This window comes from Providencia burhodogranariea DSM 19968 (genome assembly GCF_000314855.2).
Classification (GTDB): Bacteria; Pseudomonadota; Gammaproteobacteria; order Enterobacterales; family Enterobacteriaceae; genus Providencia; species Providencia burhodogranariea.
This window is the reverse complement of record NZ_KB233222.1, coordinates 1,526,199-1,574,534: the sequence shown is the minus strand read 5'-3', so window position 1 is coordinate 1,574,534 and position 48,336 is coordinate 1,526,199. Positions and strand designations below refer to the sequence as shown.

At 39.8% G+C, this 48,336-nt stretch carries 43 protein-coding genes and 1 tRNA gene; 18 read left to right on the top strand and 26 right to left on the bottom strand.

The features are described 5' to 3' along the window. Window positions 1-304 precede the first annotated feature (304 nt). The 7 genes from dauA to OOA_RS21260 all read right to left on the bottom strand — a co-directional run bounded on the left by dauA (window position 305) and on the right by OOA_RS21260 (window position 9,323). Window positions 305-1,993 carry a C4-dicarboxylic acid transporter DauA gene (gene dauA / locus OOA_RS06650; protein WP_008911375.1) on the bottom strand — a complete coding sequence of 563 codons (1,689 nt, stop codon included), beginning with the start codon at window positions 1,991-1,993 and terminating at the stop codon, window positions 305-307. 239 nt (window positions 1,994-2,232) lie between these two features. Then, complete coding sequence (locus tag OOA_RS06645; protein ID WP_008911374.1) at window positions 2,233-2,640, bottom strand: hypothetical protein; 408 nt, start codon at window positions 2,638-2,640, stop codon at window positions 2,233-2,235. Further along, on the bottom strand, window positions 2,640-3,977 hold the full coding sequence (locus tag OOA_RS06640; RefSeq protein ID WP_008911373.1) for a phosphatase PAP2/dual specificity phosphatase family protein: 1,338 nt from the start codon (window positions 3,975-3,977) through the stop codon (window positions 2,640-2,642). Before OOA_RS06640 ends, OOA_RS06645 begins: the two co-directional genes overlap by 1 nt. A 169-nt stretch (window positions 3,978-4,146) precedes the next feature. Further along, window positions 4,147-5,913 carry a bifunctional alpha/beta hydrolase/class I SAM-dependent methyltransferase gene (locus OOA_RS06635; RefSeq protein WP_008911372.1) on the bottom strand — a complete coding sequence of 589 codons (1,767 nt, stop codon included), beginning with the start codon at window positions 5,911-5,913 and terminating at the stop codon, window positions 4,147-4,149. Further along, window positions 5,910-6,545, bottom strand: coding sequence for a CDP-alcohol phosphatidyltransferase family protein (locus OOA_RS06630; protein ID WP_008911371.1), 636 nt, complete (start codon window positions 6,543-6,545; stop codon window positions 5,910-5,912). The genes OOA_RS06635 and OOA_RS06630 overlap by 4 nt, the downstream gene beginning before the upstream one ends. A gap of 417 nt (window positions 6,546-6,962) precedes the next feature. Next, window positions 6,963-7,862 (bottom strand): LysR family transcriptional regulator, encoded by a 900-nt coding sequence (locus tag OOA_RS21265; RefSeq protein WP_008911370.1) that lies wholly within the window; start codon window positions 7,860-7,862, stop codon window positions 6,963-6,965. 66 nt (window positions 7,863-7,928) lie between these two features. Beyond that, a complete protein-coding gene (locus tag OOA_RS21260; RefSeq protein WP_051040834.1) occupies window positions 7,929-9,323 on the bottom strand; it encodes an MFS transporter in 1,395 nt (464 codons plus the stop codon). Window positions 9,324-9,968: 645 nt separating this feature from the next. Between OOA_RS21260 and OOA_RS06615 the strand changes: the two genes are divergently transcribed. Then, the gene (locus OOA_RS06615; RefSeq protein WP_008911368.1) at window positions 9,969-11,453 is read left to right on the top strand and encodes an aldehyde dehydrogenase; all 1,485 of its coding nucleotides are present in this window, start codon (window positions 9,969-9,971) and stop codon (window positions 11,451-11,453) included. A 297-nt stretch (window positions 11,454-11,750) separates the two neighbouring features. On the opposite strand, the gene OOA_RS06610 is transcribed toward OOA_RS06615, so the two are convergent. Then, window positions 11,751-11,840, bottom strand: a tRNA-Ser gene (locus OOA_RS06610). 318 nt (window positions 11,841-12,158) lie between these two features. Between OOA_RS06610 and ghrA the strand changes: the two genes are divergently transcribed. Beyond that, window positions 12,159-13,100 (top strand): glyoxylate/hydroxypyruvate reductase GhrA, encoded by a 942-nt coding sequence (gene ghrA, locus OOA_RS06605; RefSeq protein WP_008911367.1) that lies wholly within the window; start codon window positions 12,159-12,161, stop codon window positions 13,098-13,100. Window positions 13,101-13,299: 199 nt separating this feature from the next. After that, the gene (locus tag OOA_RS06600) at window positions 13,300-13,845 is read left to right on the top strand and encodes a TorD/DmsD family molecular chaperone (protein ID WP_008911366.1); all 546 of its coding nucleotides are present in this window, start codon (window positions 13,300-13,302) and stop codon (window positions 13,843-13,845) included. Between the two features lie 136 nt (window positions 13,846-13,981). Here OOA_RS06600 and OOA_RS06595 read toward each other — a convergent pair whose 3' ends face one another. Together OOA_RS06595 and mdtH are read right to left on the bottom strand one after the other, a co-directional pair. Further along, window positions 13,982-14,542, bottom strand: a complete 561-nt coding sequence (locus tag OOA_RS06595) for a lipoprotein (RefSeq protein ID WP_008911365.1) — start codon at window positions 14,540-14,542, stop codon at window positions 13,982-13,984. A 276-nt stretch (window positions 14,543-14,818) separates the two neighbouring features. Continuing rightward, entirely contained in the window at window positions 14,819-16,027 is a 1,209-nt protein-coding gene (gene mdtH, locus OOA_RS06590; protein WP_008911364.1) for a multidrug efflux MFS transporter MdtH, read from the bottom strand. A 177-nt stretch (window positions 16,028-16,204) separates the two neighbouring features. On the opposite strand from mdtH, the gene rimJ reads away from it, so the two are divergent. Then, entirely contained in the window at window positions 16,205-16,792 is a 588-nt protein-coding gene (gene rimJ, locus OOA_RS06585; protein ID WP_008911363.1) for a ribosomal protein S5-alanine N-acetyltransferase, read from the top strand. Window positions 16,793-17,166: 374 nt separating this feature from the next. Here the strand turns inward: rimJ and OOA_RS06580 are convergent, their stop codons facing one another. Beyond that, complete coding sequence (locus OOA_RS06580; protein ID WP_008911362.1) at window positions 17,167-17,697, bottom strand: NAD(P)H-dependent oxidoreductase; 531 nt, start codon at window positions 17,695-17,697, stop codon at window positions 17,167-17,169. Between the two features lie 123 nt (window positions 17,698-17,820). Here OOA_RS06580 and OOA_RS06575 point away from each other — a divergent pair, with 123 nt between their 5' ends. Together OOA_RS06575 and murJ are read left to right on the top strand one after the other, a co-directional pair. Beyond that, window positions 17,821-18,186, top strand: coding sequence for a winged helix-turn-helix transcriptional regulator (locus tag OOA_RS06575; RefSeq protein WP_008911361.1), 366 nt, complete (start codon window positions 17,821-17,823; stop codon window positions 18,184-18,186). A gap of 182 nt (window positions 18,187-18,368) precedes the next feature. Next, complete coding sequence (gene murJ, locus OOA_RS06570) at window positions 18,369-19,904, top strand: murein biosynthesis integral membrane protein MurJ (RefSeq protein ID WP_008911360.1); 1,536 nt, start codon at window positions 18,369-18,371, stop codon at window positions 19,902-19,904. Window positions 19,905-20,340: 436 nt separating this feature from the next. Here murJ and OOA_RS06565 read toward each other — a convergent pair whose 3' ends face one another. The 8 genes from OOA_RS06565 to argS all read right to left on the bottom strand — a co-directional run bounded on the left by OOA_RS06565 (window position 20,341) and on the right by argS (window position 30,120). After that, complete coding sequence (locus OOA_RS06565) at window positions 20,341-21,336, bottom strand: T6SS immunity protein Tli4 family protein (RefSeq protein ID WP_148284523.1); 996 nt, start codon at window positions 21,334-21,336, stop codon at window positions 20,341-20,343. Window positions 21,337-21,442: 106 nt separating this feature from the next. Beyond that, the gene (locus OOA_RS06560) at window positions 21,443-22,789 is read right to left on the bottom strand and encodes a lipase family alpha/beta hydrolase (protein WP_008911358.1); all 1,347 of its coding nucleotides are present in this window, start codon (window positions 22,787-22,789) and stop codon (window positions 21,443-21,445) included. Window positions 22,790-22,866: 77 nt separating this feature from the next. Beyond that, on the bottom strand, window positions 22,867-23,172 hold the full coding sequence (locus tag OOA_RS21255; RefSeq protein ID WP_008911357.1) for a hypothetical protein: 306 nt from the start codon (window positions 23,170-23,172) through the stop codon (window positions 22,867-22,869). A gap of 1,071 nt (window positions 23,173-24,243) precedes the next feature. After that, entirely contained in the window at window positions 24,244-24,978 is a 735-nt protein-coding gene (gene cuyB, locus OOA_RS06550; protein WP_008911354.1) for a cysteate racemase, read from the bottom strand. Window positions 24,979-24,980: 2 nt separating this feature from the next. Then, the gene (locus OOA_RS06545; protein WP_008911353.1) at window positions 24,981-25,787 is read right to left on the bottom strand and encodes an ABC transporter ATP-binding protein; all 807 of its coding nucleotides are present in this window, start codon (window positions 25,785-25,787) and stop codon (window positions 24,981-24,983) included. Further along, window positions 25,787-26,557 carry an ABC transporter permease gene (locus OOA_RS06540; RefSeq protein WP_008911352.1) on the bottom strand — a complete coding sequence of 257 codons (771 nt, stop codon included), beginning with the start codon at window positions 26,555-26,557 and terminating at the stop codon, window positions 25,787-25,789. The genes OOA_RS06545 and OOA_RS06540 overlap by 1 nt, the downstream gene beginning before the upstream one ends. A gap of 10 nt (window positions 26,558-26,567) precedes the next feature. Further along, the gene (locus OOA_RS06535) at window positions 26,568-27,566 is read right to left on the bottom strand and encodes a taurine ABC transporter substrate-binding protein (RefSeq protein WP_419177166.1); all 999 of its coding nucleotides are present in this window, start codon (window positions 27,564-27,566) and stop codon (window positions 26,568-26,570) included. 823 nt (window positions 27,567-28,389) lie between these two features. Then, window positions 28,390-30,120, bottom strand: coding sequence for an arginine--tRNA ligase (argS, locus tag OOA_RS06530; RefSeq protein WP_008911350.1), 1,731 nt, complete (start codon window positions 30,118-30,120; stop codon window positions 28,390-28,392). Between the two features lie 335 nt (window positions 30,121-30,455). Between argS and OOA_RS06525 the strand changes: the two genes are divergently transcribed. Beyond that, window positions 30,456-31,010: a VOC family protein gene (locus tag OOA_RS06525; RefSeq protein ID WP_008911349.1), complete on the top strand. Its 555-nt coding sequence runs from the start codon at window positions 30,456-30,458 to the stop codon at window positions 31,008-31,010. 178 nt (window positions 31,011-31,188) lie between these two features. Beyond that, entirely contained in the window at window positions 31,189-31,950 is a 762-nt protein-coding gene (gene cutC, locus OOA_RS06520) for a copper homeostasis protein CutC (RefSeq protein ID WP_008911348.1), read from the top strand. Between the two features lie 53 nt (window positions 31,951-32,003). Here the strand turns inward: cutC and cmoB are convergent, their stop codons facing one another. The 4 genes from cmoB to OOA_RS06500 all read right to left on the bottom strand — a co-directional run bounded on the left by cmoB (window position 32,004) and on the right by OOA_RS06500 (window position 34,945). Beyond that, entirely contained in the window at window positions 32,004-32,975 is a 972-nt protein-coding gene (gene cmoB, locus OOA_RS06515) for a tRNA 5-methoxyuridine(34)/uridine 5-oxyacetic acid(34) synthase CmoB (RefSeq protein WP_008911347.1), read from the bottom strand. Beyond that, window positions 32,972-33,727, bottom strand: coding sequence for a carboxy-S-adenosyl-L-methionine synthase CmoA (cmoA, locus tag OOA_RS06510; protein WP_008911346.1), 756 nt, complete (start codon window positions 33,725-33,727; stop codon window positions 32,972-32,974). The genes cmoB and cmoA overlap by 4 nt, the downstream gene beginning before the upstream one ends. A gap of 131 nt (window positions 33,728-33,858) precedes the next feature. Then, a complete protein-coding gene (locus tag OOA_RS06505) occupies window positions 33,859-34,257 on the bottom strand; it encodes an MAPEG family protein (protein ID WP_008911345.1) in 399 nt (132 codons plus the stop codon). Between the two features lie 283 nt (window positions 34,258-34,540). Next, the gene (locus OOA_RS06500; protein ID WP_008911344.1) at window positions 34,541-34,945 is read right to left on the bottom strand and encodes an NUDIX hydrolase; all 405 of its coding nucleotides are present in this window, start codon (window positions 34,943-34,945) and stop codon (window positions 34,541-34,543) included. A 531-nt stretch (window positions 34,946-35,476) separates the two neighbouring features. Here OOA_RS06500 and aspS point away from each other — a divergent pair. From aspS to ruvB, 6 genes are all read left to right on the top strand, one after another. Further along, window positions 35,477-37,249 carry an aspartate--tRNA ligase gene (gene aspS, locus OOA_RS06495; protein WP_008911343.1) on the top strand — a complete coding sequence of 591 codons (1,773 nt, stop codon included), beginning with the start codon at window positions 35,477-35,479 and terminating at the stop codon, window positions 37,247-37,249. Window positions 37,250-37,259: 10 nt separating this feature from the next. Continuing rightward, entirely contained in the window at window positions 37,260-37,691 is a 432-nt protein-coding gene (gene nudB / locus OOA_RS06490) for a dihydroneopterin triphosphate diphosphatase (RefSeq protein WP_008911342.1), read from the top strand. Between the two features lie 30 nt (window positions 37,692-37,721). Beyond that, on the top strand, window positions 37,722-38,465 hold the full coding sequence (locus tag OOA_RS06485; protein ID WP_008911341.1) for a YebC/PmpR family DNA-binding transcriptional regulator: 744 nt from the start codon (window positions 37,722-37,724) through the stop codon (window positions 38,463-38,465). A 220-nt stretch (window positions 38,466-38,685) separates the two neighbouring features. Further along, a complete protein-coding gene (gene ruvC, locus OOA_RS06480) occupies window positions 38,686-39,207 on the top strand; it encodes a crossover junction endodeoxyribonuclease RuvC (protein ID WP_008911340.1) in 522 nt (173 codons plus the stop codon). Window positions 39,208-39,279: 72 nt separating this feature from the next. Continuing rightward, entirely contained in the window at window positions 39,280-39,897 is a 618-nt protein-coding gene (gene ruvA / locus OOA_RS06475) for a Holliday junction branch migration protein RuvA (protein ID WP_008911339.1), read from the top strand. 16 nt (window positions 39,898-39,913) lie between these two features. Next, a complete protein-coding gene (gene ruvB / locus OOA_RS06470; protein WP_008911338.1) occupies window positions 39,914-40,924 on the top strand; it encodes a Holliday junction branch migration DNA helicase RuvB in 1,011 nt (336 codons plus the stop codon). A 154-nt stretch (window positions 40,925-41,078) separates the two neighbouring features. Here the strand turns inward: ruvB and znuB are convergent, their stop codons facing one another. Both znuB and znuC read right to left on the bottom strand, forming a co-directional pair. Next, entirely contained in the window at window positions 41,079-41,864 is a 786-nt protein-coding gene (gene znuB / locus OOA_RS06465; RefSeq protein ID WP_008911337.1) for a zinc ABC transporter permease subunit ZnuB, read from the bottom strand. Beyond that, window positions 41,857-42,624 (bottom strand): zinc ABC transporter ATP-binding protein ZnuC, encoded by a 768-nt coding sequence (znuC, locus tag OOA_RS06460; RefSeq protein ID WP_008911336.1) that lies wholly within the window; start codon window positions 42,622-42,624, stop codon window positions 41,857-41,859. Before znuC ends, znuB begins: the two co-directional genes overlap by 8 nt. Before the next feature lie 76 nt (window positions 42,625-42,700). Here znuC and znuA point away from each other — a divergent pair, with 76 nt between their 5' ends. From znuA to OOA_RS06440, 4 genes are all read left to right on the top strand, one after another. Next, window positions 42,701-43,660 carry a zinc ABC transporter substrate-binding protein ZnuA gene (znuA, locus tag OOA_RS06455; RefSeq protein ID WP_008911335.1) on the top strand — a complete coding sequence of 320 codons (960 nt, stop codon included), beginning with the start codon at window positions 42,701-42,703 and terminating at the stop codon, window positions 43,658-43,660. Window positions 43,661-43,679: 19 nt separating this feature from the next. Continuing rightward, window positions 43,680-45,026 carry a murein DD-endopeptidase MepM gene (gene mepM, locus OOA_RS06450; RefSeq protein ID WP_008911334.1) on the top strand — a complete coding sequence of 449 codons (1,347 nt, stop codon included), beginning with the start codon at window positions 43,680-43,682 and terminating at the stop codon, window positions 45,024-45,026. Between the two features lie 108 nt (window positions 45,027-45,134). After that, on the top strand, window positions 45,135-46,097 hold the full coding sequence (lpxM, locus tag OOA_RS06445) for a lauroyl-Kdo(2)-lipid IV(A) myristoyltransferase (protein WP_008911333.1): 963 nt from the start codon (window positions 45,135-45,137) through the stop codon (window positions 46,095-46,097). A gap of 182 nt (window positions 46,098-46,279) precedes the next feature. Then, complete coding sequence (locus tag OOA_RS06440; RefSeq protein WP_008911332.1) at window positions 46,280-46,711, top strand: DUF7832 domain-containing protein; 432 nt, start codon at window positions 46,280-46,282, stop codon at window positions 46,709-46,711. A 96-nt stretch (window positions 46,712-46,807) separates the two neighbouring features. Here OOA_RS06440 and pyk read toward each other — a convergent pair whose 3' ends face one another. Then, complete coding sequence (gene pyk / locus OOA_RS06435; RefSeq protein WP_008911331.1) at window positions 46,808-48,250, bottom strand: pyruvate kinase; 1,443 nt, start codon at window positions 48,248-48,250, stop codon at window positions 46,808-46,810. Between the last annotated feature and the right edge of the window lie 86 nt (window positions 48,251-48,336).

Here is a 48,336-nt window from a genome sequence, read left to right as displayed (position 1 = left end):
TTAACTATTTTAATTTATTTATCTATTCACAAATTTTTTGAAAAAAATCATCTTAATTATAGGCTAAAGCAGCTAATTGTACGATTTTTGATAAATTAGAGAACAGAGGTCATGCGAGGAAAGCATGAAAAATTATTTTTTCATTTAAATACAGATAGCTAAATCTAAATTCGTATACGTTTGGAATGACGTTTAGTATTAATAACTTTATTAGGATATTAACCGTTCAGTCATGATTAATGACTCAAATAAACTAAATTAAAAATAAGATAACCACTGACAGGTATCTGCCAGTGGCTAGCGATTATTTTAAATTCAGTTCTTCAAGTGCTTTATTAATTGAGTGCTGGAAACTTAAAACTCCCTCAATGGGGGTAACTCTTGCGCGAGCCAAGGTTTTTAGCGGCTGGAATGGGATATCACATACAATGATGTGAGTATCTTTTTTCACAGAATCGATAAATTTTTGAAAAGCATCTAAACCCCCTGCATCAAGCACAGGGACAGCATCCCATTGCATAATAATGGTTTTATAGCCTGCGCTTTTAACTCTTAACTCATCGAAAATACGCTCAGCGGCAGCAAAAAACAAAGGGCCATTAACTCGTACGACTAAGCAGCTTTGTGCTTGATTCGTTTCTGGCAGCTCACTAATACGTGTCATATTGGCGATCCGGCGCATAAACAATAACGAAGCTAAAACAATACCAACAGAGATAGCAATAACCATATCAAAGAATACGGTTAATGACATACAAAGTAATAAGACAATAATGTCATCTTTAGGTGCTCGACGAATAAGATCTATAACTTTGTGTGCTGCACTCATGTTCCAAGCAACCATTAACAGCAATGCGGACATGGCGGCTAGCGGAAGGTAAGAGAGCATTGGAGCAAGAACAAGTAATGTCAGTAAAACAAGCAATGAGTGGATAATCGCAGAGATAGGTGAGGTTGCTCCCGCCCTGACGTTAGCTGCTGAACGTGCTATTGCTGCTGTTGCTGTAATACCGCCAAAGAATGGAGCCGCAATATTACCGACACCTTGACCAATCAACTCACTATTCGAATGGTGTTTTTTACCTGTCATGTTATCGAGGACAACGGCGCAAAGAAGTGACTCGATAGCGCCCAGCACAGCCATAGAAAATGCTGCGGGCATTAGCGCAGTTATCATTGACCAGCTAATAGGTGCACTGCCGGGAAGCTCCCAGGGGAGAATAAATTGAGGTAATATCGGTGGGATCCCATTACCTTCGGCGCCATCAGGTAGCAAGTAACTAAACTCTGAACCAATAGTGGCAACTTGTTTATCAAAGAAAGTTAGGCCCCACATGACTAATGTACCTGCAACTAGGGCAGGTAAGTGACCCGGTAACTTTAATCCTAACTTAGGCCAGTAGATAAGCACTAATAATGTCACTGCTCCAATCAATGTGTCGCTGTATTGGAGTGTTGGGAAAGCATTGGTTAATGCGATGACTTTATCAACATAATTTTCTGGGACATGCGCTAGTTGTAAGCCAAAGAAATCTTTTACCTGCATTGTAGCAATGGTGATGGCGATACCAGAGGTAAAACCGAGTGTCACAGAAACAGGAATATACTCGATAAACTTACCAAAGCGAGCAAAGCCCATCGCCATCAAGATAATTCCTGACATTAGGGTTGCAACTAGTAATCCACTTAAACCAAATTGTTGAGAAACTGGGTATAAAATGACAACGAAAGCTGCGGTAGGTCCTGAAACGCTATAACGTGATCCACCAGAAATAGCAATGACGATACCTGCAACGGCTGCGGTGTAAAGGCCATATTGAGGAGGTACACCACTTGCGATAGCGAGTGCCATTGCTAAAGGAATGGCTATAATGCCAACAGTAATTCCTGCAATTAAATCTTTAATAAAACGCGCGAACGTGTATTTTTCTTTCCAACATGAATCTATTAGCGCACTAAATGGGCGCAACCTATTAATTTTTTTTGTACTCATTGTACCCCACCGAAATAACAGGGTTAAAATAACTAAAAGCAGATGCCAATAGAATATGTCGAATTCACATAAAAAAAACTGTTATCTGTCAATGAATTCGCAATTATCATAACGGTTACAGTAACAAAAGCAAAAAAAACTATTGATATTGTTTAGTACTAACTCTTAAAGTGATTTATTGCGGACTTTGTTATATTTTAAGTATTCATTAAGAATTAATCATAATAAATTAGAATAGGTTATTTATTTATCATAAATATTGAAGTTAATATCCAAAACCAATATAAAATTACGAATGATAATGCGTAATTAAATAATTTTTTAGTTCCATTCCAACGTTTCTCCATACTTATAGCTACCTGTTTCTTAGGGAAAATTTCCTGTAATGCTAGGTCGAAACAGTGATTATCGTCTTGTCGGTATAAAATTTTAAAAAAATGCTTATCAAGCCAAAGACGGAAAATAAAATAGTGATTGATAATAAAAATAACGATACCAACAAATAAATAAATTTGCTCGGTAAATGAACAGATAAATAAGGCTAGTTGGCAAATAAAAGCGAGTATTGAAGCACAAGCAAAATATCGCCAACTCGCGGTTAAAGCAATGATTACATCGCCACATTTTTTATCTGATAAATTACTCATTAATATACTCGCTTTGTATGATATTGCTCATACCAAAAGTGTAGTTGTTCAATAGATGCAGAATTTAAGATCACCTGAGGCCGAGCTTGAGTTACTAAAGCAACCGCTTCATCAATACTTCTAGTTGTATGATTATGCACTAGCCATGCAACAGCTACTGTCGCACTGCGCGAATACCCTAATTTGCAATGAACATAAATAGCACCATTTTGAGTCAGTGTGTCCATAGTATGAACCGCTCGTTCTATATCTGCTGCCATAATAGGTAACAAATCTATTTGAGGCTGGCTACAGTAATATAAGGCGCTACTATATGAATTGCGAGGCCACTCGCAAGTCATATCGAAAACGGATTGTGCTTGCAGAGGATAAAGCGGGCGGCCACCCAATATGAGTTGGTCGGTAACTTTGCTTGGTTGCTTACAGGCGTTGGCATAGTAATAATAAGTTCCTATAGCAAATAATCGGTAGGGGAAAAGCAATAAAGTGGCAGAAGGTGAGATGATCCCATCAGATGTTTTTTGGAACACTGATGCGCCAAACCCAAGATATCCGAGAGCCACAAAAAATAGTGCAATTGCTGGCCATAGTAATAGCCATAAAGCACCTTGGATCAGACATGCAATTAAGAAAAAAGCTAATGAAGCTAAGCCATAACTTATACTCATTTTAAAGCTACGGCGGCTTCCAGTGAAGTGCCAGTACCATTTAGTTTCGATAGGTAATAAGTAACTAATAAGAATACCAACAGCAAACCCACTAATTACGTCAATAAAGTGGTGCTGCCAAGTGGTTAGCACAGAAACCAAAATTAACACTGACCAGCTATGCAGTAGCCAACGCCATTTCGTTGGTGTATGAGCCAGAAAACGTAGCCATAATAACCATAATAAGATGATGTGCAACGAAGGAGCTTGGTTATAAGGCAAGTCAAATAATTCAAGGCGGTCAAACATCCAACCCGCTATTCCATTCGTATCGGGCCGTTCAAAGCTAAATTTCAAGGGAAATAATAAAAAACCAATACAAGCAACAAGCGATGCTGTAATTAAGCGGATTCCTTGAATGGTTTGCTCACGACGTGTCGTGCAAATAAATAGTGATAGGCCATAAAATAGGTCAATACTCCAATAGGGAATAATGGTCCAAGGCCAAAATGGAATATGATGCTCCCAAGAAAACACAAATGACGGAACATCAGGTAGTGATGCAGTATGGGTATTAACTTGCCCGTAAGTTAAAAAGAACAGGGGAGCCAAAAAAATAAGCCAAATAAAACCTAATAGCCAAATCTGACGTCGTGAATTAGGTGCTGAAGATTTAAGTATGGCTGTCATCAGTCTATCCAGGTACTTATTGATATTTTTGTTATGAGAAATACATGGCTTAAAGCTTAGCTAGACTAGCCAATAGCCAAAATAACTCGGTCGTTTGTATGCAGGTATGAGTAACAAGATGAAGGTGATGAATTATCATCACCTCCGCATTACTTATGACATAAAACGATCAGCGACGTCGTGCAATAGAAACACTAAATATACCCCAATTATCAATTAATTGGTTAAGTTTTTCGAAGCCAGCTTCTTCAACTAGCGTATCCATCTCACCTTGGCTTCGGCAACGCATTACCCAAGCTTGACCACCCTGATGGCTAGGGAGAACTCGTGCAATCATTTCAACCTGTGGATGCCATGGTTGGCAGGTATAGATTAATAATCCACCAGAGGGGATAGCGCGAGATAAACCATTTAAGGAGGCACGGATCAAATCGTTACTCGGGAAAAGTTCATATAAGCCACTAACAATTCCAAGGGTCGGTGCTGGGGTAACAGCCGCGATATCATCAGCATCGAAGGCATTGCCTTCCTCAAAACGTGCTTTATTTTCGAGGTAACGCTCTTTGATTTGTAAGCGACCTTGTTCGACATTAATCGGGCTGTAGTCGCGTAAAAGTACGGATTCGACTTTTTCGTAATCGTTGATTGCATCGAATACGTAGCGCCCTTGGCCTGCAGCAATATCCATAATACGTACCGGTTGATTGTTATCAGTAAGATCACGAATTGCTTGGCGGATAATATTTTCAATATTAACTTTTCGTTGGCGGATCCCCTGCCAACCGATACTGTTGAGATATTGTCTATCAATAATACGCCCAAATAGCCCGTTACCTTGTGCTTTATCACGGTAGATGTAATCAAGGGTCGAACCGGAGTCAAAGCCTTTATCATACCCAATTCGGACACCTTCAGAAGCTTTACCTAAGGTACTCATGGATTTGCTTAATAGTTTATAACTGAGGTTTTTAGGGCACCATGCAGGCATTGGTGTCGCCAAATTGCGATAAGCATCCGCGCTAACACTCCAAATATCTTCAAATTGGTAGTCATGTTGATAGCGAGGTAATGCGAACAGTTTACTAATAAACTCACGAATTTTGGCAATAGGGATATGGCGTTCTTTCTCCCCGAGAGTGTCGTGATAAAAACCGGGTAAGATGTGTTTCTCTTTGATTGGCGTATTCAAGCGTTCATAAAATTGATGTTGTGGTTTATGGTGAACCACATGATCGCTACCCGAAATAAATAACTGTGTGGGTAGGGTTATAGCACCCGCATCCGAAACAATTCTATCTGCAGTTTTATAAAGTTCGAGCAGAATATTCACGGCGATAGGGCGCGTAATTAATGGATCGCGATTAAAAGAGTCAATACGGCTTTGGTCATGAGTTAAAAACTTCGCTTTGACATAGGAGTTAACATAAAACAGTCCACGTATTTTTTGCATTAAGGCTAAACCACTTCGAGCAAAAGGCACATAGAGCTTTACTTTGAACGCAGGTGAGGCGAGCACCATACCACGGATACGTGGCGCGTAATCGTGAACCCAAGCAGAAACTAATACAGCTCCAACACTTTGCCCAATAACAATAATATTTTCGAGAGGTATTTGGTATTGAGTGGAAACATAACGGACAAATTCATCAACATCATGAATTGATGTGCCTAATGAAGGGCTGTAACCTCGTGGGCCTTCATTGCGACCATGACCACGAGCATCCCATGCGAACATGGCATAATTTGGTAAATCTAGCTCATCGACTAGATGTGCAACACGCCCTGAATGCTCATGACCGCGGTGAAAAAGTATCACTGCTTTATTCGTTGGCTGCTCTGTTGGCCAATGACGATAAAAAAGTTCAGTATGATCACTGGTACTAAATTTTGATTCAATGACAGGACGTTGAGTTAAATAGTCTGTCTGAGCGTTCATGATTGTTCCTTATTATTTGTCGATTCGGCATTAAGTTCATTCAGAGCACGGCGTATTCGGTTGTAGCAGGTATAAAGAAGTAAAAAAGCAATTAGGACAAAAATAACAGTTAACCAATTTGATGATACTAGCTGTGGAAAAATAGCAATAAGAAGTCCGAGAGCACCAAAAATAAAAGCTCGGTCGCTTTTACCAATTGGTCCGTCATAGCGCCTTGTAGCACCAATCGCTTGAGCGACGACACCAATAAATTCGGTTAACAATGCAAGAAATAAAATGAGTAAAATCAACCAAAAAGCATCGGGAAATAGTAGAACGAAAGGAAGATACAGTGCGATATCAGAAATGACATCGCCTAGTTCATTTAATATGGCACCCAAGTGGCTTTTTTGGTGATATTCACGCGCTAGCATTCCATCGATGGCGTTTAAAGCCATGCGGATAAATAAAACAAAGGGTAATAGTAAAAATAATCGTGGATCTGGGAAAATACACAGTAGTGCGCCAATGAAAATAGATAACAACATCGCACCAAGTGTTATTTGATTGGCTGTTACGCCTGTGTCATAGAGCCTTTTCACGATAGGGCGTAACAAGTTCTGAAATTTAGGTTTCAGATCATAAATTGTCATTCGTTCATCCTTGCTGATCTTATTAACAATGCTGAAAATATATGTATATCTAAATAATTTTAGATACAGGTAGACAACAAGCGACGCTATTCCTATAAAGATGCCCAGTGAATACGAATGGACTATGTAATATGGGTACCTGAACGTCGTCTACAACTATGCAGCTTGAAAAATTATGGCTATATATCAATACCCCATTATCATTAGACTACAATAAGAGCTGTCCTAAGTTAGCGCATCTAGATGCGTCATACTTTAAGATATATCGCCTGTGTTTTTAGTGATGTATTACGAACATCTGTAACACAATTTATGCTGGATATGCCTGATGAGTAGAGAGCGGAAAATAAAAAAACACGTAAAAAATAACGCTAATAAACTGATATTAAATGATATTTTAATTTTCAGTGGCGTTTATTACTGCTCTTGGCACACGTGTAAAATGCATTCTCGGAACCATTTGTGTGCGAGGTCATTATTCATTCTTGGATGCCATAATAGTGAGATATTAATAGATGGTACTTTATAAGGTAATACAAAGCTAAATAATGGCTTACGGAGATTATGAGTAAATCGTTCGGGAACAATAGCAATGAGCTGGCTATCTTGTACGACTGCTAATGCAGTGGAAAAACCAGTCACGGTTAATATGGGGGGCTTAATGAGCCCGATTGCGCTACATGCACAATCATCTAACTGTTCAGCAGTAAATTCAGGCTGGCGATGCACACCAATAAAATCAAAAGTGGTCAGGTTATCGAATGTAATTGGTTGATCTGCTAATGGGTGCGTTAGCTGAACTGCACCAATTAAGCGATCAGAAAATAAAAAACGGCTTTTCATATCGGGTTCAGTCTTATTACTGATAACGGATATTTCAGCATCTATCTCACCCTGCTTAAGTAATTTTCCTTGTTTGATCTCTTTACTGATAATCCGTAGAGTGCTATTTGGCGCTTGTTCGCGCATAAAGGCTAATAATGCAGCCCCATAATTTTCTGCGAAACCAGCAGATGCACGTAAAGTAAATAATCGGGTTAATGACTGTAAATCAAGTTGGTTTGGTAAAGTGAAAACTTGATCGAGTTGATGAACTAGTTGCACGACTTGAGCACGAATACCCAACGCATAAGGGGTGAGTACCATATTTCGGCCAGACTTTACCAATATAGGGTCATTTAAAGATATACGTAAACGATTGACTGCTCGGCTCATTGCGGAAACACTCAAATTCTGTTTTTGGGCGGCTCTAGTGATATTGCATTCTGTCAGTAATGCATTTAGTACCACTAATAAATTTAGGTCAATTTTTAACATATTCATACCTGCCATACTTCAAGTTGTATTGCTGTTGACCATATACCGAAAAATAAGCGTTAAAGGTCAACAATCTTCGAAAGTCTTCCTTTTGTTAGCCTGTTTTTGGTGCCATAGTGCTAACAAAAAAGCGAATAGTATTATGCAAGCGTCGATGCCAAAGATTAACATAAAGCCATGTGCAATATTATCAGGCACTAACGTATTTTTTACTGTACTGCCCGTAAACAGTGAAAATAAGCTTCCCATTAATGTTGCACCATTAATCAGCCCTATATTGCGAGAAAGGTTAATAATACCTGCAAGCAATCCTTTTTCATTTGATTCAACACTAAATAAAATACTGGTGTTATTGGCTGTCTGGAATATGGCATAGCCAGTAGTAATTATGGCGATGAAAATTATATAAACCCATACAGTAAGATGATGGGTGAAAGTGGAGAATAAGGTGAAACCCGATAACATCAATAGCAGTGCAAAGGACACTAATGTATTAGCGCCAAATTTATCGACTAATTTACCCGCTGGGATCCCAAAACTTGCAGCAATGGCTGGCCCAAATGACAGCACCAACCCAACTTGCCATGGGGATAATGCTAGCTTATGGAGTAAATAAAAAGGGCCAACAATTAATGTTGTCATCATAACGCTAGAAACTAAGAGGCTGAGTATCGCACCGACAAATAGTGATGGCTGTTTTAATAAGCTAATTGAAATAATTGGAAAGGCGATACGGCGCTCAATCAATATAAAAAATACGAAACAACTCAATGAAATTAACAGTAATACAACGCTATATTGACTCCAATAGGTCATGCTAAAAGCATAAGTGATAATAGCCAGTGTTAATACACTGATGCCTAATTTATCAATTGGTTTTTTTTGAAGGTGATTTATAGGTTGAGGCTCGATAAAACGAATAATTAACCCAAGAGCAATCAGTGCGACTGGAATATTAATTAAGAAAATGGATTGCCATCCCCAAAGTCCAATTAGAAATCCACCCAACGTAGGCCCTGTGGCAGTACCGATCGCAGATAATGAACCTATCCATCCCATAGCGACACCATTACCATGCTTAGTATTTAATCCTGCGATTAGTGCCATTGTTGTATTGATCATTGCTGCTGCTGCAATACCTTGGAAGAGGCGAAAGGTGATTAGCCAATTTATGGTTGGTGAAAGAGCACACAAAATTGAAGAACCAATAAAAAGTAAGGTGGCGCCGATAAGAACAGCTCGGCGATTGAGTCTGTCACCAATACTTCCTGTAATAATAGTGGCACTTGTTAAACTGACAAGATATGCAACTACAACCCATTGAACTTTGAAAAAAGAAGTTTCAAAGGCAATAGTTAGTACTGGTAGTGCAATATTAGCAATACTGGTGCTTAAAGATGAAAGAAAAATAGGTAAAGCCAGTGCAGCTAAGTAAGGTTTTAATGAATGATTGTCGTTCACGATAATCCCCATGTTGTGACATTTCTGAGGGATATACTAGAGCTGTTAAAAATAACGGAGAAGCAGCGCAAGGCGGATAGCAGGTATATCAATAACGCCATAGTCAGTAAAAATCAACAATATGTATTTCTCTTAATACACATCGGATTATAGATAATATTTAATAATAAGAATTATTTTGTTAACAACTCATATAAACCGAGGCTGTAAGCTGAACAAGTTATATACTCAAATAGGGATAATCGACACATATGCTGCATGTTAGCGACACGTTTAATAATTTTTTTCAATAAACAAGGCTACTTATGGTGATGTGGGCATAATTCGATAGGGCTTGTTGTTTTATTATATCACTGCTTAAAACCTGCTTTTAGCAGAAACATTCAATGCATTGGTAGTCGAGTAACACCGAAGTGAACCGATAATTCCAATATCTAAAATGTCTATTGTTATCATTAGCGATAATTGATCCCAGTCCCCGTAGCAGAAGTTGGCGTAGTTACAGTAGCAATTACAATCCAATAGTAAAAATAGGCTGTATCAAAGGTACTGCCGATGTTGAGCCTGCAGAATACCTTTGTTCAATTTATCAAAAGAGCCACAGCACTCATTTCTTTCCTTGATTAAATCGTAGAGGCCATACCAATGAAAAAGACTAAAGAACAGGTATTTGAACACGCCCACGCAGGGAAACTTTGGGCAGGAAATTTGATTGAAGGTTATCAAGATAGTGGAATTAAGCTCGAAAACCGAACGCCAATTGATGATTCGCTAATTGGCTTTATTGCTAACGGGCAAGCTGAAGATGTTCATGCTGCGGTATTAGTTGCGAGAAATGCATTTAATAGCGGGAGTTGGCAGGGGTTATCCCCCCAAGAGCGTAAACAAGTCATGCTACGCTGGGCCAGTTTGATTGAGTTTCACAGTGAGGAGCTGGCGGCACTTGATTGCATCGATGCAGGCAAGCCCATCACCGAATGCCTAAATACAGACATGCCTGCTACAGTTGATACTTTTTATTGGTATGCAGAAGCATTAGACAAAATGTTTGGTAAAGTTGCACCGACTAGCCAGCAGGAGCTTGGATTGATTGTTCATGAGCCTATTGGTGTTGTGGGGGCTGTATTACCTTGGAATTTCCCAGCGCAAATGTTCGCATGGAAGGTTGCACCTGCATTGGCCGTCGGTAACTCCGTGATTGTTAAGCCTGCAGAGCTAACATCACTTAGCGCTTACCGTATGGTTGAATTAGCTTATGAAGCAGGCGTTCCAAAAGGTGCATTAAGCTTGATTTGCGGATTGGGTGAAAATGCAGGCGAAGCGATAGGAAGGCATGTGGATATTGATATTGTGTCATTCACAGGTTCAACTGAGGTGGGTCGTTTATTCCTTAAATATTCAGCCGAAAGTAATTTAAAAGAAATTGTGTTGGAATGCGGTGGTAAAAGTCCACAAGTCGTTTTTGCGGATGCAGATCTTGATGCAGCAGTACCTCATATTATGGCAGCCGCATTTTGGAACATGAGCGAAAACTGTAGTTGCGGTTCTCGTCTAATCGTTCATGAAAGTGTGCGAGAAAAATTATTAGATAAGTTAGTCGCAGCCGCGACAAAGTGGAAAATCGGAAATCCAATGGATGAGTCTGTTTCTATTGGGCCGATGGTTGAAAAAGTGCATTTTGAAAAAGTGAAATCTTTTATTGAACTCTCATTGAGTGAAGGCGCTAAGCTTGTCACAGGGGGAAAGATCTTCAGTGAACTTGGGAGTGGTTGGTATATCGAACCGACTATTTTCGATAATGTAACACCTGATATGTCGATATTTCAACATGAAGTTTTCGGTCCACTCCTAGCGGTTACTGCGTTCTCCACGGATGAAGAAGCGATAGAATTAGCCAATAATACTCATTATGGATTAGCAGCTTCATTTTATAGCCAAAATATACATCGAGTAATGAATGTTGCACGTCGGATCAATGCGGGTACTGTTTCCGTGAACGGTTTTAGTGAAGGAAATATTACCACGCCATTTGGTGGTTTTAAGCAATCCGGTTTTGGCGGCAAAGACAAAGGATTAGAAGCTTTCGAACAATATACACAGACAAAAGTAATTTGGGTCGTTCATCACTGATCTGTATATAACTTGAGTCGAATTAGTTTAGTTTTTTTAGGATATTATTGATACTTGGCTTAGTTTGATTGCCATTATCTGTTTATTTAAAATATGCGTAGTGGCTACTGTATTGAGAATGAAAGATGAAAAACTCGCTAATGAGTCAGTCTTCAATCTAAAGTTGACAATAATAATGCAGAATAATAGAAATAGATAATCTATAAATATCGATTTTATTCACGATAAAGTAATTATAAGGAATGGTCATTCAGAGATAAAATAAGAGTAGTGGGTATAAATTAGATAATTTAAAAATGGCGGTGAGAGAGGGGTTCGAACCCTCGATACGTTCTCACGTATACACACTTTCCAGGCGTGCTCCTTCAGCCTCTCGGACACCTCACCGTATTTTTAAATCTTGCCGCAAAACTGAGATAAAAACTTGTCCTGCAACGGGGCGCTACTATAGGGAAAAGCACGGCTTCCGTCAACTCCCTATTTGCGCTTTTTCCTGTTTTATGGTTTGTTTAGCTAAATATAAATCAATTTGATTATTATCTAATCTTAGGTGGCCATTCTTTGTTTAATAAAAACTTCAAGTCTTTATTGTAAAATTCGTTAACGGCTTAACAAAACGCTAATCACCACTGCGCTTACTCACTGTATTCACTTGAAAATAAGCTTTTTTCGGAACACTCTGTTGAAAACACAAGAGGAGTTGTCATGAATATTCTATTTTATCATCCATTTTTTGACGCTAATGAGTGGATAGAGGGCATGAAGGCTAGGCTTCCAGAGGCTAACATTCGCCAATGGGTCAGAGGTGATAAACAAAGCGCTGATTACGCTATGGTATGGTTGCCTCCTTATGAATGCTTAGCAGGTCGAAGTGATCTGAAAGGTATTTTCGCCTTAGGGGCGGGTGTTGATGCAATTTTGAAGCAAGAGCAAGAAAACCCGGGTACTTTACCTATGGGCGTACCGTTGATGCGTTTAGAAGATACGGGCATGGCTTTGCAGATGGAAGAGTATGCGATGGCAAAAGTACTCTATTATTTTCGTCGAATGGATGAATACCGTCAATTCCAATCACAGCGCCAATGGAAGCCACTACCCGCTTATCAGCACGAAGAATTTGTCGTGGGTGTGATGGGCGCAGGTGCGCTTGGGCAGGCTGTCGCTAAGAGATTAGTCGAGTTTGGTTTTCATGTCAGAACTTGGAGTCGTAGTGAGAAGCAGCTCGATAAAGTGAAAAGTTATTATGGACAAGACCAGCTGAGTGACTTTTTGCAAGGAACGCGAGTCATTATCAATTTGCTACCAAGCACACCCGAAACAATCGGTATACTCAATCAGAACCTATTTAGTCAGTTACAAAAAAATGCTTATATTATTAATCTGGCGCGTGGTTCTCATTTAATCGAGCAAGACTTGCTGGCGGCACTTGAGTCTGGGCAAGTGGCAGGTGCTTCACTGGATGTATTTGCCAGTGAGCCATTACCTCAAATGCATCCATTCTGGACACATCCACGCGTGGCGATAACACCTCATGTGGCGGCGATTACATTACCGCAAGAAGCCATGGATATGATCAGCAATAATATTAAACGAATTGAAAATGGGCAACAGCCTGTTGCGATCGTTGATATGAAACGGGGTTATTAGGGTATAATGCATTTAATTCACTCTGAATAATATAAAATATACCCGTTATTCATCAAATTGTCGGGTATGTGTTGTCAAAAGAGAATTAAGCTTAGCAACCCTCGCAACATAGTTATTAATGTTCATCGGAATGGCTTCGCTTGCTCTCTGCACGCAACGCGGATTATTTTGTGTATAAATGCAAAAATAGGAACCGTAAATGAACGAATTTTCAATCGTCTGCCGTATTTTGGGAACACTTTTTCAGCGTTCTCCTGATGATAGCCTTGTAAAACCGCTGATTGATCTGATAGCGCAAGACAAACTCAAGGATTCTTGGCCATTAGAGCAAGATGACCTGTGGGCTCGTATGGCTAAATCTGTCGATATGCCTGCCATCATCTTAGACTACCAAGCTTTATTTGGAGGTGAGACGCCTTCAGTATCAGCGCTAGCACATGATTATGACGAAGAAATCGCAGAAGCTGAAGTTCGTGAGTTTTTGGTTGAAAGAGGAATGTCTCTAACGAATGCGAGAACCGATGCTTTTGGTGCGTTGCTACTCTCTGCATCTTGGCTCGAAGATCAAGCCGCTGAAGATGAAACTGCTGCGCAAATTGAGCTTTTTGATAGTTTTATTTTAAGTTGGTATGGTACATTTTTGGGTAAAATGGAAGCGCATGCGACAACTGCATTCTATCGAACATTAGCACAAATTGCTCGTGATGCGGTGATTGTATTACGAGATGAATTAGAGACTGAGTGACAGCGTCACGTTTTTAGCAATGATGCTTTTGTGACATGCCACGAGTTTCATGATAAGAAATTTTTATCAAACAAAAAAGGCAACAGATCAATCTGTTGCCTTTCGTGCTCTTATCAATCGAAATAATTTATGGACATTAATCCATTAAAGGAATGACAAGTTTACCCGGTTTAATTTCAAGCCCTTTAGCTAATTTTCTTGCTGTTGCTTCAGCTGCGCCATTTTCAGGATTTAACACATACACAGGTTGTGTTGAGAAGAACGTCCCGAGCGAGCTATTGAGATATGGCATCACTGCGGAAATAGCCGTCTCCATATTTTCTGGAATGACTTTATATTGGGTAATATTAAGCTCTTTTAGGTAAATAGCACCCGTTTGGGCATCAAAATAAGGGCTAGCAGTCAATGTTAGTTCAATTTTAGCGTTGGCTTTACCCAATAAAGTATCTAAATTGACAGATGCTTCACCACTAAGCGCAACTTTGCCTGGCTCACTGCGACCAATTTCTGATTTAAGATTAGTTAATTGAATATCCGCATCTGCAAAACCAGAAATACCCACGTTGTGGTTGTATTTTACTTTAGTTGCAAGATAATTGTTGATAGTACTCTCACTGATGGTGAAGTCAGTAAGCTGGCTACATCCCGTTAATATAGCAAAAACGCCAATCATTGCCGCCAAGATAAATTGTTTCATAAATACTCCTTTTACCGTAATACTATTATCTTATCCTATAATAGAATGCGAAAGGTCATTTGAACTTATTTTTATAATAATTTACTGGATCTGATTAAATGTACATTTGCTTTTATTAAGGATTATTCACTTTTTGAGAATATCTTTTCAGCACTTTATTAAGTAAAAGAGGTTAATTAAATAACAGATCCCAGAATTAGCATTGGCTTAATTAAAACACTATTGCTTTGAAGAACAGCTGACCCATATAGGTCAGCATATTTTTGTCATGTATAATTATTTAGAGCCAGTTAATATCACAGGTTCGATTTTTTTATGGTTAAATTGTTTGTGAAGCGCCCATAGGGTAATGAAACCAATGATCCCCAATAAAAACCAAGGTAGCTGAGGGATCTTCCATTGATGCCCAATATCATACATCCAACCACCCCCAGTATATCCCACTGCACCACCCAAGGCTAAACCTAAACGGCTAAAACCCATATAGCTTCCACGTGCACGTGGATCAGCGAGTGAAGCACTTAAGGTTTCTCTAGCAGGATCTGCTGTGACTGTGCCCAAATAAAATAGGCAGATAAGACCAAATAAAACATGTATAGAGCTCGTCATGCCAATCGGAAACATACTCAAACTCATTAAAAATAAGCCAGCCATCAAACGCTGCTCAAGTCGAAAATGTTTTTCACTCCAACGCGCGATAGGGTAAAGCAAGGTTAAAGAAATTGCGGCTTCAATCGCATACATCCATTTTACCGCAGATGCTGAGCCTGCAAGTTCATTGACGACAATAGGGAACATCAACATGACCTGCACTGCTAGCATAAAATAACCTGAAAGCGTGACAACATAGGTGACAAAACGTCTATCTTTGAGAACACGACCCATGCCCTCTTTAATCGGGGATCGAACCGTTGAAATCCGATAAGCCGGTAATAGCAATGCATTACAAATTGCCGCGATGATAAAGACTAAAGCGCCTGCCCAGCAGACATAATGGAAGTCGTATTGAAGTAGCCAGCTACCAATTAGCGCACCAATAACCGCGCCAGCGCTGTCTTGCATAAGCAGTAATGAGTAAAAGCGTCCACGTTCATATGGACGAGTGAGTTTGATGACGAGCGCAGTTCTGGGTGGATCGAATAGCGTGCCACCTAAAGCGGATAGTATACAGGATAGCCATAGCATCCAAGGGTTGTCAGCAATTGCCATAAATGCAAAGCCACAAGCCCGTAGCAACATGCCAATGACTATCATTGGTTTTGCCCCAAAACGGTCGGCAATGGCGCCACCAAATATTCCGAATCCTTGTTGTACAAATTGTCGTAGGCCGAGGGCGAAACCGACAATAACGGCAGCCCAACCGAGCTGATCGACAAAACGGATTGAAATTAATGGAAAGACGACAAAAAAACCTAGAACCACTAACATATTATCAAAAAGTAGAAAATATTTACCCAGGCTTCTTGCCTTTGATACCTGCGCCATGACACACCATTGAAAAAATAACAAAGAGGGAAGGATTCTTAATGTTTCTCATCAATAATATCAGTAGAATATAGACGGGAAGATGATATTTTTTTATCGTGATAACTGTTTATTACTGATGAGTTATTTTTATCGTTACATAGCTATCGAGCTGTGTAGATTTATTAAGGGTTAACGATGTTTGGTTATCGGACAAATGAGCCAAAAGTACGTCTTGTGACAGAAAGAATGGTCGTGAGGTTAACAGGTGAGCGTGATGGCTTTCGCTTAGCAGATTATTACAGTGAAAATAAAGAATTTTTAAAACCTTGGGAACCGACCCGAGATAATTCGCATTTTATCCCATCAAGTTGGAATAACCGTTTGCACTTGATGAGTGAGTTACATCGTCAAGGTAATGCTTTCCATTTCATTTTATTAGATAACGAAGAGAATGAAGTGATGGGCGTGGTCAATTTCAGTAATATTCTGCGTGGCGCTTTTCATGCCTGTTATCTAGGGTATTCTTTAGGTAAAAAATGGCAAGGGCAAGGTCTAATGCATGAAGCATTGGTTCACGCTATCCGCTATATGCAAAAGTATCAAGGGATACATCGGATCATGGCCAATTATATGCCCCATAACGCACGCAGTGGAAATCTACTGACCCGACTTGGTTTTGAACGTGAAGGTTATGCAAAGCAATATTTACAAATTGATGGTGAGTGGCGTGACCATGTATTAACGGCATTAACTGATACAACATGGAAACAGCCTAAACCTTAGTCGCCGCTGATCTGTTAGGCGCATTTTGTTCAAAACAAACGCGTTTACCCCTAAATAATTCGCTAACCTAGACGCACTACGAATTATTTAGGGGATGTTTTATTAAAAGCTAATCCAAAACAATGGCAAAATAAGTCTAATAGATTAACAGTTGCTAGATAAAGTACCGTAGTTAACAAATAAATTTAAAAATCGATATTCTATGTCGATTAATTTAATAGTCACTTAAATAAAATATAAGCCACGATGTTCACGTGGATTTTAAACTATAGTTATACATTATTATAGAATGTTAAATTCTACCGATATAAAATATAAAGATGAGTTTCAACCCAGTTTAAATGACTAATATTTTGCTAAAATAAAATTTTTAATTAAAAAGATTGAAGATAATCAATATAACCGTTAGTGTTTTTTTCTAATTCCTCTTCTGAAACCTTAAATTCAGCTCCATAAAAAGAATAGAATGGAAGATAATTTGCTCCCACATATTTTGCTGTTATTTCAAAAGGTAGCAGTATTTCCTGTAATGAGTGGTGGTAACGTCCTTCAGGTTTAAAGTCTTCTTCCTTAATACCCGCACTCACGGCTAATGCGAATTTACGGTCTTTAAGTTTATGCCCACTATTAGATCCATATGCCCAGCCGTAGGTAAAAACCTCATCCAGCCATTTTTTTAGCAATGGAGGACAATTAAACCAATATAGAGGAAATTGTAAAATAATACTGTCATGCTGCTCAATTAATTTCTGTTCTTTCTCTACATTAATAATTCCATCGGGATACATTTGATAAATATTATGCACAGTATACTTATCTGGATATTTAATGAGTTCATTCACCCATCGTTTATTTATAACAGAGTCGTTTAAGTTTGGGTGAATAACAATAATAAGTGTCTTCATATAATTCTTTCCATTTATTAGATTGAACTGCTCAGTGTCTATTTGATGTTTGCATCATAATTGGCTTTGATTTAAAGTACAATACTGTCATTGGTGATATGTACTATACAAAAGGTTAGTGTAATGAGTGATGATAATCTCGATATTCCTTGTGAACTTATGGAGAAAACGGGGTTTGCTTATACGCTTTCGCTTATAAGTGGAAAATATAAAATGATTATTCTCTATGCTTTAGCAGGATCTGGTCCTGTCCTGAGGTTCAATGAACTCAAACGCCACATCGATACAATTTCATACAGAACGCTGAGTTTAACGCTGAAAGAGCTAGAAAACGACAGCTTGGTGATCAGAAATGAGTACCCGCAAATTCCACCGAAGGTTGAATACAGTCTCTCTGAAAGGGGCAAGTCGCTTATTCCAGTTTTAGATATGATGTGTGAATGGGGAAACGATCAACGTAGTGATGAAGCGTGCAATAAACAGTCTTGATATCCGCTGTCGTATATTTTCTAAACATAACATTTTTGTTATTTGCACCGAGCCAGTACATAAGTAAGCTTAAAAAATCGGTCATCATTGGGTTTGTAAACTGTTAATTTAACATTCAATCGTAGTCAGTCCTGCGGCACGCTGTTAAACTGCTACGATTGTTTTCTTTTAGTCTACCTATCATGAATTTATTAAAATCGTTAGCCGCGATAAGCTCGATGACGATGATGTCTCGGGTACTTGGCTTTATCCGTGATGCTATCATTGCTCGGGTTTTTGGGGCAGGGGCAGCAGCTGATGCTTTCTTTGTTGCATTTAAACTCCCTAATTTATTACGGCGTATTTTTGCCGAAGGGGCTTTTTCTCAAGCGTTCGTTCCGATACTTGCCGAATATAAAAATCAACAAGGGGATGAAGCATCACGTACCTTTATTGCGTATATTTCGGGATTGCTCACGTTAATTTTAGCGATTGTCACTGTTTTAGGTATGGTGGCGGCACCTTGGATAATCTATGTGACGGCACCTGGCTTTGTTGATGATGCTGATAAATTTGCTCTTACAACCAATCTACTACGGGTCACTTTTCCTTATATTTTCTTGATATCACTGGCTTCACTTGCTGGTGCGATACTCAATACATGGAACCGATTTTCGGTACCTGCGTTTGCGCCAACCTTATTAAATGTCAGCATGATTTTCTTTGCTGCTTTTGCTGCGCCATATTTTGATCCACCCGTGATGGCGTTAGCATGGGCAGTGATTGTTGGTGGGGTTCTGCAACTGGTTTATCAATTACCCTATTTGAAAAAAATTGGCATGCTTGTACTGCCACGCATATCTTTTCGTGATAGTGGTGTTTGGCGAGTCATGAAAATGATGGGACCTGCAATTATCGGGGTATCAGTTAGCCAAATATCATTAATCATTAATACTATTTTTGCGTCATTCCTACAATCGGGTTCTGTTTCTTGGATGTACTATGCGGATAGATTGATGGAGCTACCTTCGGGCGTACTTGGTGTCGCATTAGGAACTATTTTATTACCGTCATTAGCGAAAAGCTTTACTAGTGGTAATCAAACAGAATATCGTCATTTGATGGATTGGGGTTTACGTCTGTGTTTATTGTTAGCGTTACCTTGTGCCATCGGTCTTGCTATTTTGTCTGAAGCCCTAACAGTTTCTCTATTCCAATATGATAAGTTCACCGCACATGATTCTTTAATGACGCAATATGCGCTAATGGCTTACTGTGTTGGTCTGACAGGGATGATCCTCGTGAAAATCTTAGCGCCCGGTTTCTATTCACGGCAGGATATTAGGACGCCAGTTAAAATAGCTATCGTGACACTGATCTTAACTCAGCTAATGAACCTTGTATTTATTGGCCCATTGCAGCACGCAGGCTTAGCCTTGTCGATTGGTTTAGCCGCATGTTTTAACGCAGGTGTTCTTTATTGGCAATTACGTAAGCAAGATATCTTTAAACCGTTACCGGGTTGGCGGGGCTTTATTTTTAAATTATTAGTCGCGCTTGTTGTCATGACCGTAATTCTATTTGGTGTATTACACTTTATGCCACAATGGGATGACGGCAATATGGCGATGCGTTTATTACGCTTAATTGCGGTCGTGATAATCGGTGCGGGAAGTTATTTCGCTGCACTATTTGCATTAGGCTTCCGCCCAAGAGACTTCAAAAAACACAGTGTTTAAATGATTAGTGCATTTAAACATCATAGCTGCACCTTAATCTGTTGGTGTTCACCGTTTAGGGTGTAATACAAATATGAGTGGCTTGCTTGAAAAAGGAAGCCACTTTTTATTTTCACATAAGCGTAGTGCTTACTTTATTGAAATTCTTATGGATAGTTTAAAGCAAGCGAGGTTACTAATTTAATTCAAAAGTTATCAGTGCTCGCCGAATCACTATCAGCGGCTAAAAAACATGGTAATTCTATAAAAAATAGCCTATTCAGAAGATTATAGACTTCAAACCCGAACCGTTATTTTGAAAACAAATTGGTAACATGAAAATGGTATATTGACAGGTTCAGGCAGTTTTTGGAGTGGGATCTAAGCGGGATTACACATATCACCCTTATGTTAAATTTTAGCGATAACAACATAATCACTACCGCTCAGGGAAACATTAAAACGCATTCGGTTTATAGCGCAATGAGCCGACAATTCGATCCCAAATCTCGACCATTTGAGTATCATTGTATGAAGTGAATTTATTTCTATTATTCATAAGAATGTGTAATTTAGGGAGAGTTAAAGAGCCCGTGGCTTCATTGGCGTGAAACGTAAAGAAATAATACGGTAAATCAGGGATCCTTTTATTCTCTGCTTTTGAATAAACTTCTTGTTCACCTTTCACGAGCCACTCTTGTGCAGGAATATTACTGGGTGATACATTGCCATTTCTGATAGTTTTTCGGTTATGTCGGCGTATTGCTTCGTTCATTTCTGCGCTGCGACTTAATAACGTATCACTGGAGCCTGCAAAACGATTATCCGACTCAACAGAGAAAATAAACTCGCCCGTATCGTAAACGAAAGAAACGTCCTGTTTCGGAATTTCGCCATCATCTAAAATAAAGCCATTCGGGATACAAACACCTTTTTCCATCGGGATTTCGTGATCTAAACGTCCTTGTAATCGAGCGATTAACGACTGCATCGCCGCTAATTTAGTAAATCTAGTATTTGTTTGCGCTTCCGTAAATCTTGATATTTCGATATAAGATTTTTTTTCTTTTTCATATTTAGGATCAGATAAATCTAAGATGTCCGTAGTAATGATAAATGCAATATGATTCACATAGACATGTGCTTCCAGTGTTCGATACGCATCATCAGAACTCGGTTGATTTCTATCAAAAATAACCCCTTTTCCTTCGGGGAGTTGAATAACCGCTTTCAGCACCGGTGCATTTTCTGCACTGGTTTTCCATTCCCGTAATTCTGCTTCACGTAACTCGATACGGTGTTTAAACGCAGGCGGATAGATAAACTTGCTTTCAATTTTAAAATCACTGATAAAGGTACTATCACGAAGTTGATTATTAAATGATTCAGGGACATCGATCACGTAACGCCCAATACATTGCGGTTTCGTTTTTTCAAATAATGTCTCAATCACGGTATTTTCCTTGTTTGTCAATTCAGTCTGCGCGGGTGTTTTTGTCAAACTCCCCCCAATACATACCATTATCCCAATAAGGGCAATGAAACGTTGTCCCTGACGATTAATCTGCCGCACTGATATCTACCTCTTGTGCTATTTTCACTATCGCTCTCAACGTAAACTGAATCGCTTTTCGCTCTCGAATGTCACCAAGACTGTCGACGGCGTAAGCGTTTTGATGATCTACATTGGTCGCCAAGCTACTTTGGGTTGATGGGTTTTTGATAATATCAACCAGTGATTCGACGGGAACCGTGCCATCGCCAGCACCTTGAGAAGAAACCAACCGAAATTGCGTGTATTTATACGCACTGCTATCCCATAGGCCAAATGCATTGTTCGATTCATTCGCGCCAGAAAAGAGAATTCGCTGATTGTTTTCAGGATTAAAAATTAAAGGGCGTTGTGGACTCGCCAGTAATGGAACTTCCTTTTCCTTTGACCACATTAGCGTGTTATCCGATTTCTCTTCAGTACCATAAAAAACATAGGTATTCGGATGATATTTTCTTTTTTCTTGATGTATCATGAATTCTTTAACTTTATCTTTCATCAAGTTAAAATATTGTTTCCAATTATTGTTAATATCATTCTGTTTTTTATCCAAAATATCTGGCTCGTATAATCGCCACCACACATCCTCCCGCAAATAAATGTCATCAAAGGGATCGAATTCTCCCGTAGATAAATCCACGGTAGAAGGATAACGGCCACCGCCTTCGATGGTCAGCCATGAGGATTGATATCTCGGGTAAGGAAGAAGTTGGAGTGGTGCAGGGGCAAACGCGAGCACGGACATGAGTTCCTTCGCGGTAGCGCCCAAGACCGCCCCTGCGATACCTTCTTGCGCTGCACCTACTTTCATTCGCCGATACGCGGCAGGGGAGCCTAAATCAGGAATAACGCCATGCACAACCCCTAACACTTTATCTTCGCATCCTTGAAATCCGCCATCGGGCGGATTCATGGCATAGCGAGCAATCAGACCGCCCATTGAGTGGGTCACTAAAATAACTTTATCAATAGCTAAACCATAACCGTGGTCGTTTTTGTAAGTCTTTAAGACCTTATCAATATAGGCCACAAGATTAGCCGCAGAAATGACATTATCTTCTAGCCAGTTATAGCCAAATACATGCACTGAAAATAAAAAATGTTCAAAATGCGCTAACTCATCATCAGTCAATAAGGCTTCATTGGTTCCCCCTATCGGGCTATTCACGAGTTGCTTTAATACACCTTTCGATGGGCTTTTCTGTTGAACGGGTTTGATTTTATCCTGTTTCGCTATCTTTAAGATATCGTGTTGCCAATCATCCAGTAACGCTGTTTGGAGCACATCAAGAAATGTCCCGTAACTTAAAAAAAGCGCTTTTCCCCACCCTCGATCGCTCCTTTTGGGTAACATGTTTCCATCGTCACTAAAGGGGATATTCTCGCTCTGAATATACTTACCAGCATCATCAACAAGTGTAGAATTGACATTTAATATTTCCCGCCTTTTTTTTCCATCAAAATTGGTAAGGTAGAGGGTATCCATCCCCATAAACTTATCAGCTCGCCAAACGGGTTCTTCGTTTTTTGTATCTTTAAGGTTGGTTCCCATAATCCCGGAATAAAAATCACGGGGATGACTTTTCTGGGCGGCAATATACATTCAGCTTCGGCATTGAGGGATTTGTGCTGCAACTGGAGGTCATCCCAATGTATTTTCCCATCTTCCATCCATTTAGGGATATGATATGAAACATATTGGAATTCATCAGTTTCGGGAGAATCTTTCTCTGACATGACGTTAATCCTTTTAATGTAACCTTAAAGTAAATAGGATAACGCAGTTTTGCTTAAGGTTCAGCTTGATTCATCCGATTTTCTAGTACTGATAAGGCTCATAATGTCAAATTGTCGCGTTTAATGCTTAAAATTTAGCATTTAACGTTTTTGCATACACCATAACACCTAAATCTACGATAAAATTTTGCTCAAATCCTTGCTTTGCTAAAGAGTGATGTTCAATACATTGGAGGGCTTTGTGTGTCTCTTGAATAGTATGGTGATGCTGTATAGTTGATTTTGCCAAAAACTAAAACATCAGAAAGAATAATGACGAGAACAATGCCAATAGAAAAACATTGGTTCATGCTATTCGAACTTATGCCAAATACTGGATGCGTTTATATTAAGTTTGAACGACGTATTTAAATAGCTAAAAAATCATCAGATCAAGGCTGCGCCAAGTCACAATTTATAATCGGTCTTATGTATCATGACGGAGACGGTGTCGTAACAGATTGGTATGGATCTTTTTCATGGATTCAAAAAACAGCAAAAAGTCGTGTGCCCCATGCCCAGAGTATGTTGGGGTTTATGTATCAAAATGGTCATGCCGTTACTTAAAATTATATACAAGCAGAAAAATGGTATAAAAAAAGCAGCTAAACAACAGAATGAAGTTGCACTTAACTATTTAGGTCAAATGTATGAGAATAGTAATGGAGTCACGGTAGATACAGCCAAAACAAAAAGCTATTTCGCAAAAGCAAAAGAGGCGAGTAAGCTGTCAAATAATAATTATCTATGTGATCTCTAATAACAATCAGAATTAAAAAATTTTTAATGTTATGGCACTTTAATACGTTTCATATAATAGATTATCTAGCAAATCGTGACATGTCACGCTGCTTACATAATGCCAAAATTCAGCAAAAATCAATTGGCATTATGCATTGCAAATATCATGCTTTTTGTTTTTATTTTATTGAATACATTAAAATTTATTCAATTTTTTGTAGCATAAATACACGGTCTATATAATCAAAATGATCAAATATTAAATTAAATGATAATGTAATTATATGATTATCAATCAATTACTAGTTGTTCGGTTCCTTGAGCTTGTTGCCATAACTTCACGCAATGCTCAGCAAGTGCATAAGCAGGGTCGATGCTTAATGATAATAATGGAGAATCGATAGTTTTAAGTGCCACTGGTATCTCTGTACATCCTAAAATTAACTTTTCAGCACCACGGTCTATTAGCGCTGTTGCCAACTCCTGAAATAACTCACCCCCCAAGACATTTTCTCCACGTTTTACCGCATAGCAGCCGGGTATGAAAAGTTCGTTGAGCTCATGCTCACTGAGAATTATTGCCTCTATTCCCAATTTAGCGAGTCTTTGCTGATACATGCCAGTATCTAAAGTGACTTTTGTGGCAATAATGCCGACTTTCTTTGGCCGAGGCTGCAAACTAGCAATGTATTCTGTCGCGATATCAACGATATGCAATATCGAGGCTTTACTGGCTTGAGCAAGTTGAGGATACCAATAATGAACGGTGTTACATGGGATCGCGATATAGCTGACATTTAATTTATTAAGCTGTTCTATAGCGTGTAGTAATTCCGGCAGAGGGGAATCGCCTGTCCCTGCATACGCCTTTTGCCTATCAGGTATTTGGGGTACATTCCACGTGACTACGGGTAAATGCTCCTGATCCCGCTTAGCAGGCGTTATCTCAATAATTTTTTGTAAGAGATCCAGTGTTGCCAATGGTCCCATTCCACCTAGGACTCCAAATAAAACGGAATTACTCATATTTATTCACCTGTACCAATATCTAAATGCCGGCGTGCTTCAGTGCGGACTCGATGTAATACTCGCTGTTTGATTTCACTATAACCTTCGGTAAGAGCGAGTGTTTCAATGTCCCTTTGACGGCCAAAGGGCAAGCTTATTTCTTCAACGATACGTCCTGGGTGCGCTGACATGATCAGGATGCGATCTGCCAAGAATAATGCTTCTTCAACATCATGAGTGACAAATAAGATTGTTGTTTTGGTTTGTTGCCAAGCTGATAATAGTAACTCTTGCATCATTATGCGTGTTTGCGCATCTAAAGCGCCAAAAGGCTCATCCATCAGCAGAACATCGGGGTTAGGTAACCATGCTCTAGCCATCGCTGCCCGCTGCTTCATTCCACCGGATAATTGCCATGGATAGTGCTCGCCAAATTTTTGTAGTCCGACAAGTTTTAAGAATTTCTGAGTTTCTAACTGTATTGTTTCCTGCTTGATCCCTTGAAGGCGTAGACCAAAAGAGACGTTGTCACTTACCGTTAACCACGGGTATAAATTATCTTGTTGAAATACCATCCCGCGGTCTGGGCCAGGTGCCAAAATAGGGACGTTTTGGCACTGTATATTTCCACTATTGGGTTTTTCAAACCCTGCAATCAAATTTAGAATGGTAGATTTACCACAACCTGAAGGACCGAGTAATACGACGAACTCCCCGTGATCTACCGTCAAAGAGATATCATCCAACACATGTTGCTGCGTTTTTTTAGTCGAAAACGTTAAGCTAACTTGCTTGATTTCAATGCATTTTGTTTTTGTGTTGGTCATTATTCTTTACCTCCCCAAGGAACCATTTTGTTTTGCAAAGCCACTATCATGGCATCAAGCAGATAGCCGATCCCTCCTAACAAAAAAATCCCTAGCATCACAATATCAGTGCGCAAGTATGCGCTAGCATTAATCACCATCCACCCTAAGCCTGAGGTTGCAGCGACCATTTCTGCTGCAATTAAGGATGTCCAGCCAATACCGATTGATAGGCGAACTGTGGTAAATAAGTCAGGTAATGTAGCCGGTAACACCACGTGGAAAAAAATTTGACGACGGCTGGCTCCTAGAGTTTGTGCGACGCGCACTCTATTTCGTCCAATATGTTTCACGGAGGCGTTTGCCCCAACGACAACACTGAGAAATGTAGCAATGAAAATTAAGAAAAATTTGGATGACTCACCAATTCCTAACCACACCACAGCGAGTGGGATCAGGGCTATTTTGGGTAATGGTCGTAAAAATTGAACAAAAGGATTAAGTAGGGCGGCGATAGGCATAGATAAGCCCATAATCAGCCCTAAGGGTACCCCAATAATAATGGCAACGGCAAATGCACTTAACGCTCTAGAAACACTAATGGCAATGTGTTCCCACAATGGCACTTGCTTGTATCCCTCATTGACTAATTCTCCAATGGTAAGTGCGATATCGGATAAAGGAGGTAAAAGCAGTGGATCTATCCACTGATTTACCCCCACGATCAGCCATACCAAGAAAAATAAAGCCACGGCACCTATACTCAAACTAGCGTACTGTACTCTATTCATAAATAATCCGTTACTGTGCTGGCGTCGCAATAGCTTGTTTTAAGTAGTTGACATTAATACCTTTATCGAATGACTCAGGAATATCACGTTTGCGTATTTCACCAATGCTCTCGAGGAAATTAGCTGTTTTATGTACAGCCTGACCAATACCGCTATTATCGGTATCAGAACCATCACCTAGCCATTGAGCAGTCACTTGTTCTTTAAGTGTTGGATATTCTAAACCCGATAATGTATTGGTCGCTGTGCTGACAGGGGCGCCAACATCTTTAGCCACAATCGCCGCGGCTTTTGCTGGATCATTTTTAAACTCATCAACCTTTTCTTGGTGAACTTGTAAGAATTTGCTCAATAATTCAGGGTAAGCTTTGGCAAATTCAGTTCTAACAACATAATTGTTATAGATCAGGTAGCCATCTTCCTGAAGTTGCTTAGTTGCATAAATTGAATGACCTCCTGAAACTTCAAGTTCTTGAGCAAAAGGAGCCCAAACGTAACCGGCATCAATATCGCCTCTTTTCCATGCAGCGACCATTTCTGAAGGGCGTAACGGAATTAATTTCACCTTACTGCGATCAATGTTATTCACCAAAATCGCCGCGTCTAAAGCATATTGTGCGGTAGAATTCGGTGGATAGGCGACCCGCTTACCTTCAATATCTTGCAATGTTTTAATATCTTCTTTGGCTATCAGGCGTTCGGAGGTGGCAATGACTCCGGCGATACCAAAGATTTCAATAGGAAGATTACGTGCGATGCCTGCAACTGCAGGATTTGAACCGAAGTTTGCAATATCAATCGCATCACTCGCAAAATAACCGAGTGCATCAGCACCGGTAGCGAACTGAACCCATTTAACTTTGGTGTTGAGTGCTTTTTCTAATGAGCCATCAACTTTTGCTAAAACTAAAACCTGCGAGCTGCCACCGTAAGCGACTCGAACTTCTTTAGGTACTGCTTCACTTGCGTATGAATTGAATGCGAGCACCATTAAACCAACGACACTCATTGAAGTAGTTGTTAACTTCATATATTTCCCTTAGTTGTATTAGTAATAATTATTAGAATTTAATTTCATTTTTAAACTATATTTTTTTAGTTAAATTTACTAATCACAATGGAGAATAATATATATTCAACTCATATAGATTATAGATGAGCAAAGATGTACTAATGTAAAAAATATTTTTTTTAATACATTTAAATTATTAGATATTCTTTTATTTACTATGCTAATTAATTTAATTTTTCAATGTTTTTCCTGTTTAACCCATTAATTTTAAAGATGTTGTTTGGTTGGTTGTTAGGGTTAATATTGGAATGATTAAATTACAGTCATTTATATTGGTCATATTTAATGAAATTAAATATTTTTTATCTATTCCTGTTTAATCTGGAATAGATTATTTCATTCATTTTTATTCAAGTTAATAATCATCTGCTATTCATAAATTTCAGGCCAATCTATGATGAGCGATTTCATCGTTTTCTATTTCAGATGCGAGTAAATAGTCGTTCACAAGATAGGATGTTGAAGTAGTTATTATGATGATAAATAGTTTGGAAATCATATAAATGAGTATGAACATTGAACCTGTAATATAGTTGAGTTTATTTCAGATTGGTTTTAATTAGACCTTGATCTGAAGGGGATAATCAATCAACAAGGGTTTTGACGGGATAATTTCACACATTAAGCTATAGCTGGATAGAATGATTATTTTTCATTATGTTGATATAAATCACGATGAAAAAAGGCTTCATTCGTCACTGGACTCGGTTGGTCCAAATCAGTTTGAAGCCATATATTTTGAAATATGAAAGGTATAAATCTACATTCTTTCAACCGTCTCGATACCTAGAGTATCCAGACCTATTTTTAATGTTTTCTGTGTTAACAAGGCTAATTTTAGGCGGCTTTGACGCTGTTCTTCATCTTCTGCACTTAAAATAGGGCAGTGCTCGTAGAAGCTAGAGAACAGACCGGCTAAATCGTAAAGGTATGCACACATGACATGTGGTGTTCCATCACGCGCAACCATTAAGATAGTTTCTTCAAATTGCATTAAGCGAGTGGCTAATGCAATTTCACGAGGGTCTTGTAACACAAGAGGTAACGTCAGGTCAGCTTGTGTTACATTGGCTTTTTTGAAGATTGAAGCAACACGTGTATAGGCATACTGCATGTACGGCGCGGTGTTACCTTCGAACGCTAACATGTTATCCCAATCAAAGATGTAGTCTGTTGTACGGCTTTTTGATAAATCTGCATATTTAACAGCGCCGATACCAACGACATTAGCAACATTATTCAATTCATCTTCAGACATCTCAGGATTCTTTGTACGAATAAGTACTTTTGCACGTTCAATCGCTTCATCCAATAAATCTGAAAGACGAACTGTACCGCCTGCACGAGTTTTAAACGGCTTACCATCTTTGCCTAGCATCATGCCAAACATATGGTGTTCAAGTGTCATAGATTCAGGAATATAGCCAGCTTTGCGAACAATGGTCCACGCTTGCATTAAGTGTTGGTGCTGACGTGAATCGATATAGTAAAGTACACGATCAGCGTGCAGGACTTCATGGCGATATTTTGCACAAGCAATATCGGTTGTTGTGTATAAGAAGCCGCCGTCTTTTTTCTGGACGATAACGCCCATCGGTTCACCTTCTTTGTTTTTAAACTCATCTAGGTAAACAACCGTTGCGCCTTCACTTTCAACAGCAAGCCCTTTAGCTTTTAGGTCTGCGACGATACCTGCTAACATACTGTTATACAGGCTTTCACCCATGACATCGTCTTCAGTTAAGGTAACGTTCAGGCGATGGTAGGTTTCCTGATTTTGCTGCATGGTGATATCAACCAGTTTACGCCACATTTTACGGCAGTATTCATCACCAGATTGTAATTTTACGACATAACCACGAGCGCGTTCAGCGAAATCGGCATCTGCATCATAATGTTGTTTTGCTTCACGATAGAATTCTTCGAGGTCAGATAGAGCCATATCACTGGCACTCTCGTTTTGCATTTTTTCAAGATAAGCAATCAACATACCGAATTGCGTACCCCAGTCGCCAACGTGGTTTGCACGAATGACTTTATGACCGATAAATTCTTGAGTACGGGCTGCGGCATCACCAATGATAGTTGAACGTAAATGGCCAACGTGCATTTGTTTAGCAACGTTAGGTGCTGAGTAGTCAATTACGATGGTTTCTGGTTTAACTGGAGATAAACCAAGGCGCTCACTAACTAACGCTTGTTCAACTTGCATGATGATCCAGCTAGGCTCAAGAAAAATATTGATGAAACCGGGACCGGCGATTTCTACTTTACTTGCAATACCTTCAAGCTCTATGTGGCTAACAATGTGCTCGGCCAGTTGTCGGGGATTGATGCCCATTTTTTTAGCAGCGCCCATAACACCGTTGGCTTGATAGTCACCAAACTGAGCTTTTGCTGATTGACGCACAAGAGCATCACTGCCTTCTGGGGCTCCCGCTGCCTGCATTGCAGCACTGATTTTATCTGAAAGAATTGCCTGAATATTCACCGGATTACCTTAAATAACGAACATAGTTACCGCATTGTGCCATCACAAGCGCAGAACTAAAAGAAAGAAGAGAAAAATCGGCAGGTTTTATAACATATTTTGAGGTGGGCGTGCTACAGTCAGGCGGTTTGTTTGTCACATATATCTATCAAACTTTAAGTTGAATGGTATATATGGCCAATATTATGCTACGCCAGCTATCTGAATCAACGAAGCTTCTCTGTTCATCGGGACCTCGTAGCAGTCTGCCACATGTAATTTGAATTGTTTAGTGTTGTTCAAATATGTTGATAACGAGTCGAGAGGCTTTAATTGTACTAAAACGAGTATTTTAAATGATTGAATTTGTTCGTGTACCCGAATTGCAAGATTTGTGGGACTCTTTGCCTGAGTTTGAGCAAAAACTAATACAGATGGCAAAAGAATTATCTATTTCATTATCTGACTTCCCAATTGATCATATCTCAGTGCGTTGTCATCATATTGGTACAGCTGAACGTTGGCGGGAAGGGCTCTCGCAATGTGCGCAGTTACTGTCTGATAACGAAATAAATGGTCGTCCTATTTATATATTTGAACTTAAATTGCCTATCGTTGTGGCTTCGCAAAAGATTTTTGTCATTGAATTACCGTTCCCTAAAGGTAAAACTTACCCACAAGAAACATGGGAACATGTTGAAATGGTGATTAGCGTTCCCCCACAACAGCTCGAAAATACAGCAAGCGCCTTATTACCTAAACAGCTTCCAGATGGTTATAGCCAAAAAATAAGTCAACCTAAAGGGCAGTTAGAACGGTTACCTAATCCAACATTAGCAGTAACTAATGGGATAATTACAGTTAAATACCATCCATTTACACTAAAAGAGATTATTAAAAGTGAAAATTAAGTGATGTGATTAACGTTATTGCTAATAACTCATAAGAAACTGTCTATGGTGTGATATTAATCCGGTAATGATTGATTATTAGTGGCATCATGAATCGAATGTTAACGAATAACATAGTAACCCTACGTTATTTATGGGCGTTAAATTAAATAAGTGAAGCCCAACTTTGGAGGTAGTCATGGCAAAATTGGAAATTTGCTGTTTCGGTATTGAATGCGCACAAGTGGCTCAAGAGTATGGTGCGAATCGCATTGAATTATGTTCAGGTGCAGCAGATGGTGGTCTAACACCGAGTTATGGGTATCTGAAACAAGCAAAAGCAAAACTTCATATTCCAGTTCATCCAATCATCCGTCCGCGTGGTGGTGATTTCTGCTATGACACGAATGAGTTTGAAGTTATCTGTGAAGATTTAATCATGATAAAGGAAATGGGATTTCCAGGTGCAGTAGTCGGAGTGCTTGATAACGAAGGGCGTATTGATATTGCTCGCATGCAGGTATTAATGGAAATTGCACAAGGAATGCATATTACGTTCCATCGTGCATTTGATATGTGTGTCAATCCATTATTAGCACTTGAACAGTTAAAAGAGTTGGGTGTTGCGCGTATTCTTACTTCAGGGCAGCAGCAAAATGCAGAGCTAGGATTGCCGCTTCTAAAAGAATTACATAAAAAAAGCCGTGAAATTGACGGTCCAGTGATTATGGCGGGAGCGGGTGTTCGCCTAACTAACTTAAGTAAATTTATCGAAATAGGGCTGACAGAAGTACACAGCTCGGCAGGTAAAACCGTGCCTTCCAATATGAATTATCGTAAAGCGGGTGTCACTATGGCATCAAACAGTGAACATGATGAATTTACTCATTATTGTGTGGATGGACCGACGGTCGAAGCGATGAAAGACTTTATTTCAATTACCGAGAAAGTGCCAGCTTAGCAGTATACATTACATATCAGCAATATAAGGGTGGCCATTGCCACCCTTACTTTTTATGGTTTGCGAGCGACGAGAATTGCTCGAAGCGGAGCAGGGTAACCTTCTATCGTTTTACTTTGATCATTAGGGTCTAAAAATTCCGCAAGTGACTCCGTTTTCATCCATTCAGTTCGGCGTTGCTCTTCGAGAGTAGTAACAGCTTGGTCAACAATACGAACATCAACAAAACCACATTTTTCAAGCCATACTTTGAGCATTTTAGCCGAGGGAATAAAATAGACATTACGCATCTGAGCGTAACGTTCACCTGGAATTAAGCACTGAAATTCATCACCTTCGATGACAAGGCTTTCTAACACCAACTCGCCTTCGCTAACCAATTGGTTTTTAAGTTGCCATAAGTGATCAAGTGGTGATCTGCGATGATATAATACGCCCATGGAAAAGACGGTATCAAAGGCATTGAGAGCTGGAAGCTGCTCTATACCTAAAGGCAGTAAGTGAGCGCGTTGGTCATCACCTAATAGTTTTCTGACTGCTTCAAATTGGCAAAGAAACAGTTGTGTGGGGTCAATGCCGACAACAAATGAGGCTTTTTCACCAAGCATTCGCCACATGTGGTAACCACTGCCGCAGCCGACATCAAGAACAAGCCGACCTTTTAAAGGTGAAATATGCGGTAAAACGCGATCCCATTTCCAATCCGAGCGCCACTCAGTATCGATATTGACACCATAAAGTGAAAATGGACCTTTGCGCCAAGGTTTAAGTTGTTCGAGGATATTATTAAGGCGACGAGTTTCACCGGACGAAAGTTCTGGATCACGTGACGCTGTCACACTATTTTTTAAATCTAAATACGTGGGCGTCATGCTAGGTAAATTATCCAGCATTTTTCCCCATGATTTAAAACCACCGTGCAATTCGTTACTCTTCCATTCACTGATTTGAGCAGGCAAAGTATCGAGCCAATGGCTTAAAGGGCCAGTCGCTATTTGCTGATAAAAACGACCAAAATCGATCATGACAGAGCCTCTTTAAATGCCAATAACGAACCAAAATTAAAACATTGGAACCATACTTCACAATGCGTGAAACCCGCTAGTTTTAAACGCGATTTATGGGTTTCAACTGAGTCAGTCAACATCACGTTTTCTAACATACTTCGTTTTTGACTGATTTCTAGTTCGCTATAACCATTAGCTCGCTTAAAATCATGGTGCATATTGAATAATAACTCACCAATTTCGTTATCTTCAAAATTAAACTTTTCAGATAATACAAGAATGCCACCGGGCTTAAGACCTTGAAATATTTTATTTAATAACAGTTGACGATCATCGGGGTTAAGAAATTGTAAGGTAAAATTAAGCACTACCATGGAGGCATTCTCGATATTGATATCGCGAATATCGCCTTCAATGACCTCGACAGGGGTATCTGCTTTATAAGCTTCAAGATGACGGCGACAACGCTCTACCATAGCAGATGAGTTATCAACAGCAATGATTTGGCAATTTTCGGCAGAGATATTACGGCGAACAGAGAGCGTCGCAGCGCCTAATGAGCAGCCAAGGTCATAAACATGACTATTTTCAGTCACAAAGCGACCCGCTAACATCCCAATCATAGCAATAATATTCGAATAACCCGGCACCGAGCGCTGGATCATATCGGGAAAGACTTCAGCAACTTTTTCATCAAACTGCCAATCACCTAAATTAGCAATTGGGGCGCAAAAAAGGCTATCTTTGTTTTTGGATTCCTGACTTGACATAAGATCTGTATTTGTAAAACAAAAAGTAGTTGCGGATTGTAGCAGAAAAGGCGCGTAACCTGAAAATCAATCAATCAAAAGCCTAATAAAAGTTTTACGACACTCAAAAAGTGCCGCATTGATGATAAAAATTAAAGATTGAAGGAGAAAATTTGAATCCATGGCAGGTAATAAATATTAGCGAGGATCATCAATATCATTGAGGCATAAGTAGCAGCCATGCCTGAGCGCCGGTATGACGAGTCATGATTTTTTAGGCCATAAGCATGTAATCCACGCCCAGCAATAAGAATCAATCCACAAAGATGAATCATCCAAACTTGAGCGCCGTTCATTTCCATAAATAGTAATAAAATTATACCGATAGGTATGTATTCTATCGCATTACCATGAACACGAATGGCTGTTTGTAGTTCGTAAAAACCACCGTCACCTTGAGATATGCGGTATTGATATCTGAGCTTAACAACATTAAAAGACAGCCTAAGTAGTAGTAAAGCACCTAGTACAACGTACAGAGAGCTAACCATTTATTCACTCCATTGCTTAACCAAATTGACTAAGTAAATGATTAAAATTATGTTTAATATCAATATGCTTATTATTTTTCAAGCCCGATGACGTATGTTTTGAATAGAATTACTGTGCCACAGTGTTACCTATTCTGTGCTCATCAGGAAAACCCTTCTTATGAGCTAGGGATACCTTGAATTATATACATTAGGTATTAATAACGCTTAACAATAGTAAAACCTTTTAATGGTTAGGATTCAAATTAAAAATTAAAAAAATTTGAAGCTATACTATATTTGTTTAATTAATTAAGTCATCACGTTGTAGTTGCAGCATAATAATTGCCGCAGTAGCAGAACAACGAGATAAATCACTACTGTCTAACCACGCGAGTTCTGCGATTTCAGCCGCAGGTTTTGGATCATCATCGAAGCAAGCAAAATAGCAGCGAATACGAACTTGTGTTCCATCTTGTTTACCATCGGCAGATCCGATAAATTCACTATAAAAACGGATTGAGTCGGTATGCAATGTTAAGGTTAATTCTTCATCAATTTCGCGACATAAAGCTTGCTCATCAGTCTCATTTATCTCACGTTTGCCACCCGGAATATAAAAGAGCTCTTTATTGTGAGAGCGAACCATAGCAACTTTGCGTTCTGAAAACGTAATTAAACCTAATTTATCAATAATTTTAGCGCTCATATACTGCCTTACCTTGTGATGTTTACTTTAGATTTTAGCGTATAAATATAACGTTAGGTAGATAAATACTATTATTCAAGAAAAATGAAAACAATAAACATTACACTCCGAAAGAGAGTAATTATTGACGTAAGGGATAGCGTACAGTTTTTAATCTAATCACATTAATGATTGATGGTTGATTTGCAATTTTGATCCGATTTGTATGCTTGCTATACAGTCAGTGATAATCAGATGAAATAAACCCTTGCTGTAATATGTACATACGCAGCAGAGTCACTTAAAATCATTCTTAATCATAAATTCTGATTCTATCATTGCGCAGTACTCGTTATGTTTGTTTTGGCTATCTTTTAATCGGTGAAAATATGATTAAAAACAAAAATATTAGGCTTAGCCACCTAATACGTAACTGTTTGTGCAACAGAATTTCCTATATAATGTCTGCCTTTTTGACATTCTGAATGTTCAGCAAAATGCCAAATTCCCGCAGCAAACAAAGCACAACAAGCTGAGTAAAAAGGATATTGTATGCGTACTAACTATTGTGGGCAGTTAAACATTGCTCATGAAGGCCAACAGGTCACTCTTTGTGGATGGGTAAACCGCCGTCGTGATTTAGGTGGATTGATTTTTATCGATATGCGTGACCGTGAAGGGATCGTACAAGTTTTTTTCGATCCTGAGCGTAAAGATCTCTTTGAAAAAGCCTCAGAACTGCGTAATGAATTCTGTATTCAAATTACAGGAACGGTGCGTGCTCGCCCAGAGAACCAAAAAAATAAAGATATGGCGACGGGTGAAATTGAACTTTTTGCTGAAAGCCTTGATGTCTTTAATAAATCAGAACCATTACCACTTGATAGTAATCAAACGAACACAGAAGAGCGTCGCTTAAAATATCGTTATCTTGACTTGCGTCGCCCAGAAATGTCAGATCGTCTGCGCACCCGTGCAAAAATTACCAGTTTTGTGCGCAACTTTATGGATAGCGAAGGTTTTGTTGATGTTGAAACTCCAATGTTAACTAAAGCAACGCCAGAAGGCGCACGTGACTATTTAGTTCCAAGCCGCGTTCATAAAGGTAAGTTTTATGCATTACCTCAATCACCACAGCTCTTTAAACAGCTGCTGATGATGTCGGGTTTTGATCGTTATTACCAAATCGTCAAATGTTTCCGCGATGAAGACTTACGTGCTGATCGCCAACCTGAATTCACCCAAATTGACGTTGAAACTTCATTCATGAGCGCAGAACAAGTGCGTGAAATTATGGAGCGCATGATCCGCGAATTATGGCTGGACGTTAAAGGGGTTGATTTAGGTGATTTCCCCATCATGACATTCGCTGAAGCAATGCGTCGTTACGGTTCAGATAAACCTGACTTACGTAACCCAATGGAGCTGGTGGATGTTGCGGACATCGTGAAAGATGTTGAGTTCGCGGTGTTTGCGGGACCTGCGAATGATCCGAAAGGGCGAGTTGCTGCATTAAAAGTACCAGGTGGTTCTGCAATGACGCGTAAGCAAATTGATGAGTATGGTCAATTTGTAGGCATTTATGGTGCGAAAGGCCTAGCGTGGATGAAAGTCAATGAATCTGCAAAAGGTTTAGAAGGTATTCAAAGCCCAGTAGCTAAGTTCTTAAATGAAGAAATAATTAGTCAGCTCTTGGAAAGAACAGGTGCAGCAGATGGCGATATTATTCTGTTTGGTGCCGGTGCTAAAAATATCGTCACGGATTCAATGGGCGCATTACGTCTTAAAGTAGGTCGTGACTTCGAACTGACAAACTTAAATAGCTGGCAGCCATTGTGGGTTATTGACTTCCCAATGTTTGAAGAAAATGGTGAAGGTGGCTTGAGTGCGATGCACCACCCATTTACCTCACCGCGTGACTTCTCACCTGAAGATTTAGCAAGTAAACCTGAAGACGCAGTAGCTAATGCATATGACATGGTCATCAATGGCTATGAGGTTGGTGGTGGTTCAGTGCGTATTCACCGTAGCGAAATGCAACAAACAGTGTTTAGTATTCTAGGCATTAATGAAGAAGAACAACGCGAAAAATTTGGCTTCTTACTTGATGCATTAAAATACGGCACGCCTCCGCATGCAGGATTAGCTTTCGGTCTTGACCGTTTGGTTATGCTGTTAACTGGAACGGATAACATTCGTGATGTTATTGCATTCCCGAAAACAACAGCAGCAGCCTGTTTGATGACAAATGCGCCAAGTTATGCGAATCAAGATTCGTTAACAGAGCTAGCGATAGCCGTTGTCGCAAAAGATGAACAAGCGTAATTAATTAGAAATGAGTAGCTTTAAGCATCCTGAATCAGTTTTAGTCATCATTGTCGCTGAAAACAGCGGTAACGTACTTATGCTGCGGCGTAAGGATGACCCAGACTTTTGGCAATCTGTGACAGGAAGCCTAGAACTTAATGAAAGTGCGTTTGAAACTGCAATGCGCGAAGTCCAAGAAGAAACTGGCTTCACAGTGCACAAAAGGCAATTACATGATTTGTCACGCGAAGTGATCTTTGAAATTTTTGCTCATTTTAGGCACCGTTATGCGCCAGATGTCACGCATTGTAAAGAACATTGGTTTAAAATGGTGCTAAGCCAAGAATTGGTACCAACTTTGACTGAACACTCTGAGTTTTGTTGGGTTGCGCCAGATAAGGCTGCGACCCTGACAAAATCTTGGAGTAACAGTCAGGCTATTTTAGAATTTGCTGTTTAATTATTTTATTGACGTTTTTGGAGATATTTCATGGCAGGTCATAGTAAATGGGCCAACACTAAACACCGCAAAGCGGCACAAGATGCCAAACGCGGTAAGATTTTTACTAAAATTATCCGTGAGCTAGTCACAGCTGCGCGTTTAGGTGGCGGTGATACTGCTACTAACCCGCGTTTACGTGCCGCTGTGGATAAAGCATTATCGAACAACATGACCCGTGACACCTTAAATCGTGCTATTGCACGTGGTGTGGGTAATGATGATAACGATAATATGGAAACTATCATTTATGAAGGTTACGGCCCAGGCGGCACAGCTGTTATGGTTGAGTGCTTGAGTGATAACCGTAATCGTACTGTTTCTGAGGTTCGCCACGCTTTCACTAAAACAGGCGGTAACTTAGGCACTGATGGTTCAGTTTCTTATCTGTTTACCAAACGTGGTGTGATTACCTATGCTCCCGGTGTTGATGAAGATGCGCTGATGGAAGCGGCTTTGGAAGCAGGTGCCGATGATGTTGAAACTTATGATGACGGTGCAATTGACGTCTACACAACACTAGAGACATTTGGTGAAGTGAAAGATGCGTTAGATGCCGCTGGCTTCACCAGTGAAGTCGCAGAAGTTTCTATGATCCCATCGACAAAAGCCGAGTTAGATGTTGAAACCGCACCTAAATTACTGCGCCTCATTGATATGTTAGAAGATTCTGACGACGTTCAAGAAGTCTATCATAATGGTGATATTTCTGACGAAGTTGCTGAGCAGCTTTAATGAAATAAAACTCGCGTAGAGAAAGCGGGCTGGTATCAGCCTGTTTTCTCTAACGCCTTCAATACCTCACATCTTAATTTTTACTACCAGTCTTGTCATTTTTCGTCATAGTTAATCATCATCAAGTTAAAGCTTGAAGGTTTACTGTGGGTATTGTGGCGCTTAATAGATACAGATAAGATGACGTTAAAAGTAATAAAGGATAAAAATAGGCTGTGATATGGCGATTATTTTAGGTATAGACCCCGGTTCTAGAGTGACGGGTTACGGTGTTATTCGCCAACAGGGTAGGCAACTATTATATCTGGGGAGTGGTTGTATTCGCACACAGGTTGATGATTTACCAAGCCGCCTGAAGCGCATTTATGCGGGAGTCTCGGAAATTATCACTCAATATCAACCGGATGTTTTAGCTATTGAACAGGTATTCATGGCAAAAAACCCCGACTCTGCACTTAAACTTGGTCAAGCGCGTGGTGTTGCAATAGTTGCAGGTGCGAATCAAAATATCCCTGTATTTGAATATGCCGCTAGACAAGTTAAACAGACAGTAGTGGGGACTGGCGCAGCAGAAAAAAGTCAAGTACAACATATGGTCAAATCTATTCTAAAGCTTTCTGCTAATCCTCAATCGGACGCTGCGGATGCTTTAGCAATAGCTATAACCCATTGCCATTTTAACCAAAACCTATTGCGAGTTGGTGATCCTCGATTAATGTTAGCTCGTGGTCGATTAAGATAGTTGCTGGATATGCATCCAGCCTTTTTTGTGGTATAAACAGCGGTATTAAGAAAATAAATTGAGGGTTTCATAGTGATTGGTCGTTTACGTGGCATTGTATTAGAAAAACAACCTCCGATAGTTTTGTTAGAGCTGCATGGTGTTGGTTATGAAGTTCATATGCCTATGACTTGTTTTTATGAATTACCTGAAATTGGTCAAGAAGCTATCGTTTTCACTCATTTTGTGGTGCGTGAAGATGCTCAATTATTGTATGGCTTTAATGATAAACAAGAGCGTGCATTGTTTAAAGAGCTAATTAAAGTTAATGGTGTTGGCCCTAAATTGGCATTAGCAATATTGTCCGGTATGTCTGCTCAACAATTTGTTTCTGCTATCGAAAAAGAAGCTATTGCCTCACTAGTTAAATTACCGGGTATTGGTAAAAAAACAGCTGAGCGTTTAGTCGTCGAAATGAAAGATCGCTTTAAAGGTTTAAATGGTGACTTATTTAATCAAAATAGCGATATCACACTACCAGATGTAAATAGCAAAGTACCAAGTAGTGCTGATATTGAAGCTGAAGCAGCAACTGCGCTTGTGTCATTAGGATATAAGTTACAAGAGGCTAGCCGTATGGTTAGTAAAGTCGCTAAGCCGGGTAGTGATTGTGAGACATTAATCCGTGATGCCTTACGTGCCGCACTCTGATTGAGAGAATATAACGATGATTGAAGCTGATCGCTTAATTTCTGCCGAAGTAATTCATGATGAAGAAGAAGCGATTGATCGCGCGATCCGTCCGAAATTACTCAATGAATATATTGGGCAACCGCAAGTCAAAGAGCAGATGGAAATCTTTATTCGAGCGGCCAAATTACGTGGTGAAGCCCTTGATCATCTGTTAATTTTTGGTCCTCCAGGCTTAGGTAAAACAACACTTGCTGGTGTTGTTGCGAATGAAATGGGTGTTAGTTTGCGCACGACTTCAGGACCTGTGCTTGAAAAAGCAGGTGATTTAGCTGCTATGCTTACAAACCTAGAGCCTCATGATGTGCTATTTATTGATGAGATACACCGCTTATCACCTGTTGTTGAAGAGATCCTTTATCCAGCAATGGAAGATTACCAACTCGATATTATGATTGGTGAAGGACCAGCGGCACGCTCAATCAAAATTGATTTGCCTCCTTTTACTTTGATTGGAGCTACAACTCGAGCAGGCTCGTTAACTTCGCCTTTAAGAGATCGTTTTGGTATTGTGCAACGTCTTGAGTTTTATCAAGTTGAAGATCTTCAATATATAGTGAAACGTAGCGCCAAGTACATGGGGCTGGAAATTAGTGAAGAAGGTGCCCTCCAAGTTGCTATGCGCTCACGAGGTACGCCTAGGATCACTAACCGCTTATTACGTCGTGTGCGTGACTTTGCTCAGGTTAAAGGCAATGGTTCAATAGATGAACTAATTGCCAATCAAGCTCTCGATATGTTGAATGTCGATGCAGCAGGCTTTGATTACCTAGACCGTAAATTACTAGTTGCGATTATTGACAAATTTATGGGGGGGCCTGTCGGTGTTGATAACCTTGCCGCAGCAATTGGTGAAGAGCGAGAAACAATCGAAGATGTTTTAGAACCTTATCTGATTCAACAAGGTTTTATTCAACGCACTCCTCGCGGTCGAATGGCTACAGCACGAGCCTATTTACATTTTGGTTTAACACCAAAAGAAATTTAATCTGTATTCGAATTTTTTACGCTGACAAGTTGCTTAATAGTAAAGATAAGAATTTATTTAATTGATACGTGGATAAGAAGACGAGTGTTTTAATTTTAATTGAATGTGAACCGCCCTAAACAGCATAGGGCGGCTAGATAATGTTTGATAAAGGCTAGTTTTTTGCTTTCATAAATAAGCTAAAAACAAATAGCACTGAAGCCGTTAATACAACAGAAGGACCTGCTGGGGTGTCGTAAAACGCAGAGAACGTTAATCCACCTGTCACAGATAACATACCAATCAATATAGCAATGAATGCCATTTGCTCTGGTGTTCTAGAGAAACGACGAGCAGTTGCGGCAGGAATAATCAGTAGAGAAGTAATGATTAAAGCTCCAACAAATTTCATTGCTATGCCAATAGTTAATGCCGTTACTAACATCAGTAATAAGCGTAATCGTTGAATATTGATGCCGTCTACAAAGGCTAACTCTTGGTTAACCGTCATCGAAAGCAGTGCTCGCCAGCGCCAAATCAATAAACCACAGACAACAGTGACACCAATTAAAATAGTGATGATATCTTCGTAAGACACAGAAAGTAAATCACCAAAAAGATATGCCATCAAATCAACGCGTACATTAGCCATTAAACTGACTACAACTAAACCTAGCGATAGCGAACTATGAGCCATGATGCCTAATAAGGTATCAACAGCTAGCTGAGGTCTCCGCTCTAACCAAACTAAAATTATCGCTAACAGTAAAGTTACTGTGATTACGGCATAGAAGGGATTGATATTGAGCAGTAAACCGAATGCAACGCCTAATAAAGAAGCATGTGCGAGAGTATCACCAAAATAGGACATTCGACGCCAAACAACAAATGACCCGAGTGGGCCAGCCGCAATAGCCAATAATGTACCTGCTATCCAACCAGGTAACAGCAACTCAATCATGTTGACATTCCTTGCTATGTGTATGAGTTGTCACAACGTTACCTTCTAAATCGTGTTGGTGATTGTGGTGATGGCGATAAACACCCAATTGTGATGCTCCACGGTATCCAAACATCGCCACAAATTCAGGGTGATTTGAGACCACATCAGGTGTTCCTGAACAGCAAATATGACCATTTATGCACAGCACTTTATCTGTTTTAGCCATTACCAAATGAAGGTCATGAGAGACCATTAATACGGCACAGCCAAGTTCAGTACGTAATTGATTAATTAAGTCATAAAGAGCAACTTGTCCGGTAATATCAACGCCTTGTGCAGGTTCATCGAGTACTAGCAGGTCTGGTTTGTTGAGTAAGGCTCGCGCAAGTAATACTCGCTGTGTTTCCCCCCCAGACAATTTTTGCATAGGCTGCCCAAGTAAGTGAGTTGCCTTAACTCGCTCAAGAGCTGGCAATAATAGTTCAGAGCGCACACCCGGCTTTAGCATTAAAAAACGTTTAACCGTTAATGGTAGCGTGGTATCTAAATGCAATTTTTGTGGTACATAACCAATGGAAAGTGAAGGAGCCCGTTCAACAGTCCCAGAAGTAGGTGTTAAAAGACCTAGCACTACACGAACTATAGTAGATTTGCCGGCACCATTGGGGCCTAAAAGGGTGACAATATCACCTTTATTTAGGTCAAAAGTGACGTCTTTAAGTACAAGTTTCTCACCAAAAGAAACAGAGATTTTATTTAAATTCAGTAATGGTTGCATGTGAAAAACATCTTGCAGAATTCATGTTGTGTTATATTATAACATTTCAAAGTTAAAATCACGGAAAAAGACCTCAATGATACATAAATCTAAATTCAATGCTCAGAAATTTATTTTCGGTGTAGTGGCAGCATCAGTAATCAGCTCAAGCATGATATCGGTAGCACGTGCTGATGTTGTGACATCCATCCGCCCATTAGCTTTTATTGCAGCGGGTATAGCAGATGGGGTGACAGATACCCAAGTTTTATTACCTGATGGTTCATCTCCTCATGATTATGCACTTAAACCTTCCGATTTGAAAAAAATTAAACAGGCAGATCTATTTGTTTGGGTTGGGCCTAACATGGAAATGTTTTTAGATAAGCCTCTCAGGGCGTTACCGCAGGATAAACGACTAGCACTAGCGGAGCAGCCAAATATTAAACAGCTATTGATGACCGGCGAAGAAGAAGATGAACACGGACATGATCATGCTGATGAAGCTAATCATGACGCGGATCACGATCATCATCATCATGGTGAGTATAATATGCATATCTGGTTGTCACCAGAGATAGCAAAAAAAGCCGCGTTAGACATTCACGATCGTTTAGTAGTGCTTTATCCTGACCAGAAAGAAAAGCTGGACGTAAACCTACGTAAATTCAATGAAAAAATGACGCAAAATGATAAGAATATTGTTAATATTTTGGCACCAGTCAAAAACAAGGGCTATTTTGTTTTTCACGATGCTTACGGCTACTTTGAAAAACACTATCAGTTGGCTCCATTGGGGCATTTTACGATAAACCCAGAAATACAGCCTGGTGCGCAGAAATTACATCAAATACGAACTCAATTGGTTCAGCATAAAGCAGAATGTGTTTTTGCTGAGCCACAATTCAGGCCGACCGTTATAGAGAGCGTAGCAAAGAATACGGGAGTCAAAATGGGTACTCTCGATCCACTTGGTAGTGGGCTGGAAATAGGACCAGATAGCTATATGCAGTTTTTAACACAACTGTCGAATCAATATGCGAGCTGCCTGAATTAAAACATGAAGGAATTGTTTAGTGCAGCAAATGGTCAAGGGGCTTGCACAGGTTTACGGTAGCCTGTCTAAGTCCCATAAAATAATGTTAGGTACATTAACAGCAGCAACGCTGGTCGTCGCAATTTGGCGCCCAGCTCATTTACCCACAACAACTAGCTCGGATACCGAAAACTCTGTCGATACAGTCATTCCTCTTACATTTGCACCTGTAGCTGATGCAACAGATGACATTATTCAAGATAGCAGTGACCAATTGTCCGATGAGGGTGTCGCAGATAGCGATAGCGATAGTCCCGAAGGTGAGGCAGATGGCTCTCCTATCCCACATGAATATGTAGTTGCTAGTGGTGATAACCTTTCGAGCATCTTAACGCAATTTGGCATCGAATCTGGTGATGTTGCGACTCTCGCTAATCAACACAAAACCTTACGTAACTTAAAAATTGGTCAAACGTTGAATTGGAGCCTCACAGAACAAGGTGAGCTAGAGTCATTAACGTGGGAAGTATCTCGTCGCGAAACTCGTATTTATACCCGAGTTGGTGATACCAATAAATTTCAAGAAACAAAAGATATCCGTACGGGAGAATGGCAAAACACTGTCTTTCCTGGGGTAATCAACGGCAGCTTTGCACAAAGCGCATCTCAAGCAGGTTTAACTCGTAACGAAGGGCGTGAAGTCATCAAAGCCTTACAATGGCAAATTGATTTCCGTAGATTGAAAAAAGGCGACAAATTTACAGTATTAATGAGCCGTGAAATGCTCAATGGTCGAAGTGAGCAAAGCCAGTTAGTCGGTGTACGTTTACAAAGTAATGGTAAGAACTATTATGCATTTCGTGCAGAAGATGGTCGTTACTATGATAGCGAAGGTAATGGTTTAGAACGCGGTTTCTTACGTTTCCCGACAGCGAAGCAATTCAGAGTTTCATCGCAATTTAACCCACGTAGAGTCAATCCTGTTACAGGCCGAGTAGCACCACATAAGGGTGTTGATTTTGCAATGCCAGTTGGTACTCCAGTACTTGCGGTTGGTGATGGTGAAGTTATTGTCTCTAAATATAGTGGTGCAGCGGGTAACTTTATTGCAATCCGTCATGGGCGCCAATATACCACGCGTTATATGCATCTGCGCCAACTGTTAGTTAAGCCAGGTCAAAAAGTAAAAAGAGGTGATCGTATTGCGCTGTCAGGTAATACTGGGCGTTCAACAGGTCCACACCTTCACTTTGAAATGTGGATTAACCAACAAGCAGTTAACCCACTTACAGCCAAATTACCTAGCTCTGGTGGTTTAACGGGTAAAGAGCGTAAAGAATATCTCGCGATGGTTAAAGAAACCAAATCACAGCTGAAAATTAATTAACCATTTCATTACTGGCAGGTGATAGCACCTGCCAGCTTTCTTGGTAAAGCTTCCACTTATTATTATTTTAAGCTATAAAAGGGCGCGAATTGTTCTTTTAGGTACACTATGAATAAAGATACCGATAGTAAATTAGGCTATGTGCCAACCTTTCATAAATCCTATTTACACCCTAAGTATTGGGGTGTTTGGATTGGTGCGGGTGTATTTGCAGCATTAGCATATATTCCTATTAAAATCAGAGACCCAATACTTGCAAAAGTAGGCAAATGGGTTGGAATACTAGCTAAAAGTGCTCGTCGCCGCGCAAAGATAAATCTATTGTATTGTTTTCCTGATTTAACAGAACAAGGAAGAGAACAATTAATAGATAAAATGTTTGAAACGGCGCCACAATCATTCGTGATGCTTGCTGAGCTATGTCTCCGTGGAGCAGATAAAACTTTAGCACGAACTCACTGGCACAATGAAGAAGTTATTGAACGCTTAAAACAGCAGGGCAGTAACGTTATTTTTATGGTTCCTCACGGTTGGGCTGTTGATGCTCCGGCAATGTTACTTGCAGCAAGAGGAATAAAAATGGCAGCAATGTTTCATCACCAAAAAAACCCAGTTGCAGATTTTTTATGGAATAAAGCACGCTATCATTTTGGTGGACGTTTACATTCTCGAGATGCGGGTATCAAACCATTTATTGCATCAGTGAGACAAGGTTATTGGGGATTTTATTTACCAGACCAAGATCATGGTGAAGAACACAGCGAGTTTGTTGATTTTTTTGGCACATATAAAGCAACTCTTCCGGCTGTTGGGCGTTTAATGAAAGTCTGTAAAGCTAAAATAGTTCCTTTATTCCCTGTATACGACCATCATACACACCAATTGCATATTTATATTCGTGAACCTATGGATGATATCGATGGTAAAGATGATGAATATATTGCGCGAAGAATGAATGAAGAACTTGAATACCTTGTTGAGCCAAATCCTGAGCAATACACTTGGATACTTAAGTTATTGAAAACAAGAAAAGCTGGTGAGATAGAGCCCTATCAGCGTAAAGATTTATAGTGTAAGTGATTGTTCATAAGAAATTTCAATGAAATGCATCTCAATACTATGTGAGGTGCATTTTTTGCATTAAATGATATTTAAATCATACCATCCCATACGCATTCTGTTTTATTTTGAGATGTGATTCCAATCACCTTGGATATTTATTAACATAAGTTAACTTGAAATTGAGGTCTAAGATGGCATTTGACAGAATGGATTGGCACTATGGCGGTGATTATCCAGAACAATTACCTAATGTAAATGGCGGCACTCATATTGGTTTTTATCTTACTTGGCTTATTCATACTGGCTTAATTGGTGAGTTTCATCTTGAGGAATCAATTGATGAGCTAGCTGCGGTTTGTGAACGTAAAATGAATGGACGTGAATTTTTAATAACTATGTGTGATGAAAAATTTACTAACGAAGATGTGAATGAAGAAGGTTCGAAATTTACAGAGTTCTATTTTCAAGCAGAAGACGGTGGTTTTTTTGATGATTATGAGCGAGTGTTAGCTCAAGGTCTGCCATCAGTCTATCATGTTGAAAATACATGGGAAAACTATGACAAGATAGCGCTTGTTATCGATGAAGTCTATAACAACTGGAAAAATGACCGGGCATGTTGATATCGCTTTTAGCGATGGTTGAATAATAGCTTCAATACAACAGTAAAGGAGCGATTATCGCTCCTTTACTTTACATATCTGAGTTATGCAGTTTAATTATTCAACTTGTAAGATACGACAAGTATTGGTGCTACCAATCGTACCCATTAAATCACCTTGAGTCACAAGGACAAGGTCTCCTGTAATCAAGTAGCCATTATCACGTAGACGAATAACTGCTTCATTGGCTGCCGCAATACCATCTGTATGTGTGCTACAGAAAACAGGGGTAACACCACGATAAAGAGACGCTTGATTCAATGTTTTTTCATGACGTGACATTGCGAAAATAGGCAAGCCTGAGCTGATACGGGACATCATACGTGCAGTACGACCAGACTCAGTCATCGCAATAATTGCTTTAACGCCTTTGAGATGGTTGGCTGCATACATAGTTGACATTGCAATAGCATCTTCAGGGTTCTCAAACTCTGCGTCTAAACGGTGCTTAGAAACATTAAGACCCGGCATTTTTTCTGCGCCTAAGCATACTTGAGCCATTGCAGCCACAGTTTCGGCTGGGTATTGACCAGCTGCTGTTTCCGCTGAAAGCATCACCGCATCAGTACCATCGAGTACTGCGTTTGCCACATCCATAACTTCTGCTCGTGTTGGCATTGGATTCGTGATCATCGATTCCATCATTTGTGTTGCGGTGATCACGACACGGTTCAGCTGGCGAGAGCGGCGGATTAATTTTTTCTGTACCGCGACTAATTCTGGGTCACCAATTTCAACACCTAAATCACCACGAGCAACCATAACAACATCAGATGCAAGAATAACCTCATCCATGACTTCATCAGTTGCAACAGCTTCTGCTCGTTCTACCTTGGCAACAATTTGGCATTCACAGCCTGCATCACGTGCTAAACGACGTGCATAATCCAAATCTTCACCTGAACGAGGGAAGGATACAGCCAAATAATCAACATTAATCTTAGCCGCTGTAATAATATCTTGTTTATCTTTATCTGTGAGCGCTTCAGCTGATAGGCCGCCACCAAGTTTATTGATGCCTTTGTTATTTGATAGTTGGCCGCCAACTGTAACCTCGGTGAAAACTTGTAATCCTTGAACTTCACGAACTTTCAACTGTACACGACCATCGTCGAGTAACAATATGTCGCCAGGCACGACGTCAGCAGGTAAACCTTTGTAGTCAATGCCAACTTTCTGTTGGTCACCTTCGCCTTTGCCAAGTGTGGCATCAAGCGTAAATTTATCACCAACATTTAAGAATACTTTCCCATCTTTGAATGTAGAGACGCGGATTTTAGGCCCTTGTAAATCGCCGAGGATCGCAACATGGCGACCTAAACGAGCAGCGATTTCACGCACTTTGTTAGCGCGAAGAATATGGTCTTCTGGAGTTCCGTGAGAAAAATTGAGGCGTACAACATTGGCGCCGGCGTTGATAATCTTTTCAAGGTTATTATCACGATCGGTAGCTGGACCTAGGGTAGTAACAATTTTAGTTCTTCTAAGCCGTCTAGTCATGTATTACTCCGTTGACCTATAGTGGTGATGTTGGTGTCGATTAATGAGTTACCCGTCATACTTCAAACTACAGCTGTGTTAGCTAC

Excerpts from the sequence above, each read along its gene's own strand:
- pyk (WP_008911331.1), bottom strand. The coding sequence starts at position 48,250 with ATGACTAGACGGCTTAGAAGAACTAAAATTGTTACTACCCTAGGTCCA.
- OOA_RS06600 (WP_008911366.1), top strand. The coding sequence starts at position 13,300 with ATGAACGAATTTTCAATCGTCTGCCGTATTTTGGGAACACTTTTTCAG.
- ruvB (WP_008911338.1), top strand. The coding sequence starts at position 39,914 with ATGATTGAAGCTGATCGCTTAATTTCTGCCGAAGTAATTCATGATGAA.
- rimJ (WP_008911363.1), top strand. The coding sequence starts at position 16,205 with ATGTTTGGTTATCGGACAAATGAGCCAAAAGTACGTCTTGTGACAGAA.
- OOA_RS21265 (WP_008911370.1), bottom strand. The coding sequence starts at position 7,862 with ATGTTAAAAATTGACCTAAATTTATTAGTGGTACTAAATGCATTACTG.
- znuB (WP_008911337.1), bottom strand. The coding sequence starts at position 41,864 with ATGATTGAGTTGCTGTTACCTGGTTGGATAGCAGGTACATTATTGGCT.
- OOA_RS06595 (WP_008911365.1), bottom strand. The coding sequence starts at position 14,542 with ATGAAACAATTTATCTTGGCGGCAATGATTGGCGTTTTTGCTATATTA.
- cuyB (WP_008911354.1), bottom strand. The coding sequence starts at position 24,978 with ATGAGTAATTCCGTTTTATTTGGAGTCCTAGGTGGAATGGGACCATTG.
- aspS (WP_008911343.1), top strand. The coding sequence starts at position 35,477 with ATGCGTACTAACTATTGTGGGCAGTTAAACATTGCTCATGAAGGCCAA.
- OOA_RS06535 (WP_419177166.1), bottom strand. The coding sequence starts at position 27,566 with ATGAGTGTCGTTGGTTTAATGGTGCTCGCATTCAATTCATACGCAAGT.
- OOA_RS06485 (WP_008911341.1), top strand. The coding sequence starts at position 37,722 with ATGGCAGGTCATAGTAAATGGGCCAACACTAAACACCGCAAAGCGGCA.
- nudB (WP_008911342.1), top strand. The coding sequence starts at position 37,260 with ATGAGTAGCTTTAAGCATCCTGAATCAGTTTTAGTCATCATTGTCGCT.
- znuA (WP_008911335.1), top strand. The coding sequence starts at position 42,701 with ATGATACATAAATCTAAATTCAATGCTCAGAAATTTATTTTCGGTGTA.
- OOA_RS06575 (WP_008911361.1), top strand. The coding sequence starts at position 17,821 with ATGAGTGATGATAATCTCGATATTCCTTGTGAACTTATGGAGAAAACG.
- znuC (WP_008911336.1), bottom strand. The coding sequence starts at position 42,624 with ATGCAACCATTACTGAATTTAAATAAAATCTCTGTTTCTTTTGGTGAG.
- OOA_RS06505 (WP_008911345.1), bottom strand. The coding sequence starts at position 34,257 with ATGGTTAGCTCTCTGTACGTTGTACTAGGTGCTTTACTACTACTTAGG.
- OOA_RS06615 (WP_008911368.1), top strand. The coding sequence starts at position 9,969 with ATGAAAAAGACTAAAGAACAGGTATTTGAACACGCCCACGCAGGGAAA.
- mdtH (WP_008911364.1), bottom strand. The coding sequence starts at position 16,027 with ATGGCGCAGGTATCAAAGGCAAGAAGCCTGGGTAAATATTTTCTACTT.
- murJ (WP_008911360.1), top strand. The coding sequence starts at position 18,369 with ATGAATTTATTAAAATCGTTAGCCGCGATAAGCTCGATGACGATGATG.
- ruvC (WP_008911340.1), top strand. The coding sequence starts at position 38,686 with ATGGCGATTATTTTAGGTATAGACCCCGGTTCTAGAGTGACGGGTTAC.
- lpxM (WP_008911333.1), top strand. The coding sequence starts at position 45,135 with ATGAATAAAGATACCGATAGTAAATTAGGCTATGTGCCAACCTTTCAT.
- OOA_RS06500 (WP_008911344.1), bottom strand. The coding sequence starts at position 34,945 with ATGAGCGCTAAAATTATTGATAAATTAGGTTTAATTACGTTTTCAGAA.
- OOA_RS21255 (WP_008911357.1), bottom strand. The coding sequence starts at position 23,172 with ATGTCAGAGAAAGATTCTCCCGAAACTGATGAATTCCAATATGTTTCA.
- ghrA (WP_008911367.1), top strand. The coding sequence starts at position 12,159 with ATGAATATTCTATTTTATCATCCATTTTTTGACGCTAATGAGTGGATA.
- OOA_RS06440 (WP_008911332.1), top strand. The coding sequence starts at position 46,280 with ATGGCATTTGACAGAATGGATTGGCACTATGGCGGTGATTATCCAGAA.
- OOA_RS06640 (WP_008911373.1), bottom strand. The coding sequence starts at position 3,977 with ATGACAGCCATACTTAAATCTTCAGCACCTAATTCACGACGTCAGATT.
- OOA_RS06560 (WP_008911358.1), bottom strand. The coding sequence starts at position 22,789 with ATGTTACCCAAAAGGAGCGATCGAGGGTGGGGAAAAGCGCTTTTTTTA.
- cutC (WP_008911348.1), top strand. The coding sequence starts at position 31,189 with ATGGCAAAATTGGAAATTTGCTGTTTCGGTATTGAATGCGCACAAGTG.
- cmoA (WP_008911346.1), bottom strand. The coding sequence starts at position 33,727 with ATGTCAAGTCAGGAATCCAAAAACAAAGATAGCCTTTTTTGCGCCCCA.
- cmoB (WP_008911347.1), bottom strand. The coding sequence starts at position 32,975 with ATGATCGATTTTGGTCGTTTTTATCAGCAAATAGCGACTGGCCCTTTA.
- OOA_RS06630 (WP_008911371.1), bottom strand. The coding sequence starts at position 6,545 with ATGACAATTTATGATCTGAAACCTAAATTTCAGAACTTGTTACGCCCT.
- OOA_RS06540 (WP_008911352.1), bottom strand. The coding sequence starts at position 26,557 with ATGAATAGAGTACAGTACGCTAGTTTGAGTATAGGTGCCGTGGCTTTA.
- OOA_RS06635 (WP_008911372.1), bottom strand. The coding sequence starts at position 5,913 with ATGAACGCTCAGACAGACTATTTAACTCAACGTCCTGTCATTGAATCA.
- OOA_RS06525 (WP_008911349.1), top strand. The coding sequence starts at position 30,456 with ATGATTGAATTTGTTCGTGTACCCGAATTGCAAGATTTGTGGGACTCT.
- OOA_RS06645 (WP_008911374.1), bottom strand. The coding sequence starts at position 2,640 with ATGAGTAATTTATCAGATAAAAAATGTGGCGATGTAATCATTGCTTTA.
- OOA_RS06580 (WP_008911362.1), bottom strand. The coding sequence starts at position 17,697 with ATGAAGACACTTATTATTGTTATTCACCCAAACTTAAACGACTCTGTT.
- dauA (WP_008911375.1), bottom strand. The coding sequence starts at position 1,993 with ATGAGTACAAAAAAAATTAATAGGTTGCGCCCATTTAGTGCGCTAATA.
- OOA_RS06545 (WP_008911353.1), bottom strand. The coding sequence starts at position 25,787 with ATGACCAACACAAAAACAAAATGCATTGAAATCAAGCAAGTTAGCTTA.